The 50,801-nt window shown below is 50.4% G+C and carries 47 protein-coding genes (1 of these 47 only partly in view); 36 read left to right on the top strand and 11 right to left on the bottom strand.

What is annotated here, in order from left to right; genetic code table 11:
• Window positions 1–961 precede the first annotated feature (961 nt).
• Window positions 962–4,180, top strand: coding sequence for a DUF3427 domain-containing protein (locus tag DW089_RS03705; protein WP_118286827.1), 3,219 nt, complete (start codon window positions 962–964; stop codon window positions 4,178–4,180).
• Window positions 4,181–4,189: 9 nt separating this feature from the next.
• Complete coding sequence (locus DW089_RS03700) at window positions 4,190–4,615, top strand: (deoxy)nucleoside triphosphate pyrophosphohydrolase (protein ID WP_118286801.1); 426 nt, start codon at window positions 4,190–4,192, stop codon at window positions 4,613–4,615.
• 136 nt (window positions 4,616–4,751) lie between these two features.
• Here DW089_RS03700 and DW089_RS03695 read toward each other — a convergent pair whose 3' ends face one another.
• The gene (locus DW089_RS03695) at window positions 4,752–5,696 is read right to left on the bottom strand and encodes a LysR family transcriptional regulator (RefSeq protein WP_118286800.1); all 945 of its coding nucleotides are present in this window, start codon (window positions 5,694–5,696) and stop codon (window positions 4,752–4,754) included.
• A gap of 198 nt (window positions 5,697–5,894) precedes the next feature.
• Here DW089_RS03695 and DW089_RS03690 point away from each other — a divergent pair, with 198 nt between their 5' ends.
• From DW089_RS03690 to gltS, 20 genes are all read left to right on the top strand, one after another.
• A complete protein-coding gene (locus tag DW089_RS03690) occupies window positions 5,895–7,223 on the top strand; it encodes an enolase C-terminal domain-like protein (RefSeq protein ID WP_118286799.1) in 1,329 nt (442 codons plus the stop codon).
• Window positions 7,224–7,331: 108 nt separating this feature from the next.
• Entirely contained in the window at window positions 7,332–8,747 is a 1,416-nt protein-coding gene (locus DW089_RS03685) for a GntP family permease (RefSeq protein WP_105326510.1), read from the top strand.
• 279 nt (window positions 8,748–9,026) lie between these two features.
• A complete protein-coding gene (locus DW089_RS03680; protein WP_105326509.1) occupies window positions 9,027–9,986 on the top strand; it encodes a hydroxyacid dehydrogenase in 960 nt (319 codons plus the stop codon).
• Between the two features lie 47 nt (window positions 9,987–10,033).
• On the top strand, window positions 10,034–10,231 hold the full coding sequence (locus DW089_RS03675) for a ferredoxin family protein (protein WP_105326508.1): 198 nt from the start codon (window positions 10,034–10,036) through the stop codon (window positions 10,229–10,231).
• 1 nt (window position 10,232) lies between these two features.
• Window positions 10,233–11,381 carry a 2-oxoacid:acceptor oxidoreductase subunit alpha gene (locus DW089_RS03670; protein WP_118286798.1) on the top strand — a complete coding sequence of 383 codons (1,149 nt, stop codon included), beginning with the start codon at window positions 10,233–10,235 and terminating at the stop codon, window positions 11,379–11,381.
• Window positions 11,381–12,196 carry a thiamine pyrophosphate-dependent enzyme gene (locus DW089_RS03665; protein WP_105326506.1) on the top strand — a complete coding sequence of 272 codons (816 nt, stop codon included), beginning with the start codon at window positions 11,381–11,383 and terminating at the stop codon, window positions 12,194–12,196. The genes DW089_RS03670 and DW089_RS03665 overlap by 1 nt, the downstream gene beginning before the upstream one ends.
• A 2-nt stretch (window positions 12,197–12,198) precedes the next feature.
• The gene (locus tag DW089_RS03660; RefSeq protein WP_199614548.1) at window positions 12,199–12,726 is read left to right on the top strand and encodes a 2-oxoacid:acceptor oxidoreductase family protein; all 528 of its coding nucleotides are present in this window, start codon (window positions 12,199–12,201) and stop codon (window positions 12,724–12,726) included.
• 45 nt (window positions 12,727–12,771) lie between these two features.
• A complete protein-coding gene (gene ilvD / locus DW089_RS03655) occupies window positions 12,772–14,466 on the top strand; it encodes a dihydroxy-acid dehydratase (RefSeq protein WP_118286797.1) in 1,695 nt (564 codons plus the stop codon).
• Window positions 14,467–14,476: 10 nt separating this feature from the next.
• A complete protein-coding gene (locus DW089_RS03650; protein WP_105326503.1) occupies window positions 14,477–14,830 on the top strand; it encodes a VOC family protein in 354 nt (117 codons plus the stop codon).
• Window positions 14,831–14,963: 133 nt separating this feature from the next.
• Window positions 14,964–16,283: an acetyl-CoA hydrolase/transferase family protein gene (locus tag DW089_RS03645; RefSeq protein ID WP_118286796.1), complete on the top strand. Its 1,320-nt coding sequence runs from the start codon at window positions 14,964–14,966 to the stop codon at window positions 16,281–16,283.
• A 29-nt stretch (window positions 16,284–16,312) separates the two neighbouring features.
• The gene (gene garD, locus DW089_RS03640) at window positions 16,313–17,833 is read left to right on the top strand and encodes a galactarate dehydratase (protein WP_105326501.1); all 1,521 of its coding nucleotides are present in this window, start codon (window positions 16,313–16,315) and stop codon (window positions 17,831–17,833) included.
• A 105-nt stretch (window positions 17,834–17,938) separates the two neighbouring features.
• Complete coding sequence (locus DW089_RS03635; protein ID WP_105326500.1) at window positions 17,939–18,343, top strand: DUF3842 family protein; 405 nt, start codon at window positions 17,939–17,941, stop codon at window positions 18,341–18,343.
• A 234-nt stretch (window positions 18,344–18,577) separates the two neighbouring features.
• Window positions 18,578–18,994, top strand: a complete 417-nt coding sequence (locus DW089_RS03630) for a hypothetical protein (RefSeq protein ID WP_105326499.1) — start codon at window positions 18,578–18,580, stop codon at window positions 18,992–18,994.
• Window positions 18,995–18,997: 3 nt separating this feature from the next.
• Window positions 18,998–19,309, top strand: coding sequence for a hypothetical protein (locus DW089_RS03625; RefSeq protein WP_105326498.1), 312 nt, complete (start codon window positions 18,998–19,000; stop codon window positions 19,307–19,309).
• A gap of 66 nt (window positions 19,310–19,375) precedes the next feature.
• Window positions 19,376–20,125: an ATP-dependent sacrificial sulfur transferase LarE gene (gene larE / locus DW089_RS03620; protein WP_118286795.1), complete on the top strand. Its 750-nt coding sequence runs from the start codon at window positions 19,376–19,378 to the stop codon at window positions 20,123–20,125.
• On the top strand, window positions 20,118–20,870 hold the full coding sequence (larB, locus tag DW089_RS03615; RefSeq protein ID WP_118286794.1) for a nickel pincer cofactor biosynthesis protein LarB: 753 nt from the start codon (window positions 20,118–20,120) through the stop codon (window positions 20,868–20,870). The genes larE and larB overlap by 8 nt, the downstream gene beginning before the upstream one ends.
• Entirely contained in the window at window positions 20,867–22,186 is a 1,320-nt protein-coding gene (gene larC, locus DW089_RS03610; RefSeq protein WP_118286793.1) for a nickel pincer cofactor biosynthesis protein LarC, read from the top strand. Before larB ends, larC begins: the two co-directional genes overlap by 4 nt.
• Window positions 22,187–22,549: 363 nt before the next feature.
• Window positions 22,550–23,869 (top strand): CitMHS family transporter, encoded by a 1,320-nt coding sequence (locus DW089_RS03605; RefSeq protein ID WP_118286792.1) that lies wholly within the window; start codon window positions 22,550–22,552, stop codon window positions 23,867–23,869.
• A gap of 279 nt (window positions 23,870–24,148) precedes the next feature.
• Window positions 24,149–24,850: a cyclase family protein gene (locus tag DW089_RS03600; RefSeq protein WP_199614537.1), complete on the top strand. Its 702-nt coding sequence runs from the start codon at window positions 24,149–24,151 to the stop codon at window positions 24,848–24,850.
• Between the two features lie 284 nt (window positions 24,851–25,134).
• Entirely contained in the window at window positions 25,135–26,370 is a 1,236-nt protein-coding gene (gene gltS, locus DW089_RS03595; RefSeq protein WP_105326490.1) for a sodium/glutamate symporter, read from the top strand.
• Window positions 26,371–26,452: 82 nt separating this feature from the next.
• Here the strand turns inward: gltS and DW089_RS03590 are convergent, their stop codons facing one another.
• Entirely contained in the window at window positions 26,453–27,481 is a 1,029-nt protein-coding gene (locus DW089_RS03590) for a M20 family metallo-hydrolase (protein WP_231086353.1), read from the bottom strand.
• Between the two features lie 198 nt (window positions 27,482–27,679).
• The gene (locus tag DW089_RS03580; protein WP_118286789.1) at window positions 27,680–28,456 is read right to left on the bottom strand and encodes an IclR family transcriptional regulator; all 777 of its coding nucleotides are present in this window, start codon (window positions 28,454–28,456) and stop codon (window positions 27,680–27,682) included.
• Between the two features lie 186 nt (window positions 28,457–28,642).
• Here DW089_RS03580 and DW089_RS03575 point away from each other — a divergent pair, with 186 nt between their 5' ends.
• From DW089_RS03575 to DW089_RS03565, 3 genes are read left to right on the top strand one after another with little or no spacing between them, the layout of a single operon-like run.
• Window positions 28,643–29,878, top strand: a complete 1,236-nt coding sequence (locus DW089_RS03575) for an Nramp family divalent metal transporter (RefSeq protein WP_234997689.1) — start codon at window positions 28,643–28,645, stop codon at window positions 29,876–29,878.
• 60 nt (window positions 29,879–29,938) lie between these two features.
• Complete coding sequence (locus DW089_RS03570; protein ID WP_105326486.1) at window positions 29,939–30,925, top strand: agmatinase family protein; 987 nt, start codon at window positions 29,939–29,941, stop codon at window positions 30,923–30,925.
• A gap of 26 nt (window positions 30,926–30,951) precedes the next feature.
• On the top strand, window positions 30,952–31,422 hold the full coding sequence (locus DW089_RS03565) for an L-2-amino-thiazoline-4-carboxylic acid hydrolase (RefSeq protein ID WP_118286788.1): 471 nt from the start codon (window positions 30,952–30,954) through the stop codon (window positions 31,420–31,422).
• Window positions 31,423–31,515: 93 nt separating this feature from the next.
• Here DW089_RS03565 and citF read toward each other — a convergent pair whose 3' ends face one another.
• From citF to DW089_RS03535, 6 genes are all read right to left on the bottom strand, one after another.
• Window positions 31,516–33,054, bottom strand: a complete 1,539-nt coding sequence (gene citF / locus DW089_RS03560) for a citrate lyase subunit alpha (RefSeq protein WP_118286787.1) — start codon at window positions 33,052–33,054, stop codon at window positions 31,516–31,518.
• A 4-nt stretch (window positions 33,055–33,058) separates the two neighbouring features.
• Window positions 33,059–33,937 (bottom strand): CoA ester lyase, encoded by an 879-nt coding sequence (locus DW089_RS03555; protein ID WP_199614535.1) that lies wholly within the window; start codon window positions 33,935–33,937, stop codon window positions 33,059–33,061.
• Entirely contained in the window at window positions 33,934–34,218 is a 285-nt protein-coding gene (locus DW089_RS03550; RefSeq protein WP_118286786.1) for a citrate lyase ACP, read from the bottom strand. Before DW089_RS03550 ends, DW089_RS03555 begins: the two co-directional genes overlap by 4 nt.
• A 35-nt stretch (window positions 34,219–34,253) precedes the next feature.
• Window positions 34,254–34,478: a hypothetical protein gene (locus DW089_RS03545; RefSeq protein WP_118286785.1), complete on the bottom strand. Its 225-nt coding sequence runs from the start codon at window positions 34,476–34,478 to the stop codon at window positions 34,254–34,256.
• Window positions 34,479–34,488: 10 nt separating this feature from the next.
• Window positions 34,489–35,877, bottom strand: coding sequence for a TRAP transporter large permease subunit (locus DW089_RS03540; RefSeq protein WP_118286784.1), 1,389 nt, complete (start codon window positions 35,875–35,877; stop codon window positions 34,489–34,491).
• A 226-nt stretch (window positions 35,878–36,103) separates the two neighbouring features.
• The gene (locus DW089_RS03535) at window positions 36,104–37,006 is read right to left on the bottom strand and encodes a LysR family transcriptional regulator (protein ID WP_158572319.1); all 903 of its coding nucleotides are present in this window, start codon (window positions 37,004–37,006) and stop codon (window positions 36,104–36,106) included.
• Between the two features lie 375 nt (window positions 37,007–37,381).
• On the opposite strand from DW089_RS03535, the gene DW089_RS03530 reads away from it, so the two are divergent.
• Together DW089_RS03530 and DW089_RS03525 are read left to right on the top strand one after the other, a co-directional pair.
• A complete protein-coding gene (locus tag DW089_RS03530; RefSeq protein WP_105326473.1) occupies window positions 37,382–38,197 on the top strand; it encodes a carbon-nitrogen hydrolase family protein in 816 nt (271 codons plus the stop codon).
• A 444-nt stretch (window positions 38,198–38,641) separates the two neighbouring features.
• The gene (locus DW089_RS03525; protein WP_158572318.1) at window positions 38,642–39,670 is read left to right on the top strand and encodes an Ldh family oxidoreductase; all 1,029 of its coding nucleotides are present in this window, start codon (window positions 38,642–38,644) and stop codon (window positions 39,668–39,670) included.
• Window positions 39,671–39,770: 100 nt separating this feature from the next.
• On the opposite strand, the gene DW089_RS03520 is transcribed toward DW089_RS03525, so the two are convergent.
• Window positions 39,771–40,748, bottom strand: coding sequence for a LysR family transcriptional regulator (locus DW089_RS03520; RefSeq protein ID WP_158572317.1), 978 nt, complete (start codon window positions 40,746–40,748; stop codon window positions 39,771–39,773).
• 144 nt (window positions 40,749–40,892) lie between these two features.
• Here DW089_RS03520 and DW089_RS03515 point away from each other — a divergent pair, with 144 nt between their 5' ends.
• The 8 genes from DW089_RS03515 to DW089_RS03480 all read left to right on the top strand — a co-directional run bounded on the left by DW089_RS03515 (window position 40,893) and on the right by DW089_RS03480 (window position 48,773).
• Window positions 40,893–41,459 (top strand): HD domain-containing protein, encoded by a 567-nt coding sequence (locus DW089_RS03515; RefSeq protein WP_118286781.1) that lies wholly within the window; start codon window positions 40,893–40,895, stop codon window positions 41,457–41,459.
• A 17-nt stretch (window positions 41,460–41,476) separates the two neighbouring features.
• A complete protein-coding gene (locus tag DW089_RS03510) occupies window positions 41,477–42,484 on the top strand; it encodes a tripartite tricarboxylate transporter substrate binding protein (RefSeq protein WP_118286780.1) in 1,008 nt (335 codons plus the stop codon).
• 71 nt (window positions 42,485–42,555) lie between these two features.
• Entirely contained in the window at window positions 42,556–42,978 is a 423-nt protein-coding gene (locus DW089_RS03505; protein WP_118286779.1) for a tripartite tricarboxylate transporter TctB family protein, read from the top strand.
• 42 nt (window positions 42,979–43,020) lie between these two features.
• Window positions 43,021–44,496: a tripartite tricarboxylate transporter permease gene (locus DW089_RS03500; RefSeq protein WP_199614533.1), complete on the top strand. Its 1,476-nt coding sequence runs from the start codon at window positions 43,021–43,023 to the stop codon at window positions 44,494–44,496.
• Between the two features lie 162 nt (window positions 44,497–44,658).
• Window positions 44,659–45,660, top strand: a complete 1,002-nt coding sequence (locus tag DW089_RS03495) for a 4-hydroxy-2-oxovalerate aldolase (RefSeq protein WP_105326470.1) — start codon at window positions 44,659–44,661, stop codon at window positions 45,658–45,660.
• A 25-nt stretch (window positions 45,661–45,685) separates the two neighbouring features.
• Window positions 45,686–46,648 (top strand): NAD(P)-dependent oxidoreductase, encoded by a 963-nt coding sequence (locus DW089_RS03490; protein ID WP_105326469.1) that lies wholly within the window; start codon window positions 45,686–45,688, stop codon window positions 46,646–46,648.
• Between the two features lie 294 nt (window positions 46,649–46,942).
• Window positions 46,943–47,743: an aldo/keto reductase gene (locus tag DW089_RS03485; RefSeq protein ID WP_105326527.1), complete on the top strand. Its 801-nt coding sequence runs from the start codon at window positions 46,943–46,945 to the stop codon at window positions 47,741–47,743.
• Between the two features lie 67 nt (window positions 47,744–47,810).
• On the top strand, window positions 47,811–48,773 hold the full coding sequence (locus DW089_RS03480) for an aldo/keto reductase (RefSeq protein ID WP_118286777.1): 963 nt from the start codon (window positions 47,811–47,813) through the stop codon (window positions 48,771–48,773).
• 48 nt (window positions 48,774–48,821) lie between these two features.
• Here DW089_RS03480 and DW089_RS03475 read toward each other — a convergent pair whose 3' ends face one another.
• The gene (locus DW089_RS03475; protein ID WP_118286776.1) at window positions 48,822–49,868 is read right to left on the bottom strand and encodes a GntG family PLP-dependent aldolase; all 1,047 of its coding nucleotides are present in this window, start codon (window positions 49,866–49,868) and stop codon (window positions 48,822–48,824) included.
• A 370-nt stretch (window positions 49,869–50,238) separates the two neighbouring features.
• On the opposite strand from DW089_RS03475, the gene DW089_RS03470 reads away from it, so the two are divergent.
• Window positions 50,239–50,801 carry the beginning of an SLC13 family permease gene (locus tag DW089_RS03470; protein ID WP_105326466.1) on the top strand. Its footprint extends 676 nt past the window's final position, so only the first 563 of its 1,239 coding nucleotides appear in the window; its start codon is at window positions 50,239–50,241; the stop codon falls past the right edge of the window.

Genomic DNA, 50,801 nt, shown 5'->3' with positions numbered 1-50,801 from the left:
CAATACTGTACTGCTTTCCAGTGAACCCCTAACCTTTTTGCAGAAACCATTGGTGATTCTTCATGAGCAAGAACAGCTTTGACAGCCTTTAATTTATCCTCTGCACTGACTTTCGATATAGACATTTTACATACTCTCCTTTCAACGAATCCAGGAGGTTTAACTATATGCCAGTCTACTTTATTCATAGCATACCAGCTTGAAGGAGGCATGCCAACCACGGCTGTCGCAGGGGTCGTATATTCCATTTCTCTACAGCTAAGGCCTTGAGAAATGGATACGACTCCCCCCAAGTGGGAAAGCCTGTCCCCATTTGGGGCTAGTGCTGGCCGAAAGGTAGTCCAACGTGGCTTGGTGCGGTCCGCGAACCTGAAGTGATGTGGTGCCGGGAATACCCGCTCAGTCAGCCTGCGGCTGCCAGCTCCCCCAGTGGTTCGCCGTGCTCCGCTCTCCTTCACCCTGCGGGTTCGGCTCACGGACGGCTATCACATAGGTCACATTAGCCAAGAGCTTTTTGAAAGTTTTTCAAGCTCTTGGATGTGACCGTATAAAGGGAGGAGCTTATAAATGGTCGTGCGGTCCACGGGAATGGGAGGTGACCGGGCCCGCAAAGCGGGCAGAAGCATATTGCCCCTATGGGCACCTACGGTGCCATTTTCCCCTACGGGAAACGCTTGTCCCCTTTTGGGGCTAGTGCATGAAGGACGGTAGTTCAACCACGGAAAATTCATCCTGCCTGCGAAATTAGGGGCAGGATGAATTTTTGCTGTAGAAAACTCTGTAACGGATTTTTGGTCGTACGGTCAGCGGACTTTTAGTAATGGCCGAGTCCTCTGCACGGGTTGGGGTGGAATTTCAGAAAGAGCGGATTATTTACCAGCGCTGTTTTCACTTTCACATAAGCTGCTATAATAAAAGCAGCAATGCAAAAAAGCTCATTGGGGAAGGTTGGGTGTTTGGAATGTTGAAGCAGGGGCTTTATGAGCAGTTGATTAATCAGAAGCTGCGGAAAAAGATTCTAGAGGCCAGAAAGGCTGAGGAGCAGCGGGTGGAAACTGGGGCTGTGGATGCGGCGGAGTCTGCCCGGATCTTGGCAGACTATGTGGCAAAGCTGGTGGAAAAGCAGCTTACCGCAGTGGCGGAGTCGGCCACTAAGGAAGAAGCGGAAGAGGAACAGGTTCGGCTGGTCAACCAGCTGCTGGAGGCCATTGGCGGGGCAGACCGGGAAAATTTGCTGCCGCTGACGTCTGAGAAAAAGGTGGATCAGCTGTTATCCGTGGTGAACACAAAGAATTCGGCCTTTGCGTTCCAAAAACGGGGCAGTTTCCCGCGGCCCAGTACGTCTTTGGCCCAGAGTTCGCTTTTCACGGGGGCAGATCATGAGCCGCCCATGTATGTGGAACTGGAAAAGGAAATTGAGTCTGCGGACCGGATTGACCTTTTGGTTTCTTTTGTGAAATGGAGTGGGCTTCGGCTCATTCTGGAACCGTTAAAGAAGTTTACTGACCGGGGCGGCAAGCTGCGCATTATTACCACCTCCTATATGGGGGCTACGGATGTGAAGGCCATTGAAGAACTTTCCAAGCTCAGTCATACGGAAATTAAAGTTTCCTATGATACGGAGCGGACCCGGCTTCATGCAAAGTCCTATATGTTTTACAGGGAAAGCGGATTTTCCACGGCGTATATTGGTTCGTCCAATCTTTCACGGGCTGCTGTTTCCAGCGGCCTGGAGTGGAATATCAAGATCACTTCCCAGGATCAGCCCTCTACCATGGAAAAAATGGAAGCCACGTTTGAAAGCTACTGGAATTCCAGTGAATTTGAGACCTATCAGGAAAAAGATAAAGAGAAACTGCAAGAAGCCATTTATCGGGAACGGAATAAGGACAAGGCCAAATACCCCGAGCAGGGCACGAATCCGTATATTCTGGAAGTCCAGCCGTATCCCTACCAGCAGGCCATTTTGGATAAATTGCAGGCAGAACGGGAAATCCATCAGCGCTATAAGAACCTACTGGTGGCAGCTACTGGAACGGGGAAGACCGTGGTGGCAGCTCTCGACTTTCGGCGTTTCTGTCAGCAGTTTAGGCAGGACAGAAAGCCTAGACTGCTGTTTGTGGCCCACCGGGAAGAATTGCTGCAGCAGAGCCTGGCGACCTTCCGCAGCGTTATGCGGGACCCTACTTTTGGTAATCTTCTGGTAGGACGGGAAAACCAGCCGGAAACCATTGACCAGCTGTTTGTTTCTATTCAAAGTTTCCAGTCCAAGGATTTTACCAAGCGTGTACCGGACAAGCACTATTATGATTTCATCATCATCGATGAATTCCACCATGCGGCTGCGCCTTCTTACCAAGAGCTGCTGAGTTACTACGAGCCGAAAATCCTGCTTGGTATGACTGCTACGCCGGAACGTATGGATGGCAAGAGCGTTCTGTCGTACTTTGACGGCCGTATTGCGGTAGAAATCCGTCTGCCCGATGCCATCGACCGGAAACTGCTTTGTCCTTTCCAGTACTTTGGGGTGAATGATACCACCGACCTGAGCCAAGTTCGCTGGACACGGGGCGGCTACGATGCTGGCGAACTGTCCAACGTATATTCCATGGAGCAGTATGGTGCCAAGAAAAGAGCGGATTGGATTTTGGCGGAAACCAATCGGTACGTGACCGATTGGAACGACGTGATTGGCCTGGGGTTCTGTGTGTCCAAAGCCCATGCCCAATATATGTCGGAATTTTTCAATGACCATGGGGTCCCTGCCATGTACCTGACCAGTGATACTCCCTATGCAGAACGGACAAGGGCAGAGCAGAAGCTGGTTTCCGGGCAGGTGAAATTTATATTCGTAGTGGATCTGTACAACGAAGGTGTGGACATCAAAGAAGTCAACACCATCCTGTTCCTGCGGCCCACGGAATCTCTGACCATTTTCCTCCAGCAGCTGGGGCGCGGGCTGCGTCTCAGTGAAGGCAAAGAATGCCTTACGGTTTTGGATTTCATCGGCCAGGCCAACAAGAAGTACGACTTTGAAAAGAAATTTATGGCCCTGATGGACGGAACCCACGGAAGCCTTTCCGAGGAAATCAAAAAGGGCTTTGTCTCCGTTCCCCGCGGCTGCTATATCCACTTGGAGAAAAAAGCCACTGAACATATTCTGTCCAATATCAACGCGGCCCTGGGGGTGCAGGGCAAACTGATCCAAAGAATCAGCACCTTTGCAGAAGACAGCGGCAGACCGCTGACCTTGGACAATTTCCTGACCTACTATGATATGGATATCAAGGATTTTTATACCAAAAAGGAAACTACCGGAGACAACGCGGCTGGCTTTTATAGGCTCTGCGTGAAAGCGGACAAAGGGGCGGATTTCCAGGAACCCCTGGAGCAGGAACTGACCAAAGCGCTGGCTAAGATCTGTGCCATTGATTCCCGAAGATGGATTAAGACCCTCCTCTCAGAGCTTTCTCCTGAGGCTGCTGTGGAAGGGGCCGCCCAAGGGGCAGAGCGCCGCCTGCTGCTGCAAATGTTCCAGTATACCATCTGGACTTCCACCAGTACCAAGAATCCGCATGATTATGGCAATCTGGACGGTGATATGGCTTCTATTAAGCAGAATCCAACCCTGTGCCGGGAAATTTGCGATATCCTGCAATACAACCTGGACCACCTGGATTTTGTGGACGAGAGCGTTGACCTGGGTTTTGTTTGCCCGCTGGACCTCCACTGCCATTACACCAAGGACCAGATTTTGGTGGCCCTGGGCCATGCGGATAAGGTCAAGTCCATGCGCCAGGGGGTCTGCTATCTGCCTGACCGGAAACTGGACTTCTTTATCAATACCCTGAACAAGGCGGATAAGGATTATTCCCCTACCACCATGTATGCGGACTACTCCATCAACGAGCACCTGTTCCACTGGCAAAGCCAGAGTACCACTTCTGAAACGTCAAAAACGGGCCAGCGGTACATCCATCACAAAGCCCTGGGCTCCAAGATTCTTCTTTTTGTCCGGGAATACAACGAAGACCAGACCGGCACGGCCCCCTTTGTCTACCTGGGCAAAGCCGAATACCGGAGCCACCAGGGCAGCAGCCCCATGAACATTATTTGGCGTCTGGAGCGGCCCATTCCGGCCAAGCTCATTCGGCAGACCGGAAAACTTTTGGCCCAATAAGGAGAAGCTATGAAAACAATTCGTGTTGTGGCGGCGGTAATCGCCGATAATCTGGAGCAGCCCATAAAAATCTTTGCCACCGAACGAGGCTATGGAGAATTCAAAGGCCAGTGGGAATTCCCCGGCGGCAAGGTGGAGACCGGAGAAACCCCAGAAGCAGCCCTGCGCCGGGAAATCCGGGAAGAACTGGAAACGGACATTGCCGTAGGACCGTATTTGGGTACGGTGGAATATGATTACCCTACTTTCCACCTGTCCATGGCCTGTTATCTCTGCCAGGTTAACGCAGGGAAATTGACCCTGCTGGAACATCTGGCGGCGCAGTGGCTTACCCGGGAACAGCTGCATACTGTGAATTGGCTGCCGGCGGATGAAATTGTGGTGGACTGGGTGGAAAAGGTTGTGAAGGGCAGCAAATTGAAAGAATCCGATTGAATTAAGGCTTGAGACTTGCAGCCTGCAAAAGAACGGATATAAGACATAAACAACAAAAGGACTTTTACCGGTAAGCTAATGCCAGTACAAGTCCTTTTTTTGTTTAGTTTCCAAAATATTGTTTTTTCGCTCTGATTCAATCATCAATTGCGGAAATTTTAGTCTGTTCTCTGTGATAATACTTTTTAATCAAGTCTTTGTAATAGATCATGGCCTGGCTTAGATAGGCATCCCGTTTGTACACGCAGCACATTTCCCAGGTGGGATCCCCAGGAATTCGAAAAAAGGCAATGTCCTCTTGTCCATTGTAGTAGCCACTGGAGGTAAGGGTACAGGCCATATTGTTTTGTACCATGGTTAAAAGGGCACGAACACTAGAGGACTCAAACAGTACGGAAGGGTGAAAATTGTTTTTGGCAAATACGTTGTCAATGATGCTGCGCATAGTGGAATTTTTAAAAATGAGAACAAAGGGCAGATTTTTGCAAAGCTTTAAATCAAGATAAGGGAGGTCTTCTAGAAAGGTACCAGGAGGTGCTGCGTTAGTGGCCAGAGGGGAGGAGCGTGGAATGGCCAGCAGGATGGGTTCGTAATGAATGTGGTCGTATACCAGATTGGGTATTTTATCGGTCATTTCGATGGTAACAACTCCCATATCTACATAGCCCTTTAGAATTTGCCCAATTTGCTGGTGCACGTGCATTTCCTGGGGTTCCAGGATGATGCCAGGAAATTCCTTGTGAAAATAGGGATAGGTTGCAACCAGCATATCCAGGCCCCTTTCCCGAGAAAAAGTCAGGGTAAAGTGGCCTTTTTTGTTATTTGCCAGGTCATTAATGATATTATAAGCTTCCCGTTTTTCCTGCAGCATATGACGACCATAGCGCAGGTAGACCTTTCCTGCATCTGTGGGGACCAGGACGTGGGACCGGCGGTAGAACAGGGGAATCCCCAGTTGGTGTTCCAGCTTTAACAGCTGCTGGTTTAGCGCGGATTGGGTGACGAATAATTGTTCTGCTGCTTTGGTAATACTCCCTGTATCGGCAATTTTCACAATGTATTCAATCTGTTTTAGGTCCATGGCGCACCTCACCTCTTAGAAAAACTAAGTTCAAATATAAATATTAACAATTTGCATTATAATAGCATCCTCGTTACAATGATGTCAATGGATATGTGGAATATTCGGATAACTTTCCTAGGAAAAAACTGAAATTCCCAACAATTCGAATTCGCGCGAATGGATTCAGATTGAAAACTTTGGAGGAGGAACACATTAATGATCCCGGTTATTACCAAAATGGAAGTATTCCCTGTGGCAGGTCACGACAGCATGCTGTTAAACCTGAGCGGAGCCCATGCTCCTTATTTTACGAGAAACATTGTTATCCTTACGGATTCGGAAGGCAATACGGGAGTGGGGGAAGTCCCCGGCGGTCCTAAGATTACCAAGGCATTGGAAAAGGTTGCCGAGCTGGTGGTGGGTACTAAGGCTTCTGATTATCGCAATACCTTGCTTACGGTGAAGGCAGAGCTGGATAAATCTGGAGAAAAAGATGTGCGCGGGAATCAAACCTTTGATTTGAGAACGGGTGTTCATGTACTGACCGCCATTGAAACCCCTTGTCTGGATTTGCTGGGTAAGTATTTGGAAGTACCGGTTTGCCGGCTGCTGGGCAATGGGCAGCAGAGAGATTTTGTCCGGTTTCTGGGCTATTTGTTCTTTGTAGGTGATCGGAAAAAGACGGATTTGCCCTACCGGGGAGAAACAGCTGCTGATTGCGACTGGTACCGGCTGCGGGATGAAGAAGCCCTGGATGCAGAGGCAGTAGTTGCTCTGTGCAAGGCCGCCAAGGAAAAATACGGTTTCAAGGACTTCAAACTGAAGGGCGGCGTTTTAGCCGGAGATGAAGAAATGAAAGTCATCAAGGCTATGAAAAAAGCTTTCCCGGATGCTCGGATGGATCTGGATCCCAACGGTGCCTGGCACCTGGAAGATGCGGTGCGCTATGTGTCCGATATGCATGGTATCCTGACCTATTGTGAAGATCCCTGCGGCGCAGAAGATGGGTATTCTGGCCGGGAAATTATGAGTGAATTCCGCAGAAAGACGGGTTTCCCTACGGCTACCAACATGATTGCCACGGACTGGCGTCAGGTGGGCCATTCTCTGGAAAGTCAAGCTGTAGATATTATTTTGGCGGATCCCCATTTCTGGACCATGAATGGCTCTGTACGGGTTGCCCAAATGTGCCATGATTTCGGCTATACCTGGGGCAGCCATTCCAATAACCATTTTGATATTTCTTTGGCCATGTGTGTGCAGGTAGGTGCTGCTGTACCCGGTGAGTACAATGCATTGGATACGCACTGGATTTGGCAGGAAGGCACTGAACGTCTGACTAAGGAACCCCTGCAAATCAAGGATGGCGGTATTCGGGTGCCGGCTAAGCCGGGCCTGGGCGTAGAAGTTGACCGGGAACAGGTCCTGAAAGCTCATGAGCTTTATAAGCAGCACTGCCTGGGCGGTCGTGATGATTCTATTACCATGCAGTACTTGATTCCGGGTTGGAAATTCGATGCCAAGTCTCCCTGCCTGGTACGGTAAAGAGAACACGGTTGTTTTTGCCTGGAGCGATACTTTGTGCAAAAACAGCAAGCATTGGCAGAAGAAACTATTCACGGCAAACCGATTATGAGAAAAGGGGTATTATAAATGGCTGAATCGACAAGAATGCTTTTGGGCCTGGGCATCGGGATTATTACGATGATTATCCTGGTGGCTAAAACAAAAGTTCATAGTTTTATCGCCATGCTTTTGGCAGCATTAATTACAGGTATTATTGGCGGCATGCCCATTGTTTCGGTAAAGGCTGCTGATGGTCATACGATTGTGGGCGTAATCAACGCCATCAGCAGTGGCTTTGGCAATACCTTAGCTAGCACAGGTATTATCATTGGGCTAGGTGTAATGATGGGTGCTGTACTGGAAAAGTCCGGCGCTGCTGAACGGTTGGCCGTCAGCTTTATCAAATTGGTAGGGAAGGGCAATGAAGAATGGGCCCTGGGGGTTACCGGTTGGGTAGTTTCCATTCCCGTATTTGCTGACTCTGCGGTGGTTATGCTCTGCCCTCTGTGCAAGGCTATTTCCAAGGTAACAGGTAAATCTGTTATAGGTTTGGGCTTGTCCCTGGCCTGCGGCCTGCAGCTGACCCACTCTCTAGTGCCTCCGACTCCTGGACCTTTGGCCGCAGCCGGTATGCTGAACGTGGATGTGGGACAGATGATTGCTGGTGGTGCCTTACTTTCTATTCCTATGTTGCTGATTATCATCCCTTACTGCAAATGGATCGGCAAAAAGATTTATCAAGTTGTAAACGAAGATGATGAATACGTTCGTCCTTCCGATCCTACCCAATTTAGACAGGCTTCTACTGAATTGTTGGACAAGTTCCTGAATCGTACGGACCTGCCGGGCCTGGCTATTTCCGCAGCGCCTATTGTGATTCCTATTCTGCTGATTTTAATGAAAACGGTATTGGATTTAGTGGGGATTCCTAAGGACGCGTCCTATTATCCACTGATTGCCCTGCTGGGCAGCCCCATTGTGGCACTGATGATTGGTACGCTGATTGCCATCTATGGCTTAGTCCCTGATAGAGATACCAAGGAAGTATTGAACATCATGAACGACGGAATTAAAGATACCGGCATCATTATGCTGATTACAGGTGTAGGCGGTTCCCTGGGCTATGTGGTTCGGATGTCCGGTATTGGCAACATCCTGGGCTCCATGGTTGTGGCTATGCCCATTCCTGCGGTATTGATTCCCTTCTGCATTGCAGCTTTGATGCGTATTGTGCTGGGCTCCGCAACGGTGGCTATTGTTACGGCGGCTTCCCTGACCATGCCGTTGATGGGGCAGCTGACCATCAGCCCGCTGCTGATGTCCCTGTCCTGCTGCGTTGGTGCCATTTCCTTTGGTTATTTCACCGACTCCGGTTTCTGGGTTTGGAACGGACTGTTTGGGGTTTCTGACCTGAAGGAACAATTATCTTGTAAGACAGCAGTTTCTTTGATCATGGCTTTCTTTGGTCTATTTGAATTGCTGGTTGCCCAGTATTTCATCTAATATTTCAAAAGGAGGAATTTATGGTTAAGTTCCTCCTTTTATAATTTCAAATAGATTTCTAGTTAAAAAAATTAAGTCTAATACTAAATATTAACAATTTGAATTATAGTTGCTTTCCTTTTACAATAAAGTCGAGAGATAAAAGAAAGTTAGGAATTTTCTAGTAAAAGAATTTAAAAGCCATGTATTTAAACTAATAAATATAAGAATATGTTTATTAGCAGTGAATAAAAACATTTTTCTTACTTGTTTCTGCAGCTGTTTAGGAGGTGCCTGTGTATGTACAAAATTTTGGTTCCGAAAGCCTTAAAACCAAAAGCTCGAGATTTCCTATTGGAGAAAGGCTATGAACTGGTGGAATTACCCGGCAGCGATGAGGAAACCCTGAAAAAAGCCATAGCCACTGTGGATGCAGTTATTGCCCGCACGGAAAAATATACGCCAGCTGTGATTGGGGCTGCCCAAAATTTGAAAATCATTGCCCGTTATGGCATCGGGTATGACAATATCAACCTGCCGGCCTGTGATGCCAAGGGCGTTACAGTCACTCTGGCCCGGGGCTGCAATACCTATTCAGTGGCAGAACATGCCATTACGCTGGCACTTGCCTGCCTGCGTCAGATTCCCCAGCTGAACAATCAAGTACAGCAAGGAAACTGGAAAAGCCGGGATACGGTAGAAACCCATGAAGCCCGGTACAAAACCTTCGGCAGCATTGGCATTGGACCCATAGGTATGGAAGCTGTGAAAATTGCCCACTTCGGGTTCCAAATGAAGATTCTGGTCTATGACAAGTTTGTAGACCGCAGCAAATTCCCGGATTGGATCGAATTTGTAGATACTTTGGACGAACTGATGGAACAGGCTGATATCGTTTCACCCCATCTGCCGTTAAATCAGGGCACGTTTCATATTCTGAATGCGGAATCCATTTCCCATATGAAGCCAACAGGCATTTTATTAAATGTTTCCAGGGGTGCTATTTGGGATGAAGAAGCTGTTTATGAAGCTTTGAAAAACCATAAGATTGCCGCTGCTGGAACGGATGTATATGAAAAAGAACCGCCAACTTCGGATAATCCGCTGTTTACCTTGCCCAACTTTATCGGGACGCCGCATACGGCTGCGCTCAGTGAAGAAGCAGTAACGGCTGTAGCTATGAATTGCGCTCAGGCTATAGATGATCTGCTGCAAGGCAAAGAACCTTTATATATTATCAACCATCCCCATAAGGGATAACGACATTACTTAACCTGCTGAAATCAGGTCATATTTGGAGGGATACCATGGAAGGGAAATTTGACGTTATCATCACTGATAAGCTTTGCAAACAGTGCGGAATCTGCTCGGCACTGTGCCCCAAACAGGTGTTTGATCAAAAGTACGGGGACTATCCGGTAGTTGCCCGTCCGGAGGACTGCATTGGCTGCAAACTGTGTCAGATGCGCTGTCCTGATTTTGCTATAGAAGTGGAGGTCAAATAGAATGGCTAAAGAAGAAAAGAAATTCATGGAAGGTAACGAAGCAATGACCGCCGGCGCCATTGCTGCCGGAGCCCGCTTTTTCGCAGGCTATCCTATTTCTCCCAGTTCAGAAGTTGCCAAAAGCGCAGCCAAGGAACTGCCCCGCCACGGCGGTATTTATATCCAGATGGAAGATGAACTGAGCTCCATGGCAGCCCTTTTGGGTGCTTCCCTGGCTGGGAAGAAGGCCTTCACCGCTACCAGCGGCCCTGGCTTCTCCCTGATGCAGGAAAACCTGGGCCTGGGCATCATGTCTGAACTGCCCTGTGTGGTATACGATGTGCAGCGTAGCGGCCCGTCCACCGGTGCTGCTACGAAACCGGCCCAGGGCGACCTGATGCAGGCCCGGTACGGAGCCCATGGGGACCACAGCATCATTGCCCTGGCTCCTTCCTCCGTACAGGATTGCTACGACCTGTCCATTACGGCCTTCAACCTGGCCGAAAAATACCGTACCCCGGTAATTTTCCTGGCCGATGAAGTGGTGGGGCACCTGCGGGAAACCCTGACCATCCACCCGGTAAAACCGGAAGAAATCGTAAACCGCAAGGCCCCGGCTCCTGGCACTGCCCAAAAGGACTTCCGGCCGTACAACTATGAAAACGCGGAAGTGGCGCCCATGGTGGCTGTAGGGGACAGAAACCTCCTGATGCGCACCACCGGTTCTACCCATAACGAAAAGGGTGAATTCAACCCCTCCCCGGAAAACATCAACCGGGTAACCCATTACCTGCTGGACAAGATTGAAAAACACGTGGATGACATTACCATTACCCGGAAATTCCAGCTGGAAGATGCTGAGGTAATCCTGATTTCCTTTGGCTGCTCTGTGCGGAGTTCCCTGAACGCCGTACAGCTGCTGCGCAAGCAGGGCATCAAGGCCGGGCTGCTGCAGCTGGTAACCGTATGGCCCATGCCGGAAAAGGAAATCCGGGAAGCCCTGAAACAAGCCAAGACCGTGGTGGTTGCCGAACTGAACATGGGCCAATTGGCCGGTGAAGTCCGGAAGTTCAACGACTATGGCTGCCAGGTAATCCAGGCCAACCGGACGGATGGCGTACTGATTACTCCTCAGCAGATTGTGGATGCTTACAAGGGAGGTACGAAATAATGAAATCGTATAAGGATTATATGCTGTTCAATAAATTGCCCCATACCTGGTGTGCCGGGTGCGGGCACGGTATTGTCCTGCAATCCATTGCCCAGGTCATGGCGGACCTGGACCTGGACAAGCATGATATTGCCCTGGTCAGCGGCATCGGCTGCTTTGGCCGTGTGGACGACTATCTGGACATCAACTGCATGCACGTAACCCATGGCCGTGCCCTGGCAGCCGCTACGGGCGTAGCCCTGGGCAACCCGGACCTGCACGTGCTGTGCACCATGGGCGACGGGGACGGCACCACCATCGGCGGCAACCATCTGATCCATGCAGCCCGGCGTAACATCAACGTAACGGCCATTATCTCCAACAACTACAACTATGGGCAGACCGGCGGCCAGTATTCCGCTACCACCCCTACCCACAGCATTACCCAAACCTCTCCCTACGGCCATGTAGAACAGAATTTCGATATCTGCAAGCTGGCCATTGCGGCAGGTGCATCCTATGTAGGCCGTGCTACTGTCTACAATCCCGTACTGATCCGTAAATTGATCAAGGAAGGGATGCAGGTACAAGGGTTCTCCCTGATTGAGGTCATGTCCGACTGCCCCACCCACTATGGCAAGTTCAACAAGCTGGGCGAAGCTTCCAAGATGATGAAACTGATGAACGACCAGAGCGTCACGGTGGCCCAGGCCGCCAAAATGACGGAAGAAGAACTGGCTGGGAAACTGGTGGTAGGCTGCCTGAAGAATGCGCCCCGGGAAGACTACTATACCAGCTACAAGAAGATTATCGATGCGCAGGAAGTTGAGGGATAAAGATGAAAAAAGAAATCGTATTGTCCGGTGTAGGCGGCCAGGGGGTTGTGTCCGTGGGTGAAGTCATGGGCCAAGCCTCCCTGCATGAAGAAGGCCTGAACGCAACCATGAGTGCTTCCTACGGCTCAGAAGCCCGCGGGACCTTTACCAAGACGGATGTTATCTTAAGCGATGAACTGATTGGCTATCCCAACATTGCGGTGCCCGACATTATCCTGTGCCTGGCCCAAGTAGCCTATGACCGGTATGTGGACAGCTTTACAGATGATACCCTGGTGTTCTACGATTCTGACGAAGTAAAACCCAAGGCAGGTGCCAAAGGCACAGCGCTGGGTTATCCTTTCCGCCAGCTGGCTGTAGAACTGGGGAGCATCCAAAGTGCCAACTTTATTGCCTTGGGTGCCATGATGAAGAAGACCGGGCTGCTGAAGCCGGAAAGCGTCAAGCAGGGCATCATTGCCCGTTTTGGCGGGAAACAGAAGGTTATTGACAGCAACCAAAAGGCTTTCGAAAAAGGCCTGGAACTTTAGGAGCATCGATAAATTTAAATGATATGAATGGAAGAAGGTGTCTCCATGAGTGATAAAAATGATATGATTTATAAACACAACCGCAGCGGCATTCTGGTCAACGGAGTGGACCGCAGCGGCAACCGGGCCCTACTATATAGCATGGGCCTGGAAGAAGAAGACTTCCACAAGCCTATGATTGGTATTGCCAACTCCTTTAGCGAACTGGTCCCCGGTCATATTCATCTGCGGGAAATCGCCCGGGAAGTCAGCGATGGTATCTTGGCGGCAGGCGGCCTGCCCCGGGAATTTGACACCATTGCCTTGTGCGATGGCCTGTGCCAAGGTCACTGTGGGATGCGGTATTCTCTGCCCAGCCGGGAAGTGATTGCTGATTCGGTGGAAGCAGTGGTGGAAGGCAACCAGCTGGACGGGGTTGTGCTGATTGCTTCCTGTGATAAAATTGTCCCCGGCATGCTGATGGCTGCTGCGCGGCTGGATATTCCGGCCATTGTGGTAACTGGCGGCCCTATGCTGGCAGGCAAGGGCTGCGGCAAGGACAATATCTGCCTGAGCAATCTGCGGGAATTCGTAGGCCAGTATCAGGTGGGAAAAATGTCTTTTGAAGAGTTGCAGAAAATGGAAATGGCTTCCCTGCCAACGGTGGGTTCCTGCTCCATGTTTGGTACGGCCAATACTATGTCTGCGTTGGCAGAAGTATTGGGTTTGACCTTGCCTAGAATGGGAACAGCTCCAGCCGTATCTTCCGAAAAGAAACGGCTGGCACGGGCCAGTGGCAGACGCATTGTGGAAGAAGTCCGGGAAAATCTGAACTCCCGAAAGATACTGACCAAACAGGCGCTGCTGAATGGGGTTAAAGCCGTTATGGCCCTGGGGGCTTCTACCAACTCGGTACTGCATTTGATGGCCATCGCCCATGAAGCCAAGGTGGATTTGGATCTGAAGGATTTTGACCGGATCAGCCGGGATGTGCCTTATCTGTGCAATCTGCGTCCTTCTGGCGCATATGCGGTGGATGTGCTCCATGATGCTGGTGGTATTCCTGCAGTACTGAAGGCCATCCAAGATAAGATTGATGATTCCCAACTGACGGTAACCGGGCATACCATTAAAGAAATTTTGGAAGCCCAGCCGTTGGTGGAAAATGATGTAATTTTCCCCAGAAGCAAACCCAAAAACAAGCAGGGCGGTATTGCCATTCTCCATGGTAATCTAGCCCCTGATGGAGCTGTGGTGAAAGCCAGCGGGGTAAAACCCTCCATGCACCAGTTTACTGGGAAGGCACGGGTCTTTGACAGTATGGAAGATTCCATTACAGCGTTGGAAGCTGGAGATATCCATCCTGGTGAAGTTATTGTGCTGCGGTATGAAGGGCCTAAAGGCGGTCCCGGCATGCGGGAAATGTTCCTGGTAACGGCACTTCTGGTAGGCCGGGGTATGGACGAGAGTACAGCCCTCATTACGGACGGGCGCTTTTCTGGCTCCACCCGTGGGCCCTGTATCGGCCATATTTCTCCGGAAGCCGCTGCAGGCGGTCCCATTGGCCTATTGGAAGATGGAGATGTAATTCATATTGATATTCCCAACCGTTCCCTTACGGTAGATGTTTCTGAAGAAGAAATGGAGAAGCGTCGCAAGCACTTTAAACCAGTGGTGAAAGCTACCTCTCCTCTCTTGAAGAAATATTCTGCCTTGGTATCTTCTGCCGATAAAGGTGCAATCCTGGAAGTGAAGGACTAAGGAGGTTCACATGGAGGGAAAAGTAAGTTATCGGTTAAAACATGTGGGAATCAATTGCGCCGATGAAGCTGAGGCCAAAAGTCTGGTTTCCCTATTATGCAGTTTGTTTAATATGGAGCCGGGGGCTGAAAATGATTCCCATATTTTTGTAGGCTCAGCTTTTGAAGTGATGAAAAATCCCCGGCGGGGCACCCATGGTCATATCGCCCTGCAAACGGAAAATGTGGAAGCTGCTATGGCAGACTTGGCCAAGAAAGGTATTACCTTTCAGGAAGACACCATCCGTCGCAATGAGAATGGAAAAATCAAGTTTATTTATTTGCAAGGTGAGTGGGGAGGCTTCTCTTTCCACTTGACCGAATAACAAAATCGTTCATTACATAAATACTCCTTAAGATAGAATGATCCCTCTTAAACATGCTGAATCCCTTGATGAGAGGGATTCAGTATGTTTTCTTTTAGAGAAGGGAAAGAACAACAAGGAAAAGAGGCCGTATATGCTTACAACCTATCAAAATAAGCTGAAAACACCGGAAGAAGCGGCAAAAGTAATCCAAAGTGGGGATTGGGTGGATTTTGGCTTCGGCAGCGGCTTTGCCGAGCTCATGGACCAGGCCCTGGCGGACCGCCGGGATGAGCTGACGGACGTAAAAATCCGGGGCGGACTGGTGTACCAGCCCATTATCCATACCGTGGACTGTGACCCGGAAATGAAGCATTTCCAGTACTACAGCTGGCATTTGGGAGCCTACGAACGGAAGCTGTTCACCCAGGGGCGGCTGCACTTTGTGCCCATGATTCTGCGGCTGCTGCCGGAAATGTACCGGGACTACCTGCAAGTGGACGTGGCCATTGTGCCGGTTTCTAGGCCCGACGCCAATGGGTACTGCGGCCTGGGGCTTGCCAGCTACTGCTGGAAAACCATTATCCAAAAAGCTCGGACCGTTATCTTTGAAATCAACGAAAAGCTGCCCACCCTCCAGGGCGTGGACGGTTCCCACCGGGTATCTATTGAGGATGCTGATTACCTGGTGGAAGGGGAACACGGCCCGTTAATCACCTCCGGCTACCGGCAGCCTTCTGCAGCCGATATCCAGATTGCCCAAAATGTAGTGGCTGAGATTCCGAATGGTGCTACCCTGAGTTTGGGGGTAGGGACCATTCCCTTTACCATTGCTCAGCTCTTGGCCAAAAGCGACCGGGAAAACCTGGGCTGCCATACTGGCACCATCAGTGACGCTTTCCTGGCTCTCTATAAGGCCGGCAAGCTCACCAACGCCAAAAAGGAAGTTCGTACCGGCCTGTCCACCTGGAACCTGGCCAGCGGCAGCCAGGAGCTGTATAATTGGCTTCAGGAAAAACCCGAACTGTTCTACCCGGCAGAAGTGGACTACGTCCATAATCCCCGGGTGATGGAAAACATTTCCAATTATATCAGCATCAACGGCGGCGTGCAGCTGGACCTGATGGGTCAGGAAAATGCTGAATCCGTGGGCACCCGGCAGCTTTCCGGCACCGGCGGCCAGCTGGACTTTTTGGAAGGCGCCTTCCTGTCCCGGGGCGGCGCAGGCTACATCTGCATCGAGTCCTCCCGGGTGGATAAACAGGGCGTCCGCCATTCCAACATCTTGCCTACCATCCCCGCAGGCAGCACCATTTCCGCTCCCAGAGCCCTGGTTCAGAACGTGGCTACCGAGTATGGCGTGGCCCATTTGACCGGTCTGTCCCTGAAAGAACGCGCCCAGGCCATGATTGCCGTAACCCATCCCGATTGCCGGGCAGAGCTCCAGGCTTATGCGGACAAGACGTTTCGCTAAAGCGTATGAAATGAAAGGAAGAAAATAGCATGAGTGCTCCTTTAATTATTAAAGTAACGGATAAGGATAATGTAGGCATTGCTGTGCATGATTTATCCGCGGGTACAGAAGTCGTTCCCGGAGTGATTTCCCGGGAACCCATTCCTCAGTCTCATAAGATTGCTTTGGTGGATATTCCCAAGGGGGAGCCTGTTATCCGCTATGGTGTGGTGCTGGGCTATGCCAACAAAGATATTCCAGTGGGCAGTTGGATTAATGAACATATGCTGGAACTCCCGGAAAGCCCAGGCCTGGAACATATGCCCTATGCCACTCATATTGTGGCTAAGGAGCAGTTGCCGGATCCGCCCCGTACTACTTGGCTGGGGTACCGCAATGCAGTTGGTCCTGCGGGTACCCGTAATCTGCTGGGGATTGTCACCACAGTGCAATGCGCAGCGGGTGTGGTAAATGCGGCTGTGCAGAGAATTAAACAGGAACTGCTGCCTTTGTATCCCAATGTGGAAGATGTGGTGGCGGTAAATCATCCTTACGGCTGTGGGGTAGCTATTAATGCGCCTTTGGCGGTGTTGCCCATTCGTGCTGTCCGTAATCTGATTCGCCATCCGAATTTTGGCGGGGAAATCATGCTAGTAGGGCTGGGCTGTGAAAAGCTGACCTATGACCGGCTGCTGGAACCGGAAGAAATCAATGGGGACAATTGTTTGACCCTTCAGGATTATCCTGGGCACGAGGCTATGATGAATGCTATTTTGGCCATGGCCCAGAAAAAACTGGAACGACTGAACCAAAGAAAGCGGGAAGTACTGCCCCTAAGTGAATTGGTTATTGGCCTGCAATGCGGGGGCAGCGATGCGTTTTCTGGCTTAACTGCTAATCCCAGCGTTGGCTATGCGGCAGATTTGCTGGTCAAAGGCGGCGGAACGGCCATGTTCAGCGAAGTAACGGAAGTGCGGGATGGAGTGCATATGCTGGCAGCCCGCTGCGTGAATGCACAGGTGCGGGACAAACTGGCCGCAGAAATGAAATGGTATGATAATTATCTGGCCCAGGGAGGCGTGGACCGGGACGCCAATCCTACCCCAGGCAACAAAAAAGGCGGTTTGGCCAATATCGTCGAAAAGGCCATGGGGTCTATTGCCAAAAGCGGCAGCAGCCCCATTGTGGAAGTGCTTTCACCGGCGGAAAAACCTACAAAACATGGGTTGATCTATGCGGCAACACCTGCGTCTGATTTTGTCTGTGGTCCCTGTCAACTAGCTTCCGGTATTGGTTTGCAGGTTTTTACGACGGGACGGGGAACACCTTATGGCCTTTCGGTGGCTCCTGTCATTAAAGTGTGCAGCCGGAATGAAATGAAGGATAAATGGTTTGATTTGATTGATATTTCTGCAGGCGGTGTGGCTACTGGTGAAAAGACCATTCCGGAAGTGGGAACCGAAATCTTTAACTTCATTTTGGACGTGGCCAGCGGCGTTAAACAGCCCTATAGCGATATTTATGGCTTTCACAACGACCTGTGTATCTTTAACCCGGCGCCTATTACCTGATTCGGAGTTTGGGGATTTGCCGCTCCTCGTTGTCTCCGCTCTCTTGTACAGGTATAATAGGACTAGCAAGTTTTTATACGATTTTAGCAGCCAGGAGGGATTGGCGTGAAGATACTGGTGATTGATGCCCAAGGGGGCGGGATTGGCCGGCAGCTGGTGAATGCGCTCAAGCGGGAGCTGCCAGAAGTAGAGGTAACGGCGGTGGGCACCAACAGTGCGGCCACTGGGGCTATGCTGAAGGCGGGAGCGGATATTGCGGCCACCGGGGAGAATGCGGTGGTGGTGGGCTGCCGGAAGGCGGACGTGATTGCGGGTCCCTTGGGGATTGTGATCGCGGATTCGCTCTACGGGGAGATTACGCCTGTTATGGCTCGGGCGGTAGGACAAAGTCAGGCGGTGCGGGTGCTGATTCCTTTCAACCACTGCGACAATGTGATTGTAGGGGTGACGGACTTTTCTCCTGCCCATCTGATTCAAAGTGCCGTAGAGCAGATTAAAGCCTTGCAGTAGTATAACCAAAAGTTGACGAATACCAAGGCTTGCGGTATAATTTTTATGTATTCTCCAGCAGGAAGCTGGGGTTGGGACGCAGAAGCGTCCTGCTGTGCAGCAGTTGGAATTTCCATGATTTGTATGCTAAGAAGGCATGCGGCTTTTCAGACGAGAAGCTGTATGCCTTTTTCTGCCTTTGGGGGCGGTGCTCCCAGGCGGCCAAGCAGATTTTTAGTTAGGGGAGGCTTTAATATGGCATGTTTTATTGTTCCGATGACGGAAGCTGTGGTAACCACGGCGCTGACGCATTTGGCAAAAAGAAAAGAAGAAACCCAGGAGGCAGTAAAGGTGGTTACTGACGGGCAGCATTTTGCGGCTGCGGAAATGGTGCCCTTTTCCAAGAAACTGGGCTGGCTGAATAAAATGCTCTGGGGCGGCTCTGCCCTGCTGGCTTTTGAACATGTCTGGCACGGGGAAGTGGTGCCCTGGTTCCCGTTCCTGACGGCGGCCAGTGATCCGGCCAGCACAGCGGAAATGCTGAAGGAAATGGCGACGGTAGGGGTTACCATGGCGGCTCTCATTACTTTGGTCTGGTGCGGTATGCTGCTGGTCAGCCACGTGCTGGAACGCCGGGCTCCCAAGGCGGAGCTGGTAACGGTCAAGGAGTAAGCTATGACGCTGCTGCTTACGGTGTTTGCGGCTATTATCAGCACGGTGGTCTGGTACCGGCAGGCACCTCAGGATGACATGCAGGTGAGCACCCTGTGCTGGCTGTACTGGGGCGCTTCCATCATGTGGCTGGGGGACGCTATTTTTGGGTATCTGGAGGAAGGTGCAGGGTATTTTACCCCGGCACCGGAGGCCATGCTTAACGACAGCTTTTTGGGGCTGTCGGTGGTGGCCCTGGGCCTGGTCATCTGGCTGGTGCGGCTCTTGGTGAAAGACCCCAAGGGCGTAGTTCGGGCGTCACTTTTGAAAAAATAAATCTTGTGGGGCGGCTGTGCCAAAGGCATGGCTGCCCGCTTTGCTATCTATCTTATGAGGTGAAACATGGAACTGGCTGAATTTTTTAAGGACCATCCCAAGGTGGCCCTGGCGTTTTCCGGCGGGGTGGATTCTTCCTATCTGCTGTACGCGGCCCTGCAAAATGGGGCAGATGTCCATGCCTATTACGTAAAATCCGCTTTCCAGCCCCAGTTTGAGCTAGAAGATGCGCAAAAACTAGCGAAACAGGTGGGAGCCAAGCTGACCATTATGCAGGCGAATGTGCTGGCAAATGAAACGGTCGTGGCCAATCCGAAAAACCGCTGCTACTATTGCAAGCAGGTCATCTTTACGGGCATTGGCAAACAGGCGGCCCAGGACGGGTACACCACGCTGTTGGACGGCACCAATGCCTCCGACGATGCGGCGGACCGGCCGGGGATGAAGGCTTTGCAGGAGCTGTCCGTGCTGTCCCCTCTGCGGCTGTGCGGGCTCACCAAGACGGAAATCCGGAAGCGGTCCAAGGCTGCCGGGCTCTTTACCTGGGACAAACCTTCCTACGCCTGCCTGGCCACCCGGATTCCTACTGGGGAGACCATTACGGCGGAAAAGCTGGCCCGGACAGAACAGGCGGAAAACTACCTGTTCTCCCTGGGGTTTACGGACTTTCGGGTGCGGAGTCTGGGGAATACGGCCAAGCTCCAGCTGCCGGCGGACCAGCTGGAAAAATTGTTGGCGCACCGGCTGGCCATTGTGAAGCAGCTGAAGACCCTGTACACGGACGTGCTGCTGGACCTGGAGGCCCGGCATGAGTGACGTACGGAAACTGCTTCAGGAGGTCCGGGACGGCCGGGTTTCTGTGGCAGAGGCGGAACTAAAACTAAAGGAAGCACCCTTTGCAGATATTGGCTTTGCCAAGGTGGATCTTCACCGGAAACTGCGCCAGGGGGCGGCAGAAGTGATTTACGGCGCCGGAAAAACGGCGGAGCAGATGGTGGCCATTGTCCAGGTGCTGCAGCAGCGGAGCGGGGACCCCATCCTGATTACCCGGCTTTCCCCGGAGGCGGCGGAAGCTGTGGGCCGGCAGGTGCAGCTGGACTACCATGCGGACGCCCGGGTGGGCATTATCGGGGAGCTGCCCCAGCCCAGCGGCCTGGGCACCATTGTGGTGGCTACGGGCGGCACCAGCGACATTCCGGTGGCGGAAGAAGCGGCTCTCACGGCGGAGGTGCTGGGCAACCAGGTCACCCGGCTGTACGACGTGGGGGTGGCTGGCCTGCACCGGCTGCTGGCCCATTTGGACGAAATTATGGATGCCAGCGTGATCATTGCCTTGGCAGGCATGGAAGGGGCCCTGGCCAGTGTCATTGGCGGTCTGGCAGACTGTCCGGTGATTGCAGTGCCCACCAGTGTGGGCTACGGCGCGTCCTTCCACGGGCTGTCGGCACTTTTGTCCATGCTGAATTCCTGCGCCAGCGGGGTATCCGTGGTGAATATCGACAACGGCTTTGGGGCTGGGTTTCTGGCCAGCCGCATCAACCATATGGAGGCGAAACGATGAAGACAATCTATATCGACTGCGGCATGGGCGCCGCCGGGGATATGCTGACGGCGGCCCTTTTGGAACTGCTGCCGGATCCGGACAGCTTTATTGAGGAAATGAATAGCCTGGGGATTCCCAAGGTTACGATACAGAAGGAAGCTGCGGCCAAGTGCGGCATCTGCGGCACCCACGTTACCGTCAAGGTGGACGGGGTGGAAGAAGAATCGGAAGACTGGCCCGGTGAGGCGCACCACCACGACCAGGAGCCTGAACACGAGCACCACCATGACCACGACCATGAGCATCATCACGACCATGAGCATGACCACCACCACGAGCACCATCACGGCCATGACCATGACCACGAGCACCATCACGACCATGCTCACACCCATCACCACAGCAGCCTGGCGGACATTGCCCAAATCGTAGGGGCTCTTCAGCTACCGGAAGGGGTGAAACAGGACGTCCTGGCGGTGTACCAGCTGATTGCGGAAGCGGAAAGCCATACCCATGGCATTCCCGTGACCCAGATTCACTTCCACGAAGTGGGAACCCTGGACGCTGTGGCGGATATTACCGCCGTGTGCCTGCTGATGGCCAAGCTGGCTCCGGAACAGGTCATCGTTTCCCCCATTCACGTGGGCAGCGGCCAGGTCCGCTGTGCCCATGGGATTTTGCCCGTGCCGGCTCCGGCTACGGCCTGGATTCTCCGAGACGTGCCCATGTACGGCGGCAGTATCCAGGGAGAACTGTGCACCCCTACGGGGGCCGCCCTCCTGAAGCATTTTGCCACCTGTTTTGGCTCTATGCCTGTGATGAAAACCACTGCCATTGGCTATGGTATGGGGAAGAAGGACTTCCCTGCCGCCAACTGCGTCCGGGTGCTGCTGGGAGAAACGGAAAACGCCGGGGACCAGATTGTGGAACTCCAATGCAACCTGGACGATATGACCGCCGAAGCCCTGGGTTTTGCCCAGGAACAGTTCTTTGCGGCTGGGGCGGTGGAGGTCTACACCACCCCCATCCAAATGAAAAAATCCCGGCCGGGGGTGCTGCTGTCCGTCATGTGCCAGGAAAAAGACAAGGAAAAGCTGGTGCAGCTGCTGTTCCGGCACACTACCACCCTGGGCATTCGGGAAACCACCAGCCGCCGGTATACCCTGGAACGGAGCATTCGCACGGAGCCTACGGAGTTTGGCCCGGTACACGTGAAAACCGCTTCCGGCTATGGCGTCACCCGGGAAAAGGTGGAGTATGAAGACCTGGCCCGGATTGCCAGGGAGCAGAACCTGAGTTTGGCGCAGGTAAGGGAACGGCTGGGGAAAAAGTAAAATTCTAAAATGTAATGGCTTTTGGGCTTTATCCATAAACCCAAAAGCCATTTTTATTATTTTTTGCGGCAAATTTTTAGTAAAAATTGGGGGCCGGAAGGGCCAGAGGGCGCGGGTTCCAGGGATTTGTGGACAAATTGCCGGAAAAGTCCGCATAGGGTAGTATAATAAAGTTCTAGGAAATGATTCCTTCCTGTTTCACTGGATACAAAATTGCAACTAATTTTCCAATAACTCTTTTTTATTGCAGGTATAACTTTATCCGTCTTTGTACTCTTTGACAGAAGGTTCTAAAATTACAGTAACAAAGGTTCGAGCTCTCATAGGTTTTAGTTTGTACTCTGTTCGAAAGGCGGTAAAATCATGTTTCTCGGTATTGTTGGTTTGTTAATGATTTTCTTGATTGTGTACTTGCTGATTTCCGGCAAGGCCAACGCTATGGTTATCTTCGTTGTTGTGCCTATTGTGGCAGCCCTGCTTTGCGGCTTTGCTCCTGAGGCCATCTTCGAGTTCCTGAAAAAGGGCGTTGGCACCACCATGTCCACGGCTGTGCTGTTCCTGTTCTCCATTGTATACTTCGGTATTATGAACGACGTGGGCTTGTTTGATCCTCTGATCAAATTCCTGGTAAAACGGGCTGGCAGCAACATTGTGCTGATCACCGTTGCTACCGGCGTTATCGCTACCGTAGCCCACTTGGACGGCACCACTGCCGGCACCATGCTGATCACCGTTCCCGCTATGCTGCCTCTGTATAAGAAGCTGCATATCCGCCCGGTAGTGCTGGGCTGCATCATCTCCGCAGCCATCAGTATCATGAACCTGGTTCCCTGGGGCGGTCCTACGGCCCGTACGGCTATCGTTACCAACACGGACGTAAACGCACTGTGGCAAGAACTGCTGCCCCTGCAGGGCGTAGGTATTGTGCTGGTTCTGGCTTTTGCCGCCTACCTGGGTATTATGGAAAAGAAACGCGGTGCTGGCCTGAATCCTACCGGCAAAGCTGCTGAACTGTCCGAAGAAATGGATGAAAGCGGCAATGCTGCGGATAGAGCTGCCCTGAAGCGTCCGAAACTGATCTGGTTCAACGCTCTGGTTACCATTGGCGTTATCCTGCTGATGTGCCTGACCAAGATTCCTCTGTACGGCGCTTTCATGATCGGCCTGGCTCTGGTACTGGCTGTGAACTTTAAAGGCGGCCAGGCACAGCTGAAAGCCGTTTCCTCCCATGCTGCTGCAGCCCTGTCCACCCCCATGATCCTGCTGACCACCGGTATCTTCCTGGGTATCCTGAATGGCACTAAAATGCTGACCTCCATTGCCAACATCCTGGTAGCCCTGATGCCCCAGGCAGTAGGCGCTCACCTGCCCATCGTTATCGGCGCACTGTCCGGTCCTATCGGCATGCTGTTGGGCACCGACTCCTTCTTCTTCGGCTTCATGCCGCTGGTTCTCAGCATGGGCGAACGCTTCGCGGCCAGTGCCCATGACATTGCCATGGCTATGCTGATTGGTAAGGACTTCACCATTCTGGTTACCCCCCACAACGCCACCACCTTCCTGCTGATTGGCCTCACCGGCGTATCCATCAAAGAACATTTGAAGTTCTGCACCCCGTACCTGTGGATCCTCAGCTGGATTACCCTGGCCTGTGCAACCGTACTGGGTATTGTTCACATCTAAAAAGAGACGTTTCCTTCAGGCAGAACTGTGAGAGTTCCTATAAGGAAAAATCGAAAATGCGTAGATAGAAAGGGCGATTCGCAAGAATCGCCTTTTTTGTATGTGGGTACATACCATTTATAAAGATGCATCAATAAATATAATTCATCAATTCTTGCAAGAATATACATTGGACAGGAGAAGTCTCACCATGGGATAATAATCAAATAAACCAGAAAAATATGCATAGGAGATGATTGTATGAAAGCATCATGGTTGTTATGCGCAGCAGGGCTATCCTTGGGGACTCTGCTATGCCCGTCCAATGCAGAAATGGCCAAGCTCCAGTATGACAAGGTGGTGGACCTGTCCCATGAAATCGTGGAAAATCAAATGCCGGCTGATCCATCCCTGACCCAGCCTTCCATGAAATTCTTTTCCCGGGTGGGACAAAAAAGCGATTATAATCTGGAAACCATCAGCTATTGCCCCCACACAGGAACCCATATGGATGCCCCGTTTCACATCGACAATACCAAACATGCCATCGAAGGTTGGAAGGCCGATGTTCTCATGGGACCAGCTGTTATCATCAAAACCGGCCATCCCGGTGCCTATGTGATTTCCAAGGAAGACATCATTACCTGGGAAAAGAAAAATGGAAAAATTAAACCAGGCGATGCCGTTCTGTTCCATACCGGCCATGATGCCAATTGGAGCAAAGGCTATGATGCCTATATCAAAAACGGCTATACCACCGTATCTCCGGAAGCCGCTGAATACCTGGTGAGCAAAAAGGTTCGCTTTGTAGGAACGGAAAGCATTTCTCCCGATGGTCCGGCCCCCAATTCCCATAAAGTTCTGCTGAGCCACGAAATTCCAGTATTGGAAAATGTCTGCAATCTGGAGTCCATTAAGGGAACTCGCTGCTATACCGTAGGCACCTTTGCCAATGTGAAGGGCGGCACTGGCGTTTGGGTAAGACTTTTGGCACTGCAATAAGAAAAAATCCATAGCGGAAAAGGACTTGTGTCCCATGCTGAGAGGGGATTCACAAGTCCTTCTTTGTGCAGAAAAGCAGTGTTGGCAGCAATGGGGACTGAAAGTTTGGTTAACGATGAGTTAGGTCAGGTTTGCTATTTTGGAACAAGTATAACTCTAGATTGTTGCTTTTTTAGCAAATACAACTGTGCATTGAAAAAAAACACTGCTTTGACAGCAGTAAATTGACATCCCTGTATAAATGTGACAAAATTGAAAAAAGGACCAGGAAAAGGGGGATGGCTATGTCAATTGAAATGATCAAAAATGTGCTTACCATCAAGACCGATGCAATTTTCACCACCGCGCTGGCGGCAATTATGCTTCTAATCGGGTATTGGGTCAAAAACAACATTGCTGCGCTGCGCAAGTATTGTATTCCCGCACCTGTAGTGGGCGGCTTCCTGTTTATGTTCGTCACGTTTTTTGGGCATCAGACAGGGGCTTTTGCCTTCAAGTTTGACACTTACTACATGAGTCCCTTCATGTTGGCCTTCTTCACCACCGTAGGCTTGGGTGCCAGCCTGACCCTTTTGAAGAAAGGCGGCTTCTTGCTGATCGTCTATTGGCTGGTAGCGGGAATTGTTTCCATTTTCCAGAATATCATCGGAATTGGCTTTAGCAAGCTGGTGGGGATTGAAGCTCCCTATGCACTTCTGGCCAGTGCCATTTCCATGATTGGCGGTCACGGGGCTGCTGGCGCGTATGGCAAGACCTTCGTAGAAATGGGTTATCCTGTAGCTATGGAAGTGGGGATGGCAGCAGCGACCTTTGGGCTGATTTCTGCCGTGCTGGTAGGCGGTCCTTTGGCTAGGGCCCTGATTGAAAAGTACCAATTAAAACCCGACGAATCCGAGAACTTTGATACGGACGTTCTGAACGTCAATGCCGACCAAAAGGAAAAACTGTCCTCTTTGGATATCATCAAAAATGTTACCGCCATTGTGGTGTGTATGGCCATTGGCACAATGATTTCCGGCTGGATCGGCAAGCTGATCAATATGAGCTTCCCCACCTATGTGGGTGCCATGTTCACCGCAGTAATCCTGCGTAACCTGAACGAAAGCTTCCATTTCTACAATTTCAGCTTCTCCCTGGTGGACTCTATTGGGGACGTCATGCTGAACTACTACCTGGCCATTGCCCTGATGACCCTGAAACTGTGGGAACTGGCAGGCCTTCTGGGCGGCGTACTGCTGATTGTGACTGCACAGGTCATCTTCCTGGCCGCAGCCTGCTACTTCATCATCTTCCGGGTGCTGGGCAGCAACTACGATGCAGCCGTTATGTGTGCAGGACTAATGGGGCACGGCTTGGGCGCCACCCCCTCTGCCATTGTGAACATGACCGCCGTAAAGGAAAAATACGGCATGAGCCGGAAAGCTTTTATGATTGTGCCCATTGTTGGCGCCTTTCTGGTAGATATCATCTACCAGCCCCAGACCATCGCCTTTATTAAGTTCTTTGTGCAGGCGAAATAAGAGAAATGTTGGGTGTATGAAAACTAAATAGAAATCCCATTGTTATGAGATATAATTCAATCTCATAACAATGGGATTTTTCTTATTCTGCACTGACGCGACGCAGTACTTTTTCCAGAACCTGAGCGGCTTGGCCAATGTCGTGGGACGGAGTAAATTCCTCCGGGGAATGGCTGATGCCGCCTTTACTAGGAACGAAGAACATGGCTGTAGGCAGTTCGTGGCCTAGAATCATCGCATCATGGCCGGCCCAACTGGGCTGCACTTGGTAGGGAATATTCTGGGCTTGAGCTTCTTCAGCAATGAGATCCTTGAGGCTTGCATCCATTGGCAGAGGCGGAATTTGATCCAACTTGGCAATTTCATAGGCAACACCATATTTTTGAGCTGTATGGTCCAAAAATTCCTGAAACCCAGCCAAAACGGAATCCATCAGAGTATCTGTTTCGCTGCGGATTTCCAGAGAAATCTCAGCTTTGCCAGGAACTACGTTGTTGGCATCAGGTTCTACTTTGATATGGCCTACTGTGGCTACATACTGCCGTTGAGAGGCTAGCGCACTGTTATACACATGGGTGATAAAGGAGGACGCCGCGGCTAAAGCGTCGTGCCGTAAATCCATAGAGGTGGTTCCGGCATGGTTGGCTTTACCTGTAAAAGTAAGGGTGAAATGCCGGATGCCTACAATGGCAGAGACAATACCCAAGGGAAAACCCGCAGTTTCCAAAGCGTTGCCTTGCTCAATATGAAGTTCCAAAAAGCATTTCCCAGGCGGGAAATGGGGTGTGAAGGGATTGCCAGTAAGCCCGGAAGCTTGAAGAAGTTCAGGCAGGTTTTGGCCTTCTCGAGTCATCAAGGCTGTTGGGTCCAGGCCTTTCAGCTTGCCAGTAAGAGCTTGACTGCCAAAGCATACCTTACCAAAACGGGTTCCCTCTTCTTCGGCAAAGGCGATGATGCAAAGCGGCCGAACTGGGCGATAGCCAAGCTGATGCCAATAGTTGGCGATAGCCAGGGGAACGGTAATGCCCAAGGCACCATCATATTTGCCGCCTTGGGGTACGGTGTCTAGGTGTGAACCTGTGTAGACGGGGGGGCAGGTCCTGGGTGCCAGGGACAGTCAGAAATAGGTTTCCGCAGGCATCCTGAACGGCAGTAAGACCAATCTTTTGGGCATAATCCATTAGATACGCTTGCGCCTCCTGAAAGGCTGGAGACCAGGATAGACGGGTAGTGCCTTTTCCTTCTGTGTAGCCAAAGTGAGAAAGGGGGAAGAACAGGTCCTCCCAGATTTTTTCTAAAGAAAGCATTTTTAAACCTCCTTATGCAGGGTCGTATTCCAGATTTCTACAGCCCGCTGGAAATCCTTTAGTAAATCATCTTTGACATTCAGCAAATATTTAACAAAAAAAGTTGAGGACACAGTGAAACTGAGCCGACCGAGTTCATCATATAACGGAATTGCAAGGCTGCCCACATCATAAACAAATTCCTCAATCTCCGTGGCGTAGCCCTTGCGGGCAATGTCCTCCAACTGCCATAACAGTTGATCCTTCGTTTTGATGGTATTAATGGTGTAAGCGTGATAGTCGAAATTGTCCAATATGTTTTTTCGGCCATGAGAAATCTGATTGGCCAGTAATAATTTGCCGGAACTGGTAGCACTGAGCGGCAAATCCGTATATTCAGACATAACAATGTAGTAAGCGGCCTTGGTAGGATAGGCACAGTAGATACTAAATATTTGATTGTGATAAACCATCTGCAAGCTGGTGGAAAAATGATATTTCGTGGCAATTTCATCCAAAAGTGGCTTGAATAATCTAATATAACGATTAATGTCCTCATGAATCATGGATGCTTTAGAAACAAAATAAAAGCCCAACTTGTAATTGCCTGTATCAGCATCGCGCAGGAGCAGCTGATTTTCTACCAAAGTATTCACCAGGCCTCGGGTAGTATTGATGTTGAGTCCCGTCATTTCACTGATGGAAGCTAAGGAAAGACTGGGGGTAATAAGAGAAAAACAATCTAAGATTTTAATGGCACGTTCTACGGATTGGATGGGTTTTTGTAACTTCTTTTCCATAATGGCTCCTTTTGCCTTCTATTTTGATGCTACTAGAGTACCACGAATGAAAATTGTTGACAAATCATTTTCATTCGTGGTATAACTCTACGCATAAACTACAATGCAACATAAAAAACGACAATGTAGTCAAAACAGAGAAAACGACTATGAGTTGCAGGTAGTTAATCGAGGGGAGTAGGAGGCATGACGAACATGCAAACAGAAGCAAAGAAGTACACGCTCAGTGACAAAATGAAATCACTGGGACCTGGGTTCCTTATTGTAGGATCCTTTATTGGACCGGGCACGGTTACCAGTTCTACTAAAGCCGGTGCGGACTACGGCTTAAGCTTGTTCTGGTGCGTAATTTTCTCGGTGATTGCAGTTATGGTCATGCAGGGAATGGCTGCCCGCCTGGGCATTGTAACCCAAATGGGCTTGGCGGAAAATCTAGTGAAAGATTTTGAAGACCGTCCTCTTTTACGAAATCTGCTTTGCGGCTTGGTGGCCGTAGCCATTACCATTGGCGGGTTTGCCTATATGAGCGGTGACTTGACGGGTACTGCCATTGGCATCAGCGCCTTAACCGGCGTTTCCACCCGCATTATTGCTCCCATTTGGGGTCTGTGCATCTTGTTGATTTTGAGCTTTGCTGGTGACGCTGTGAAGTATCTGGAAAAACTTTTGGGCATCTGCGTAGTAATTATGGCTGTGGTGTTCCTGGTAACCATGATTGTGGTGAGACCAGACGTCGGAGATTTGCTGGCTGGCTGCGTGCCTAATATTCCCCAGGGTGGACTGATGACTTGCTTATCCCTGATTGGCACTACAGTAGTCCCCTACAACATGTTCCTTCATGCAGCTTCTGCCAAACGGACTTGGCATTCTACGGATGAACTCCCGCTGTGCCGTTTTGGTACCAACATTCCTATGATCATCGGCGGCATTGTTACCGGTGCCATTATGGTAACTTCTGCTACGGTGATGTACGGCATGCCAGTTCGGAATGCTATGGATATGGCTGTTCAGCTGCGCCCTACCTTGGGAGTTTGGGCTGAACCGTTTATGGCTATTGGCCTGGTGGCCGCCGGCGTTTCATCTGCTGTCTGCACTCCTATGGGTGTATCCTACGTATTGGCTGGTCTATTCAAATGGAAAACTGATCGTTCTGACAAACGTTACACCATCACCAATTTCCTGGTGCTGATTACCGGTATCGTTGTTGCTGGTATGGGTTTTAATCCGATTGCATTAATTATGGCAGCACAAATGGTCAATGGCATAGTCCTGCCAGTTGTGGTAGGCGTTACCATCTATCTGACCTGCCGTCATGGGATTATGGGCCAATTTGTTAACAGCAAGCTGGAAACGGTCTTGGGTGTTGGCATCTTTGGAATTTCCCTGGTGCTAGGTCTGAGCAGTGTGGTCAGCCTGATGTAAGTAAAAACACATTGCATATATTGTGAATGGTGTTCTATTAATAAAAGGAGATGTTCTTAGATGAAAGAAAGCAAACCTTGTATCTACGATCCTGCATTTTTGCCCACCAATATCTATAGCGGCGTTCCGTCCTTTTTGAATCTGTCCGTTCTGGAAAAGAAAGAAGACTTGAAGAAGGTGGATGTGGCAGTCCTGGGTGTGCCTTGGGAAGGCGGCTGCACCATTGGCGGCTATTCCTCCTGCACAGAAGGTCCCAAGTCCATCCGTACAGCTTCTATCCGCTACACTGGTTATCTGCCTGACTTCGATTTGGATTCCTTATCCGTATTGAAGGCTGGAGATTATGGCGATTGTGCTGTACAAAACGGTAACTATGACTTCACCTTCCAACAGATTCGGGAACGGTACGGTGAAATTGTGGATGCAGGGGCTGTTCCCATCTTGTTTGGCGGCGACCATGGTATTGCTTATCCGGCCATCAGTGAATTGGCCAAACGCCATCCCAAACGTGTAGGAGTTCTGCATTTCGATGCCCATTTGGATAACTACAATGCTTTTGGTGACGATGACCTGTCCCGGTGTTCTCCTTTCTACCGTCTGTACAATGATCCTAACATGGATGCCACCAAGATTGTGCATATTGGTATCCGGGGACCCAGAAATCACCAACAAGAACGGGAAAATGCCAAGAAGTTTGGTGCTACCGTAATTCCCTGCTTTGAAGTAAAGAAAAATGGTTGGGAAGCCTCTATCAAGAAAGCCATTGAAATTGCTTCTAAAGATACGGATGTGCTGTATGTTACTATTTGCGCTGACAGCCTGGATGCTGCCTTTATGCCCCAAGGCCCGCAAGATATGGCAGGCCTGACCAGCTTTGAACTTTTGATGATGGTGCATGAAGCTGGCTTGGCAGGTGCTTCTTCCCTGGACTTTGTGGAAATTTATCCGGAAAATGGTACGCTGCAAACCGCTTCTCATGTGGGCTGCTGGGCTGCTCTGTACTTTATGAATGGGCTGGCGGAATACCGTTTGAACCATAAGAAATAAGAAGTACTGTAATAGGGGGAGTATAAATGGCAATGGAAAAAGTGGACAAACCCGTGAATATGTTTGTCCTATTTGCCCGGTTCTTCTCTATCCTGGCTAAAAACCTGGAGAAGAAATACGGTGCAGAAGGTCTGGACTTACTGAAAGAAACCGTCATTGAATGGGGCGTTGCCAGAGGCAAGGATATTGCCCATCGTGCAGCCCAAAGCGGTAAAACCAATGACTTGGAAGCTTATCTGCCCAGTTACGATATGGAACGCAGTGAGCTGTTCGGTGCTGAAACCAAATATACGCCGGATGAAATCCATCAGGATTTTGACCGCTGCGTATTTGCCCAAACCTGGATAGACGCCGGAGAGGAGAAATATGGCCGCATTTACTGCGAGAATATCGATCCGGCCATTGTCAAAGGCTACAATGAGGATATGGAATGCATCCATGACCACATCATGTACAAAGATGGGCATTGCACTTTCTGCTTTAGGAAAAAGAAGTAAGATTGGAAAACGAAGAACGGCTCCAGCTGCACGAGGGTGCGGCTGGAGCCGTTCTTCATTCTATTCTAAATTTTTTCTGGAGGGTAAGTGATTTTAGTCTTCTAGGTTTCTTACTACATCGATAATGCTGCCATCCCGGTATTCTACAACTCCGCAGATTTTGTCTCCCAATTGGAGCGGAGTGGCATGACCGGAGAGTTCCACTGCCTTTTCCCGCAGGGCTTCGATGGAAGTTACTGGCAGGCCCTTGCCTTTCAGGCAGTCGGCAATATCCGGGCGGGCAGGATTCACGGCAATGCCGTAATCGGTTACCAGCACGTCCACGGATTCGCCGGGGGTAACAATGGTGGTTACCCGGTCCAGGAGCATGGGCAGGCGTCCCCGGAGCAGGGGCATGGTGATCAGGGTCATTTTGGCACCGGCCGCAGAATCAGGATGGCCGCCGGGAGCCCCCAGCAGTTTGCCATAGGAATCGGTCAGCACGTTTACGTTGAAGTTCACGTCCATTTCTGTGGCGCTGAGCACGGTGAAATCCAGCATATTTACGTAGGGGCAGGCACTGAAGGGGTTGGCATAGGCCGAAGCAGAAATTTCGTGGTGCCGGATATCCGTCCGCAGGGAGGTAATGGCATCGGGGTCAAAATCTTGGGGATCATAGAAGGTCTTGATCAGACCTTCCTTCAGCATTTGTACGTGGAAGCCAGAAACTCCGCCTACACCGGCCGCGGCTGTATAGCCCTTTTCCAGCATTTCCTTGCGGATATAACCGGCCGTGGAGATGGCGATACCGCCGCTGCCAAACTGGAATACCATGTTGTCATGGAAATAGGGGGTGGCAGCAATAACCCGGGCCGCATAGTTGGAAATCACTAGTTCGGCAGGGTTCTTGCTGACCCGAATGGACCCGGTGGTAATACCGGCAGGGTCACCAATGGATGCTACAGTAGTCACGTAGTCCACCTGGGTTTGGAGAATGCTGACGTAATCCAACGGCAGGTCGGACAAGTTATCGGTGACGGCAACTACATGGTCCGCATATTCTGCATCCGGCATGGCATAACCCAGGGAACCGCAGGCAGAAGCACCTTCAACCCCGTTGATATTGCCGTAGGTATCGCAGGCCGGAGCTGCAATAAAAGCTGCATCAATGTGCAGTTCGCCAGTTTCAATGGCCCGGGCACGGCCGCCATGGGTTCTGAAGATGGCGGGCTTTTTCAGCTTGCCCTGCTGGATGAACTGGCCCAGTTTGCTGCGGGCACCGCTGGTGTCTACGGCCGTAATGACGCCGGCTTCAAAGTAGGGCAGCAGGCAGTCCTGGACTTTGCTTAAAGACGAGGCGGACAAGGTCAAATCTTTGATGCCTTTTTTGGCAATGGCGTCAACAATGTAGAGCATTACTGCATCCCCATTGCGCAGGCAATGGTGGAAGGAAATGGTCATGCCATCTTTCAGCTCAATGGCGTCCAGAATATAGCCCAGGTCATGCACCTTGGTTTGGCCGGGACGGAAGGTCTTTAATGGCCGTGGGGCCAACTTTTGTGTCTTAGGCTGGCAGGCATAGGCGCCGGCAAAGGCCTCCTTATTCTCCCAACCGGGTACAGCACGAATGATTTCCATAGCTTTTTCGTTCATGGGTTTAAACCTCTTTTCCAGCAGCCTTGGCATAGGCCAGCGTATCCTTGGCACGGGTTACGATGGGCATATCAATCATTTTGCCGTCCAGGGCAACTACGCCGGAAGCATTGGCCATAGCTTCTTCATATACGGCTACTACCTTCTTGGCGTGTTCAATTTCTTGATCCGTAGGGGTATAGACCTCATGCACCAGGGGAATCTGGTTGGGATGGATGCAGGACTTGCAGGTGAAGCCCAGCATTTTGCCAAAGGCCACATCGGCCTTGAAGCCTTCCGGATCCTTGAAATTACTGTTGACGTAATCCATGGGGATGACTTTGGCGGCATGGGCACACAGGGAAATCTGGTTCCGGGCGAACAGGATTTCCTGGGCATCTTCCCGGCGGCTCATGCGCATATCGGTGCGGAAGTCTTCTGCACCCAGGCCAATGGCAAACATCCGGGGAGAGGCGGTGGCAATTTCATAGGCGTTGTAGACGCCCAGAGCTGTTTCAATGGTGGCGGCAATCTTAATGGTTCCTACGGGAATGCCAGCCAGTTCTTCCTGCTGGGTCAAAAGCGCATCCAACTGCTGGATGTTCTCCTTGGTTTCCGATTTGGGCAACCGGAGAAAGTCGGGCTTTAAGGGAACCAGGGCCTTGACGTCGTCTTCATAGTAGGGCGTATCCTGGCCGTTGATGCGGATACCAATGCGGCAGTCCGGACGGTGGGCCTTCAAGAAGCGGCACAGCAGGTCCCGGGCAGCATCTTTTTCGTAAATGGAAACCGCATCTTCCAGGTCATAAATCAGGCAGTCGGCACCATAAATCTCGGCCTTGGCAATTTTTCCCGGAGCGTTGCCGGGGACAAAGAACATGGTTCTGTACAGGGAATTGATCATTTTGCCGCCTCCTCTTTTTTCAAAGCACGTTTGACGGCGGTTTCGGTCCGGGCCAGGATGGCGAAATCCCAGGCTCCCAAATCCTCCACTTCTACTTTGGCGCCCTGGATTTGATACTCATCCAGGACCTGGTTTACGTCAGCGCGGATGGCGTCACCAAATTTTTTTTCTACTTTGCTGTGCACCTCAATTTCCCGGGTGGTTCCGCCCAGTTCCAGGCGCAGCAGGAGATCATGCTTGGCATTGCTGCCAGCCGTGACCATTTTGTCTGTAAATTCCATGAGAACATGGCCTCCTTATCAAGTTGGAACTATTGTCAGGCCTTTTTTACATAGCTGTAGATAAAGGCTGCAAACATACACAAACTGGATGCATTGGATGCCCAAGGGTACAGCAGCTTTCTGATGTAGACCAGTTGGCTGCCATTGCCCATGAAAATGGAAACGAGCTGTACCAATACAATGATGATGCCCAAAAGCATGAACAGGGGCATGGTGATCAGGAATACTTCTGCACACAAAGCTTTCAACGTTTTTTCCATGCTAGTCACCTCACGCACCAATAACCGGAATGATCCGAGCCATAATCAAAATGGCAATGAGCATAATGGGGAATACAAAGTAAATCAAGATGGGCTTGAAAATCTTGGAAGGGTCTTCCAGCCCTGCGATACCGCTGGCAATGTACAGGGGCGCAGCGTTGGGAGGAATGGCACCTTCATTGGAAATCAGGTTCAGAAAAGCAACACAGCAAACTACCGGCGGCAGGCCGATGGAGCGCAGGGCTGCATATACGGCAGCACCCAAAGCGCTGGTGGTAGCAGTACCGGAGAACGGGCCGTCCATCATGGTAATCAGAACGGCGATAACGACAATGACGAGGAAGGGAGAATAGGCTCCCAAGTGGGCAAAAATATTTTTGACTTCTTCCGTCATGCCCAGTTTGTTTAGTACACCGGAAGCAGCAAAGGCCGTGAACAGCAGCATGCCCACATCGGCATAGCGGCCAATGGATTCTTCAATCAGTTCTTTCCAGCCGGAAATGGTGTGGGGCAGATGGCTCCAGCCTTCAATGATGGTAAAGATGGACATACAAATGGGAATCCAGAACACAATGGAAATGGATTTAAAGGCTTTGGGGAAAGAGGCGTTCATAGTTGCCTTGACCCAATCCCCTACGGGACCCATGGTGAAAATCAGGGGTACCAAAACGCCCAGGAAAATCAGGAGGGAAGAACCATTTTCTTTCAGGGCCCGGCCAAAGGGAATAATCTGTTCTTTGGGAATGGGTTTCAGACCATCCTTTTTGGCAAAGTAATAGACAACGGCCAACCGGTAGGCCAGAATAATGGCACCAGCGCCCAGCAGAGCCACATACAAGGTGCCGCCAGAAAGCTCAGAAGCAATGCTGTCCATACCTAAAAGCAAAAGCATGGAGGTGGAAGGTGGGAAAATCATGCCCATGCCGGCGTTGCCAGCGCAGATTAAGGTAGCCCGTTCTACGGACCAACCGGTTTGCATCATCCAGGGAATGGTGATGGAACCAATGGCTGCGGCGTTGCCGGAACCGGAACCAGAAACCATGCCGAACAGGGCAGAACCGATGGTGGAAACGTAGCCGCTGCCGCCGGCAAAACGGCCGATAACGCTGTTTAAGATATTAACCAAGCGCATAATAACGCCGGTTTTTTCCATCAGGTAGGACATGAAAACGAATGCCATGGCGGCGTAAACCACTTCGGCATGGATCCCGTAGGAAAAGCTGTCTTTAAAGACGGCACCAATGGAATGTTTAGAAAAAAGACCTGCGACAACGACAATGACCAGATAAGACCACATCATGGCTTCGGAAGCCCGCCGTTTCAAACCGACGTTGAGAACCAGGATGATGGCAACATAAAGAACCAGGGAAATAATGCCAAGACCAATCATGCTGCTCATATTACTGCTCCTTTCAGAACTAAAATCTGTTTTACCGAAGCTTGGGCGCGCACCAAACTAACTTGATGGTTTCATCTTATCTGAATATTAAAAAATTGTATAATGGTATGTTTGTATATTCATCATAACTGCTGGTTATTGTAAGTGCGACAACGAGGAGTGTTTAGACATAAAAAAGGCAGCGGAGAATATCCGCTGCATAATAGCAATTTGTAGCTTGTAAAAACTAAACTTCTTTGGCTGCTTCGTGAAGGGAAAGAAAGCTTTCAAAGGGATGCTCTTGGATAAAGGCAAGAAAATCCTTTTTAATACGAGAGTTTACTTCTTTTTCCTTGAAAATCAAATAAGTATGCCGCTGTATGGGCTTTCCATCTTTATCGTTAAGTACTAGCTGGTGGATGGGAAGATCCTTGGGAATCAGCACGGAAGGCAACAGACCAAAACCCAAGCCCTGAAAAACCATTTCACAGCACAGGTCCAAACTGCTGACCTGGACATCAATATGGGGAGGGGTAGAGAAGTTATTGCTCCACCATAAATCCAGCATCTTCATATAATAGGCATCCGTGGTGTAGGCTACCCGGTTCATATGGGATAAATCTTTTAGGGCAAAGGGTTGGCGGCAGGCTGCTACAATGTGGTTGGTGGTCAGCAGAAGCATGCCTGCATCATCCCAGCCAAAATCATTGCGCAAAAAGCCAAAGTCACATTGGTTGTTGTTCATGAGGGAAACCACCTTGCTGCTGGGGGCCATGGTAATGAGAAAGCGTGCCTTAGGGTGGATTTTCTTAAATTTCCGGATGATGGAAGGCAGATAATATTCGCAGATGATGTTGGGCGCTGTGAGCCGCAGCACGCTGAGATTTTTGTTGTCGATTTCGGCTAGCCGTTTCGTCAGTTGGTCAAAACGGTTTAAGGCATCGTCTGCAAATAGGGCTGCTTCAATGCCCGTGGGGGTTAAGGTGATACCCTTGTTGCTGCTTTCTACCAGCTGCGTATTCAGTTCCTTCTCCATATGCTTGATCCGCTTGGTCAGGGCCGGCTGGGACATGAATAGGGCATTGGCAGTTTTGGTGATGTTCTTAAAATCACTGAGATACTTCAAAATCAATAAATCACGATTATCCATGGTTTCCTCCCTGGATTGGGTTCCCTGCTGTAAGGCTGATGACATTACATCGATTGGTGTCAATACAATTGTAGCAGAGAAGGGGATGGTGTAACAATAAGAAATCTAGGTATAGAAGTCTTAGGGAGTCCTTATTGCGGTGAAAAAAGTCACAGTTATTACATTTCATACGGGACTTGAGCGCTGGCATTGCAGGCTGGACGTACGGCGTGAGGGCTAGGAGTACAGTTAAGAAGGAAAAGCTTCTCTTATAGGAACCGTCCATTCCAAATAGTCAAAATATAAATAATTTATTGGTTGACGAAACCGGCAAAGTGTGGAAAAATTAAGAAAGATGGCGTAAATCAATCGCGTTGAGGGAGGAAAGCTAACAATATGAAAAGTACATTTGTGATGGCTCAATTACAAGCGCTTCCAGATCCTAAAGATAATTTGGAGAAGGCAGAACAGGCAATTAAAGATGCAAAAGCCCAATATAACCCGGACTTTATGGTGTTCCCGGAACGGTTTATGTTCCAATATCCGGAAGGAACGGATCGGAAGACCATTCTTTCTGCATCCCAGCCCATCAATGGTCCCTTTGTTACGGCTATGAGAAAGTTAGCCAAGGAATACGGGGTCTGGATGGTCTTTGGCATGAACGAAACGGTGCATGATGATAATGATGACCGGAACTACAATACCAGTGTTATGGTGGACAACAACGGGGAAATCAAAGGTACCTACAGAAAGACCCATTTGTATGATGCTTTTGGCCACCAGGAATCTGCTGATACGAAACCGGGGAATGAACTGTTCAACCCGGTAATGACGCCTTTTGGCAAGATTGGGATGTTCCTGTGCTACGAAATCCGCTTCCCGGAAGTGGCCCGGGACCAGACGGCCAAAGGGGCTGACATTATCATTATGCCGGCAGCCTGGGCCAAAGGGGATTTGAAGAGCCTGCATTTCAAGACCCTGATTACCTCCAGAGCCGTAGAAAACACGGTGTACGTGCTGGCCTGCGACCAATGCGGCCCGTCCTATCTGGGCGAAAGCATTGCTGTAGATCCTATGGGCGTATCCGTGGGCGGCGGCAGTGAAGAAGAAGAACTGATTCCCGTCCGGATTGATACCGACCGGATCAAGAGCGTACGGAAAAAGCTCCCCTCCTTCAAGAACCGGAGACCGGACGTATATCTGGTAAAATAAACGGGAAACGCTGGAAAACTGCATAAATAAAAAACATCGCCGGAAAGGTCTAGCCCTTTCCGGCGATGTTTTTTTTATTGCTGGGCGGCAGGTGAGAATCAAAAAATTGCGTTTTTTTGGTTCTCACCTGCCGCTTTCCCGGTTGAAATGATAAAAATTGCGTTTTTTTGTATTTCAACTTAGGATTCTGAGGAAGGCTGGAAACTATGCCAATTCGTTATCTATAAAAATAACATGGTAAACCAAGCTGGCTATGGCAGGTATTATACGAAGAACGCTGCTGTTCCGCTTTCTTTGCTGCAGCGTCAATTTTTAGGTTGTGCAATTCCCTCGGAAAAACTGTTTGTGGGTTTAAATAGAAGATGCTAGGATTTAAGAAGCAGAGAATCATCTCTTGGACTCCGCATGGACTAAAAAAAACTGGGGGAAAGGCGTGTGGTAGGCATGGAAGAACGGGTAGCGGTGTCACTGGAAGAAGCCAAAGAAACGGCTGTCTCCATTTTGGAAGGGCTGGGAGTTCCTGCCAAGGACGCGGAAATAACCGCAGAAATCTTGATTGATACAGAAGCTGGCGGGGTAGAAAGCCATGGATTAATCCGGTTAAAGGATTACGTGGACCGACTGGTAAGCGGGCAGATTGAACCGGTGCCTCAAATCAAAATCAATGAGCAGGGAGCTATTGCCCAAATTGATGGTGGTTATGGGCTGGGCCAGGTAGTTACTATGAAAGCGGCTGACGAGGCAGTGAAATTGGCCAAGTTATATGGTATTGGTGCTGCAGCTGTTCATCATTCTAACCATTTTGGCGCCGCAGGATATTATACCCGGTATATGGCGAAACAGGGCTGCCTGGGTTTTTGTTCTACTAATGCTGGCCCTACTGTAGCCCCCTATGGCGGCTTAGACCGATTGTTTGGCACCAATCCCGTATCCATAGGTTTCCCTGCAAAGAACGAAATCTTCTGTGCTGATATGGCTACCAGTGCTGTGGCCAAGGGGAAAATCCGGATTTACGCCAAGGAAGAAAAGAAGATTCCCTTTGGCTGGGCGCTGGATGCCCAAGGGCAGGATACAGATAATCCCCACGCTGCCTTAAAGGGAATCCTGCTGCCCATGCGGGAACATAAAGGGTATGGACTGGCTATGGCTGTGGATGCTATGTGCGGATTGCTGACAGGAGCCAATTTAAGCTGCGAATCTGTCTCGGTGGTGGATGCCAACCGAAAAGCGGATATCGGACACTTCCTTTACGCTGTGGATATTGCTCATTTTCTGCCGGTGGCAGAGTTTGAACAAAGGGCACAGAATTGGTTTGATAAAATCCGGGACAGCCGGCCTCGTACAGGAATGAAGATTCAGATTCCCGGGGAACCGGAAAGGGTACAGCAGCAGGTTTATGGAGATACTCTTCAGATTTTGACAAAGACCTGGAATACTGTGAAAGAGTGCTATCAAAAATATGCAAAAAAATAAGGAAGTTTAGTGATAAATAAACATAAAAATACAGCAGTTACGTAAAATGGCGTTACTGCTGTATTTTTTATAGTGATTTTAGCATAAGCGGCTGGGGTAATTAGGAAATTAGGGGGAAATCTCCTAGGTCGTTAATGATTCGTTTGTATCGATTAAATTCTTCCCGGATCAGCTGCAGCATAAATTGTGCATACTGGGGAAGCTGTTGATCCTTCAGGGTGACAATACTAACGATGGTGGAAGGCAGGTCTCCCTTGAGTTTTACAATCTGGGGCATGCCCAGAGCGACACTTTGGCTTTGCCAGCATAAGTATAGGTAAATTGGGGTAATAAGGCAGACCCCATAGGAGGCCAGCCGCAGCATCAGGCGCTGGTTGTTGGTTTCCAGTACGTGGTGGGGATAGACGGAGTGGGCGGCGTACATTTGGTCAATGGCTACGCGAATTTGGTTGGTTTCCGGCCGGTGGAAGAAGGGGAGATCCTGGAGCTCCAGAAGGTCCACGCCTTCCTTCAGGTAGTGCTGGAAATCCTGTTCTCCGGTTTCCGGCCGGTACTGCAGCAGCAGGGACTTGCTCAGGGCGCAGCACAGGTGTTCTTCCACCAGGGGTTCCACCTGGATATCCCGAGCCTCCGGCACGTTCAGGCCCACGCACAGGTCAATCTGGTGGGTGCGCAGCATGTCCAGGAGCTGGTCGCTGTTGTATTCCTTAATCTGGACTTCAATATGGGGATATTTTTCCTGGTACCGTTCCCAGATGTCCCCGAAAAAGGCTTCGCTGCGCTGGCGGGAGGCGCCAATGCGCAGGGTGCCGTAGTGGCCCTGGACCAGGTCTGCAAAGCGGTCCGTCATGTCCTTTTCTTCCCGCAGCATCTGCTGGACGTAGAACAGCATGGCTTCCCCGGCAGGGGTCAGGCGGAAGGCGGGCTTCCGCTCAAATAGGGTTACTCCGTACTTATTTTCTAGGCGTTTGATGTGGGCACTCAGGGATTGCTGGCTGATGTACAGCTTTTCTGCTGCCTTGGAAATATTGCCTTCTTTGGCAACTTCAATAAAATATTCGAATCCAAGTAAACTCATGGCTGCCTCCACAATAATAATGCTGTTAAAAAGCACACTAAATACTGTTTCATCATTGAACTCATTCATGATACCATAAAATCAGAAAAATAAAAATATAGGTAGAGGAAATTGGTAAAAAGATCCTGGAAGAGAGGGGCGAAAATGGTGGATACAAAGTTTATTGCTGATTTGTTTCCAGAACTAGAGGAGATTCAGGACGATAATCTCAAAAAACTGACTGTTGAAGCGATTTTGAAATCCGCACAAGAAGGAGGTTGGAATGAGCAAACCATTCATGATGTACCGGTAACCATCAATTGGGATGTGAAATGTTCTCTGATTGAACATGTAAGAACGGTAACCCAAATGTGTATAGCTGAATTTGCCATCATGGAAAAGTTTTATCAACGCAACCATATTTCCTTTAAGCGGGATTATGTAGTGGCGGGAGCCTTGCTCCATGATATTGGCAAGTTTCTGGAATTTGCACCGGATAAAGACGGAGGAATTACCCATTCGGAAGTAGCAGCTTATATGAGACATCCTATTTTGGGTGCTCTAGTGGCTGATCGGGTAGGGCTCCCTAAAGAATTGGTACATTTGATTGCGGCACATTCTTTTGAAGGAGATAAAAGCACGCAAACGGCAGAATCTGATTTTGTAAGGCAAATTGATATGTTTGTTTTTCACGGAACGGTATTTGGCCTGGAAAAAAAGGCTCATAAATAATTGGAGGAGGAATTGTTATGAAGTTGGGTTCGCTGAAAAAACTCGGGGTTGTAGCACTGTCTCTCATGTGTCTGTTGGGAACGGCCGCTTGCGGCAAGCAGACTGCATCTAAAGAAGATGCATCCAAGTTCCCTAGCCGGTCTATTAAGATGCTGGTACCTTGGAGCGCCGGCGGTGGTTCTGATATCGCTGTTCGTACATTGGTGCCTTACCTGGAAAAGAATCTGGGGGCACAGATTACGGTAGTGAATATGACCGGTGCTAATGGCTGGGTTGCCTGGAAGGAATTGGCAAAATCTGCTCCTGATGGCTATACCATCGCACAGATGAATATTCCAACCGTATATTCTGGCTATCTGGATCCGCAGCAAAAACGGAAAGAAAACCTGGACAGCTTCCGTTTTGTAGCCAACGAAATCAGTGATGATGGCTGCCTAGTGGTAAGCGCAAAGAATGATAAGTTTAAAGATCTGCCAAGCTTTATCGAATATGCCAAGAACAATGAAGTCCTGGCCGGCGATAATGGCGTAGGCACCAACAAACATTTGCTGGCTGTTGCTTTGAATGAAGACATCAAGGGACTGAAAATTAAATACGTGCATCAGGCTGGCTGGTCTGATACGTATTCTGCTCTGCTGGGCGGTCACGTTGATGTAGGCTGGGGTTCTGTAGGTGAAACCCTGCAAGGCTATAAAGATGGTGAAGTAAAGGTTCTGTGCGTATTTGCTAATAAGCGGTCTCCGCTGATGCCGAATGTGCCGACTTTCAATGAACTGATGCCTGGCTATAACATCACTTCTCCTTCCGATAGAGGCTTTGCTCTTCCCAAAGGCGTAGATGATGCCATTTACAACAAATGGGTAGATGCCATGAACAAATCCATCAATGATCCTGAATTCAAACAGAAGATGGAAGCTTTGGGCCAAAGCGTCAACTACATGGGCGGTCAGGAATACACCGACTATGTAAAGAAGGAAGAAGGCAATATGAAGAAGTTTGCCAAGATTCTGGGCTGGGAAAAATAACGGGGAGCAAAAGCCCCATTGCATGTCGTGGACTTGTAATGGGGCTTTTCCCATAACTAAGGAGGAAAACTATGAGCTCAAAGCGTTTCAATGGTGATGTGGGAACAGGCCTTGTCCTGTTGGCCATCGAAATATTTTTCTACGTAATGTCCCTGGACTTTATCAATCCGGACGCCGCCCGGTGGCCGAAGGCAATCTTATTGATTTCCGCTATTTTATCGATTTTGCTTGTTATCAGTGGACTGCGGGAAACTGATTATGTAGCGCCAGAGTACAAATCCTTGAAAGCACCACTGATTACTTTAATTATGATTACACTTTATGCAGTAGCCATGGATTTGACTGGATTCTTCGTATCCACGATTATTTTCTGCCCCTTAGGCATGTATATGCTGGGACAAAGAAACTGGAAAGCTATGATTGGTGTACCGGTTTTGCTGGATGTATTTGTCTATGTGCTATTCGTTACGCAGCTGCAGCTGCAGATGCCATAATAAGAGGGTGAAAAAATGTTTGAGACAGTCTTATCAAATTTGATGACGCTGGAAGTATGGGCTGGCTTGGCCGTCGGTGTAATCGGCGGTATGGTAGTTGGCGCCATGCCTGGGCTGAGCGGTGGTATGGCCATTGCCCTGCTGCTACCTATCACGTACTCTATGAGCCCTGTGGCGGCTCTGGTTATGCTGATGGCCATTTATACTTCTGCTATGACCGGCGGTAGTATTTCCGCCATTTTGCTACACACGCCAGGTACTCCTGCCAATGCGGCAACTGCTATTGAAGGGTATCCTTTGACTAAACAGGGACGCGGCTTGGAAGCCGTAGGAATGTCTATGCTGTCTTCCGGCATTGGCGGTTTGCTCAGTGCTATTGCACTGTTGGTAATTGCTCCGCCGCTGGCTATGATCAGCTTAAAATTCTCTGAACCGGAAAGCTTTCTGATTGCTGTGTTTGGTTTGACGGTAATCGGCAGTTTGGCTGGTAAATCCATGCTGAAAGGCTTGCTGATGGGCCTGATGGGGTTGCTGCTGGCTACTATGGGTATTGATAATGTGACGGGTGTATTGAGATATACTTTTGGTGCAGATGCCATGATGAATGGTATCCAAATGGTACCCGCTCTGATTGGTTTGTTTACGGTTTCCGTTGTAATGAACAACTGCGAAGACTACAAGAATGCCAATAAATCCTTGCTGGAAAAGAGTAACGCTACCTTGGGTACCAAAATGCTGCCTACGTTGAGTGAGGTTCCCCGTTACATTTGGAACTGGCTTATCTCTTCTGTTATTGGTATTATCGTAGGCATCCTGCCGGGGGCTGGCGGCAATATTGGTTCCTGGATTGCTTATGACCAGGCAAAGAAGCGGTCCAAGCATCCGGAAGAATTTGGCCATGGTTCCTTGGATGGCCTGTGTGCCTGCGAAACTGGGAACAACGCCGTAACTGGCGGCTCTATGATCCCACTGCTCACCCTGTCCATTCCTGGCAGCCCTAACGCCGCTATTATCTTGGGCGGGCTGTTAATTCAGGGCTTGGTTCCTGGCAGTAAGTTGTTTACCGCGCAAGCTGATATTACCTATTCCATTCTGATTGGGTTTGCTCTGTCCAACATTTTGATGGTGTTTGTCGGGATGGCCATTGCCAAATATGTTGTGCATGTTACCCGTATCCCTAACTCTATCCTGATGCCGGTTATCATTCCTTTGGCACTGATTGGTTCCTATGCTATCAACGGTTCTATGTTTGATGTGGCTGTAGCTGTATTCTTCGGTGCTTTGGGCTATTTGATGGAGAAATACGATTTGTCTTCTCCGGCTCTGATTTTGGGCTTAATCTTAGGACCCACGGCTGAACGTGGCCTGATGCTGTCCTTGGTTATGGCCAAAGGCGATGTGCTGGGCTATTACTTTGGCAGACCGATTTGTGTTGGCCTGATGGTGTTGATTGTGCTGTCTCTGCTGTATCCTATGTTGGAAAAACTGAAGGCACATTTGAGAAAGGCATACAAGTAATAAACTAAGGTGTGGGTAGAAATGGTCAAAATGACCATTTCTATCGCCCTTATCACAATGAAAAAGTTGTAGAATTAAAAATAAAATACTGTTTTATTACTGTCAATAAAAGTGGTAAGTTTAAAGCAGATAAAACAGATTATAAACGGGAGGGTATTTCTTATGTTGAAAATTTTGGATTGTACGTTACGTGACGGCGGCAATGTGGTGGGCAAGGGCTTTGATGCCAATCTGACTTCTATGATGCTGAAAGCACTGATTGACTGCAATGTGGACTATATTGAAATGGGCAACTCCGGCGGCATTGGGGCCTACGAAGTGGCTGGTTTCACCAAGGCGGAAACGGATGAAAAGTACCTGGAGCTGATGCAGCCGTATGCGGCTACGGGCAAGGTGGGGATGTTCCTGAACGCCAAACGGTATCGCCAAAAATACGTGGAACTGGCTGCTGCCAATCACCTGGCTTTCCTGCGGGTGGGCGTGGATGCCGATGAACCGGATCTGGCTATTGAACCCATTAAGGTCATCAAAAAGAACGGCATGAAGGCGTTTTATTCTGCTATGAAGGCGTACATCGTTTCTCCGGAAGAACTGGCAGAATCCGCCAAGAAACTGGAAGCGGCCGGCCTGGATGAATTTACCATTATGGACTCTGCAGGCTGCATGCTGCCGGACGAAGTGGAAAAGACCGTGGAACTGCTGACCAAGAGCGTAAGCATTCCCATCGCCTTCCATTGTCATAACAACCTGGCCCTGTCTGCGGCCAATGCCTTGGCTGCCTACCGGGGCGGCGCTTCCGTACTGGACGGGGGTCTCATGGGGATGGCCAGAAGCGCTGGGAACCTGCCTACGGAAGCGGGCATTGCGGTGCTGCAAAAATACGGGGAACTGAAACACATCAACCTGTACAGCCTGCTGCAATTCATCAACGATGACTTGGAACCCATCATGAAGAAGGACCATGATTACCATAACCCCATTACGCCCTTTGACCTGGTACTGGGCATTACCGGCCTGCACTCCTCCAAGAGCGCTTTGTTCAAGAAGGTGGCAGCAGAAACGGGCGTTAACCTGTACCAGCTGATGGTGCATACGGCGGTTATTGACCGGAAGAATCCGTCTGAAGACCTGATTCGCAAGGTGGCTGGGGAAATCAAGGCATAAGCCAAGGGCTAAGGAGGTAAATGGAATGTTTGAAGTATTGCTGGCAGGGACGTTCCCTGCAGGGACTTTGGAAAGAATGCAGGCTATGGTAAAGGGTACGGACATCAACATCCGGGCCGTGGTGACCGAAGAAGAATTTGCCAAGGAAAATGACGTGGACGCCATTGTGCTGCGGATCCTGAAGATGCCGCGCCCGGTGATTGAACGCTTCTCTTCCCGGCTGAAAATGATTATGCGCTGGGGCGTGGGCTATGATGCCGTAGACGTGGCAGCAGCCCGGGAAAAGAACGTGGACGTCTGCAATACGCCGGGGGCCAATGCCTATGCGGTCAGCGAACTGGCAGTGATACTGATGCTGGCGGTGGGCCGGAAATTGATCTGCCATGAACGGAAGCTCCAGGAAGGGGTCTGGAGCCGGGAACTGTACACGGCCCAAAGCAGCTCCCTGAACCACAAGGTGGTGGGGATTGTAGGCGGCGGCAACATCGGCCGTCAGGTGGCTCAGAAGGTACAGGCCTTTGGTGCCACCACCCAGTACTATGATCCGTTCCGGCTGCCGGCAGAAATGGAAAAGGCCTTTCATATGACCTATGTGGATTATGATACCCTGCTGGCCACTTCCGATGTGATTACCTACCATGTGCCCCTGACTGACGGCACCAAGCATATGCTGAACGCCGACAATATCAAGCAGGTGAAGGACGGCGCCATTGTCATCAATACTGCCCGGAGCGGCATTGTGGACGACAGCGTGCTTGTGGAAGCTGTAAAGAGCGGTAAACTGAATGGCGCTGGTCTGGACTGCACCGAGGAATCCCCCATTTCCAAGGAGAACCCGCTGCTCCACGACCCCAACATTGTGGTAACGCCCCATATTGGCGGCACCACCAATGATATCTCCGATTCTATTATGCCCATGATTGTAGAAAATCTGAAGCGGCTGGCGAATGGAGAAGCACCGAAGTACGTGGTGAATCCGGCAAAGTAAGCTTGAAATAAAAAACACTCCTCCTTTATAAAAAGAGACTGCTTGGCAGAAAGTTTTTCGTGCCAGGCAGTCTCTTTTGTCGGCTGCTGGGAGCGGGACGCAGTTGGGGCTTTTGGTATTATCATTCGAAAAAAGCATAATGAAAAATGACGGATTGCTATTTTGCATTTTGCAGAGTGGGTTTTATAATGGAATTAGAATTGTGCGCTGGCGCCTGGGAGCGGGTTTGGCTCTCCCGGCAGCTGCGTGCAAAACGGCGGCAACGCTTTCAGGGTTGCCGGGAAAGGGGCAGGAATGGAATATTTTACGCTGAATAATGGGGTGAAGCTGCCAGCGGTGGGATTTGGAACCTGGGATGTACGGGGTGAGGCCGGCAAACAGGTGATTCTAACGGCGCTGGAGGTGGGCTATCGTCTAATCGATACGGCCCAAATGTACGGGAACGAGGAAATTGTGGGGCAGGCGGTACGGGAAAGCGGCCTTGCCAGGAAAGACGTCTTTATTACTACCAAGCTCTATCGTCCCAGCTGCAGCTACCAAAAGGCCAAGGAGGGCATTGCCAAATCCCTGGAAGCGCTGCAAACGGACTATCTTGATCTGCTGCTGATTCATGAACCCTACGAGCAGGCGCTGGAAATGTACGAAGCCCTAAAGGAAGCCTATGCAGCAGGCAAAGTTCGGGCCATTGGCATATCCAATTTTGAACCTAAAGCTTACGACTGGTTCCTGAAACAGTGTGGGCTGGTGCCTGCGGTCAATCAGGTGGAAGCCCATGTGTATTATCCGCAGCTGGAACTCAAGGCGCAGCTGGACCGCCAGGGCACGCAGATGCAGTCCTGGGGGCCTTTTACCGAGGGGCGGCATAATATCTTTGCCCAGCCGCTGCTGAACCAGATTGGGGAAAAATACGGCAAGACGGCCGGCCAAACGGCGCTGCGCTATCTGCTTCAGAACGGGATTGCTGTAATTCCCAAATCGGTGCACCGGGAGCGTATGGAGGAGAACCTGCATTGTTTGGATTTCCAACTGACGCCGGAGGATATGGCCCAGCTTAGCACGTTGAACGAAGGCCGTTCCTTGTTTGGGTGGTATTAAGGACCTTGACGGGCCGGGCAGAATCTCGGTCGTCTTGGGCTGACAAGTCATTTATGGGAGGCATAGCATGAAAAAACTCTTAACGATGACCCTGACGCTGCTGCTGGTGCTGGGGCTGACGGCCTGCGGCCAAACGACCCAGGGTAATTCGGCTGGCAGCAAGGCGGCTGCGCCTGCGGTCGGAGAAAAGACGGCGGCTGGGGAAACCAATCCCGGCCATTTTGATTTGAAAGCTGGCACGGTGACGCTCAACAGCGGCTATAAAATGCCCATTATGGGTATGGGGACCTATTCCCTCAGCGACCAGGTGTGCTACGATTCCATTACTACTTTCCTCAAAGCGGGAGGGCGGCTGATCGACACGGCCTACGCCTACAACAACGAGGCCGCAGTGGGTCGGGCCATCCGGGACAGCGGGGTGCCCCGGGAGGAAATCTTTGTGATTACCAAGCTGTATCCCAGCCAGTATGGGGACCCTGAGGCGGCCATTACCCAGGCGCTCAATACCCTGAATATCGGTTATATCGACATGCTGCTGCTGCACCATCCCGGGGAAGGGGATGTGAAAGCCTACCAGGCCATGGAAAAGGCGGTGGCAGCGGGGAAAATCCACTCCATTGGCTTGTCCAACTGGTACCAGGCGGAGCTGGAGAAATTCCTGCCCCAGGTGCAGATTACGCCGGCCCTGGTGCAAAACGAAATCCATCCCTATTACCAGGAGCCGGACGTGGTGCCCTATATCCAGAAACTGGGTATTACGGTCCAGGGCTGGTATCCGTTGGGCGGCCGGGGGCATAACCAGGAACTGCTGGGGGATAAGACCCTGGCGGCCATTGCCAAAGCCCACGGGGTTACGCCTGTCCAGGTGATTCTCCGGTGGAATCTCCAGCGGGGCGTGGTGGTGATTCCCGGTTCCAGCAATCCCAAGCATATCAGGGAAAATCTGGATTTGTTGGGCTTTAGCCTGACGGACGAGGAAATGGCGAAAATTGCGGCACTGAATCGGAACGAGAAACACGATTGGTATTAAAAAAACTGCGCGGCACGAACAGACTTCGTGTCACGCAGTTTTTTTGCTTTAGCGGTACTTTTTATCCATGGTATGGAGGATTTGGGCGGCTGCCCGGACATCCTCGGTGGTAATGCCTTTGTAGAAAATCATCCGGACGAATTTATCCAAAATGGGGTTAATCAGCAGCCCCTGTTCCTTGGCTTTGCGGCAGAACTCGTGGTTGGACAGGCCGGTGGGGGTGACATCCAGCAGCAGGATATTGGTCTGGACGGCTTTGGGGTTCGGGGGTACGATGACGTTCAAATCCTGGAGCAGGGAAGCGCACAGGGCACAGTGGTCATGGTCCTCCTGGAGCCGGCCTCGGTTGTGCTCCAGGGCATAGATGCCGGGGGCTGCAATGATGCCGGCCTGGCGCATACCGCCGCCAATCATTTTCCGGGTATCCCGGGCCTCCCGGATGAAGGCATTGGTGCCGCAGAGCAGGGAGCCAATGGGGGCCGCCAGGCTCTTGGACAGGCTGAAATCTACGGAATCCGTGTACTGGCACAGCCGGGCCACGGTGGTTTTAAGGTGCAGGGCGGCATTAAAAATCCGCACGCCATCGGTGTGGACGGGCACGTGGTACTGTTGGGCCAATGTGTAGATCTGTTTCAGGCTTTCTTCCGTAATGCAGGTGCCGCCAGAGAAATTATGCGTATTTTCCAGGCAGAGCAGGGAAATACCGCCTTTTTTCAATTGGTCTTCAATGACATTCAGGTCCGGCTGGAAATCTTCATCCAGAGGGTACGTAGCCCGCTGGAGCTGGCCAAAGCGGGGAGAAAAAGCGGTTTTCTCGCTTTTGTCCAGGTGCTGGAGATTGTTGACCAGTACACGGTCTCCTGGCCGGCACCAGGTAAGCAGGGCCGTCAGATTGGTCATACTGCCGGAACAGCAGAGCAGCCCCGCTTCCTTGCCGGTAAGGGAAGCTGCCAGGTCTTCCAGTTTGTTTACCGTGGGGTCCTCGCCCCGGCCATTTTCGTCAATGCGTCCGTCATCGCCTACCGGGGCGGTGAGGATGGTTTCCAGCATGGGCAGGTCAGGCTGGGTTAAGGTGTCGCTGCGCAAATCAATCATAGGGGGCCTCCGTAACAGGGAATAAAAAAATAGACAATTTTATTATAGTGTAGAATAGGAGAAGTGCAAAGAATAAAATAAAGGGAGGAAAGAAATAAATATTTGTCCATATAAACGAACTTATATGTGTCGAAAATGAGAAAAGTAAAATTTAAAAAGACAAAAGTACGCGTGTAAAAGCACTGTAACAAAAGAATACACAAAATAACAGGTACATGAGTGTATAAAATAAAACGAAAAATAACAAGGAAAATACGAACATTTCCCTATAGAAGGAAAAAGTTGAAACAGGTTTATAGCATATAATATTATAATATTATAATGTTTCAGCAACGCTGAAAATAGGGAGGAGATTGCAGTGACTTGGCAAATGTGGTTGGTAATTGGATTGTTTTTCTGGGTGTTTATTGCCCTGAATTGGAAGATTGCTGATCCGATTATCGTGGGGATTTCGATTCCTACAATACTTGCGCTGACCGGGATTTTGAATCCGGCAACGGCTTTTTCGGATTTTTCCAATTCAACCTGTATGTTCTTTATGAGTATGTTTGTCATTGGACGGGCCATTATGAAAACCGGCCTGGCAGACACCATCGGCAGTACCATCATTAACCTGATTGGCAGGACGGAAAGACGGCTGACCCTGAGTGTGGCGGTAGTTTCTGCCAGCATGAGCGCCTTTTTGAACGATACAGGGACCACCGGGTGCCTGATGCCCATTGTAGGGGCTATGGCCCAAAAGGCCCATGTGAAGCTGTCCCGGATTTACATGACCTTGGCTTTCTTTGCTTCCATGGGCGGTACTATCACTCTTGTGGGTACCACACCCCATATCATTGCCAGCGGCCTCTTGGAAAAAGCCGGGTATCAAGGCTATGGCTTCTTTGAATTTACCAAAGTAGGTCTCCCCATTACCATTATCGGCGGGCTGTA

Source organism: Acidaminococcus sp. AM05-11, assembly GCF_003472805.1.
GTDB classification, from domain to species: Bacteria; Bacillota; Negativicutes; order Acidaminococcales; family Acidaminococcaceae; genus Acidaminococcus; species Acidaminococcus hominis.
The sequence above is the reverse complement of the archived record's forward strand: the minus strand, read 5'-3'. Positions and strand labels throughout refer to the sequence as shown.

Bases quoted from the DNA above. Each gene is read 5' to 3' on its own strand.
- DW089_RS03550 (WP_118286786.1), bottom strand. From the start codon at position 34,218: ATGGAATTTACAGACAAAATGGTCACGGCTGGCAGCAATGCCAAGCAT.
- DW089_RS03705 (WP_118286827.1), top strand. From the start codon at position 962: ATGTTGAAGCAGGGGCTTTATGAGCAGTTGATTAATCAGAAGCTGCGG.
- larC (WP_118286793.1), top strand. From the start codon at position 20,867: ATGAAGACAATCTATATCGACTGCGGCATGGGCGCCGCCGGGGATATG.
- DW089_RS03545 (WP_118286785.1), bottom strand. From the start codon at position 34,478: ATGGAAAAAACGTTGAAAGCTTTGTGTGCAGAAGTATTCCTGATCACC.
- DW089_RS03695 (WP_118286800.1), bottom strand. From the start codon at position 5,696: ATGGACCTAAAACAGATTGAATACATTGTGAAAATTGCCGATACAGGG.
- DW089_RS03680 (WP_105326509.1), top strand. From the start codon at position 9,027: ATGTACAAAATTTTGGTTCCGAAAGCCTTAAAACCAAAAGCTCGAGAT.
- DW089_RS03605 (WP_118286792.1), top strand. From the start codon at position 22,550: ATGTTTCTCGGTATTGTTGGTTTGTTAATGATTTTCTTGATTGTGTAC.
- DW089_RS03660 (WP_199614548.1), top strand. From the start codon at position 12,199: ATGAAAAAAGAAATCGTATTGTCCGGTGTAGGCGGCCAGGGGGTTGTG.
- DW089_RS03525 (WP_158572318.1), top strand. From the start codon at position 38,642: ATGGAAGAACGGGTAGCGGTGTCACTGGAAGAAGCCAAAGAAACGGCT.
- DW089_RS03495 (WP_105326470.1), top strand. From the start codon at position 44,659: ATGTTGAAAATTTTGGATTGTACGTTACGTGACGGCGGCAATGTGGTG.
- DW089_RS03700 (WP_118286801.1), top strand. From the start codon at position 4,190: ATGAAAACAATTCGTGTTGTGGCGGCGGTAATCGCCGATAATCTGGAG.
- DW089_RS03565 (WP_118286788.1), top strand. From the start codon at position 30,952: ATGGCAATGGAAAAAGTGGACAAACCCGTGAATATGTTTGTCCTATTT.
- DW089_RS03685 (WP_105326510.1), top strand. From the start codon at position 7,332: ATGGCTGAATCGACAAGAATGCTTTTGGGCCTGGGCATCGGGATTATT.
- DW089_RS03570 (WP_105326486.1), top strand. From the start codon at position 29,939: ATGAAAGAAAGCAAACCTTGTATCTACGATCCTGCATTTTTGCCCACC.
- DW089_RS03530 (WP_105326473.1), top strand. From the start codon at position 37,382: ATGAAAAGTACATTTGTGATGGCTCAATTACAAGCGCTTCCAGATCCT.
- DW089_RS03505 (WP_118286779.1), top strand. From the start codon at position 42,556: ATGAGCTCAAAGCGTTTCAATGGTGATGTGGGAACAGGCCTTGTCCTG.
- DW089_RS03580 (WP_118286789.1), bottom strand. From the start codon at position 28,456: ATGGAAAAGAAGTTACAAAAACCCATCCAATCCGTAGAACGTGCCATT.
- DW089_RS03575 (WP_234997689.1), top strand. From the start codon at position 28,643: ATGACGAACATGCAAACAGAAGCAAAGAAGTACACGCTCAGTGACAAA.
- DW089_RS03675 (WP_105326508.1), top strand. From the start codon at position 10,034: ATGGAAGGGAAATTTGACGTTATCATCACTGATAAGCTTTGCAAACAG.
- garD (WP_105326501.1), top strand. From the start codon at position 16,313: ATGAGTGCTCCTTTAATTATTAAAGTAACGGATAAGGATAATGTAGGC.
- DW089_RS03520 (WP_158572317.1), bottom strand. From the start codon at position 40,748: ATGAGTTTACTTGGATTCGAATATTTTATTGAAGTTGCCAAAGAAGGC.
- DW089_RS03555 (WP_199614535.1), bottom strand. From the start codon at position 33,937: ATGATCAATTCCCTGTACAGAACCATGTTCTTTGTCCCCGGCAACGCT.
- larB (WP_118286794.1), top strand. From the start codon at position 20,118: ATGAGTGACGTACGGAAACTGCTTCAGGAGGTCCGGGACGGCCGGGTT.
- ilvD (WP_118286797.1), top strand. From the start codon at position 12,772: ATGAGTGATAAAAATGATATGATTTATAAACACAACCGCAGCGGCATT.
- DW089_RS03650 (WP_105326503.1), top strand. From the start codon at position 14,477: ATGGAGGGAAAAGTAAGTTATCGGTTAAAACATGTGGGAATCAATTGC.
- DW089_RS03515 (WP_118286781.1), top strand. From the start codon at position 40,893: ATGGTGGATACAAAGTTTATTGCTGATTTGTTTCCAGAACTAGAGGAG.
- DW089_RS03540 (WP_118286784.1), bottom strand. From the start codon at position 35,877: ATGAGCAGCATGATTGGTCTTGGCATTATTTCCCTGGTTCTTTATGTT.
- DW089_RS03665 (WP_105326506.1), top strand. From the start codon at position 11,381: ATGAAATCGTATAAGGATTATATGCTGTTCAATAAATTGCCCCATACC.
- DW089_RS03535 (WP_158572319.1), bottom strand. From the start codon at position 37,006: ATGGATAATCGTGATTTATTGATTTTGAAGTATCTCAGTGATTTTAAG.
- DW089_RS03490 (WP_105326469.1), top strand. From the start codon at position 45,686: ATGTTTGAAGTATTGCTGGCAGGGACGTTCCCTGCAGGGACTTTGGAA.
- gltS (WP_105326490.1), top strand. From the start codon at position 25,135: ATGTCAATTGAAATGATCAAAAATGTGCTTACCATCAAGACCGATGCA.
- larE (WP_118286795.1), top strand. From the start codon at position 19,376: ATGGAACTGGCTGAATTTTTTAAGGACCATCCCAAGGTGGCCCTGGCG.
- DW089_RS03625 (WP_105326498.1), top strand. From the start codon at position 18,998: ATGACGCTGCTGCTTACGGTGTTTGCGGCTATTATCAGCACGGTGGTC.
- DW089_RS03510 (WP_118286780.1), top strand. From the start codon at position 41,477: ATGAAGTTGGGTTCGCTGAAAAAACTCGGGGTTGTAGCACTGTCTCTC.
- DW089_RS03670 (WP_118286798.1), top strand. From the start codon at position 10,233: ATGGCTAAAGAAGAAAAGAAATTCATGGAAGGTAACGAAGCAATGACC.
- DW089_RS03485 (WP_105326527.1), top strand. From the start codon at position 46,943: ATGGAATATTTTACGCTGAATAATGGGGTGAAGCTGCCAGCGGTGGGA.
- DW089_RS03690 (WP_118286799.1), top strand. From the start codon at position 5,895: ATGATCCCGGTTATTACCAAAATGGAAGTATTCCCTGTGGCAGGTCAC.
- DW089_RS03500 (WP_199614533.1), top strand. From the start codon at position 43,021: ATGACGCTGGAAGTATGGGCTGGCTTGGCCGTCGGTGTAATCGGCGGT.
- DW089_RS03630 (WP_105326499.1), top strand. From the start codon at position 18,578: ATGGCATGTTTTATTGTTCCGATGACGGAAGCTGTGGTAACCACGGCG.
- DW089_RS03480 (WP_118286777.1), top strand. From the start codon at position 47,811: ATGAAAAAACTCTTAACGATGACCCTGACGCTGCTGCTGGTGCTGGGG.
- DW089_RS03475 (WP_118286776.1), bottom strand. From the start codon at position 49,868: ATGATTGATTTGCGCAGCGACACCTTAACCCAGCCTGACCTGCCCATG.
- DW089_RS03645 (WP_118286796.1), top strand. From the start codon at position 14,964: ATGCTTACAACCTATCAAAATAAGCTGAAAACACCGGAAGAAGCGGCA.
- citF (WP_118286787.1), bottom strand. From the start codon at position 33,054: ATGAACGAAAAAGCTATGGAAATCATTCGTGCTGTACCCGGTTGGGAG.